This window comes from Chitinophaga sp. OAE865 (genome assembly GCF_040546735.1).
Classification (GTDB): domain Bacteria; phylum Bacteroidota; class Bacteroidia; order Chitinophagales; family Chitinophagaceae; genus Chitinophaga; species Chitinophaga polysaccharea_A.
Map to the genome: position 1 here is coordinate 7,512,288 of NZ_JBEPOF010000001.1, position 57,671 is coordinate 7,569,958.

The window sequence follows — 57,671 nt, forward strand, 5'->3', positions numbered from 1 at the left end:
AATACAATACACCGAATGCAGATGGTTCTATCGATTACGACAGCCAGAAGGATGTGTATTACACTTTCTTTGAAGAGCTGAAAACAGCGATCGATATCCTTACGCCGCTGGCTGATAAGCCTTCTACAGCGTTGTTCACAAAATCAGATCTTGTATACGGCGGCAACTACAAACAATGGTTACAATTTGCCAACACACTGCGTTTGAGGCTTGCCTTACGCATTGTAAACGTAGATGCAGCCAAAGCCAAACTGGAAGGGGAAGCCGCCCTGGCCAATGCAGGCGGATTACTGCAAACCTATAAAGATAACTTCACTGTGGATATTGGTACCACCACGCATCCACTGAACACCATCTGCGGTTCCTGGGGCGATATCCTGATGGGGGCGCCAATGGGCACTTACCTTGGCGGTTACAATGATCCCCGACTTCCTTTATACTTTAAGAAGGCAGTAGATCCTGTTGTAAAAGATAAATACATCGGTATCCGCAATGGCATCAACATTGATGGCAAAGCGCGCTATGCCGATTATTCCAAGCTGGCAGACCTGCCTGGCAAATTGCAACTGGTAACAGCTGCTGAAGCCTGGTTCCTGAAAGCAGAAGCGGCTATCCGCGGATGGGCCGGTGCAGGTAACGCCCAAACCAATTATGAAACCGGTATACAAACATCCTTTAGTCAATATTCACTGGGCAGCGCCGGCACTTATTATAACAATGCCACTTCCCTGCCTGCTGAATACATTGATCCCAAAGCAATGACAGCCGGCCAGAATGATATTAAAAAAGGTTCGCAGTACCTGAGCACCATCACCATCAAATGGGATGAAGGCGCCAACTTCGACAGGAAACTGGAACGTATCATTACCCAGAAATGGATCGCTAATTTCCCTGAAGGACAGGAGGCATGGAGTGAATTCCGCCGCACCGGTTATCCGAAACTGTTCCCGGTTGTTGTGAACAACAGTGGTGGAAAAGTAAGCACTACTGATTTTGTTCGCAGGGCCCCATTCCCGAGTAATGAATACTCTACCAACGGGGCAGGTGTTACCAAAGCGGTTGCCACGCTGAGCGAGCCCAAAGATGTGGGCGGTACACACCTGTGGTGGGATCCTAAAAAATAAAAACAGACATTCTTATTTTGAATCGCGTGCATAAAAAAGGCCGGTCCTGTTGAGGACCGGCATTCTTTGCGGATTTTGTCTGACTCAGGGTTTAGATGATTACGCTGATTACATTGATTTATTTTTAGTTTTTTTTATAGATCAGGGAGATAAAAGCGTATTCCGCTGCTATCTCCCTATTTGTTCTTATCAATTTTAAAAGATCTGCTTTCTTTAAAAAAATCTGTGTAATCAGCGCAATCATCTAAATCCTGAGTCAGACAACATACGCTCTTTTACTTTTGAAAAAACTGGTGGAAGAAGAGCAGCTGGTACTTTACTGCATTTGCCCAGTAGTTCCAGTTATGCTCCCCGGGACGCTCTATATAATCATGATCGATACCTGTCAGCAATAATTTTTTATGCAGATCCCGGTTTACATCGATAAAAAAGTCTTTCACTCCGCAATCAATGATCAGTGATAAAGCGCCGGACTTCAGGCTGTCTACCTGCTTAATTACCGTATAGTCGTACCAGTTAGCACCATCCTTTCCGGGATCACCGAGACGTTTTTTAATATCCCAGTTCTTCGGGAAGGGCCGGAAATCCACGCCGCCGCTCATGCTGCCGGCAGCGCCAAACGTGTCCTGGTGGCGGATGGCAAGGAACAGCGCACCGTGGCCGCCCATGCTCAGGCCGGCGATGGCGCGGTGAGCGGGCTCTGGCAGGGTTTGATAGTGCTGATCTATATATTGCGGAATTTCCTTTGACACATAGGTTTCAAAACGCATGGAGCTATCTACCGGGCTGTCAAAATACCAGCTGGTTACTGCGCCATCGGGGCATACGATCATGCACTGGTAGGCATCCGCCAGTTCCTTGATAACCGGCACATTGGTTACCCAGTTGGCGAAATTGCCACCGGCGCCGTGCAGCAGGTATACTACCGGGTATCGCTGTGTACCGTTTTTATAGGTGGCGGGCGTAATGACCACACATTTGTAGGCGCGCTTCATTTTTGCGCTGAGAATAGATACGGTATCCACATCCGCTGCCCTGGCCGTTTGCGCCAGGCATATTAATAATAAAAAACGGGCTATTGCTTTCATTACTCTGGCTTTTTAGAGAATCTTAAAAAATAAGGCGGCTATCATACTAGGATGATAGCCGCCACAAAATATAAAATAGCTTGTTTATTTTATACTGGCTTTCTTCATTGGGTTATCGCCGCTGGAAGCGCCCCGTACGCCCCCGGTTGATTTAAACAGTTCAAACCTGGAAGCCGCAGCCTCCCGTGGCCAGCTGTTATTGCTTTCGTCTATATCGGCTGTTTCACGCAGTGGGTCCAGCTTCACGGCTACCACCTGTTTATCTTTCGCAAACACTTTTGTTACTTCATTTTCATTCTTGCGCCAGATATAGGCAGAAATACGGTCGGTTTCCTTTGTGCCATCTGCAAAGGTCCATTCAATAATAAGGGGCATTACCAGTCCGCCTTTATTGGAAAATGTAAGCTGGTAGAAATTCTTCTTACTATCGTACAGCGCTTTTTCTTCTTTACTTAAGCCATTGTAAAACTGGTTGTAGGCCGCTTTATCTTCCTGGCTTACCGCGAAGCGGTTCCATTTGCTGTAGAAATCCTGCAGGCTGGTATCCTGGTCTACCGCGAATTTCACGCCGGCGGCTTTATTGCGCTGCCTGGCTATATGGTCCATATTTTTATCATAGGTAGCCTGTTCGTTCCTGGCAGCTTCTTCCGGGTTCTTCCCATCCATACGATACCATTTTACGCTGTCGATAGAGATATCTACCGGTTCAATCCCAAAGAACCATCCGCGCCAGAACCAGTCCAGATCTACAGCAGAGGCGTCTTCCATGGTACGGAAGAAATCAGCTGGTGTGGGGTGTTTGAATGCCCAGCGGCGGGCGTATTCACGGAAAGCAAAATCAAACAGGTCGCGCCCCATGATGGTTTCTCTCAGAATATTCAATCCTGTTGCCGGCTTTGCATAAGCATTCGGCCCAAACTGCACAATATTCTCTGAGTTGGTCATGATAGGTTCCAGCTGATCTTTCGGCATCTTCATATAATCCACGATCTTATGGGCAGGGCCACGACCGGAAGGGAAGTTGCTGTCCCATTCCTGTTCCGCCATAAACTGGCAGAAAGTATTGAGCCCTTCATCCATCCAGGTCCATTGTCTTTCATCGGAGTTTACGATCATAGGGAAGAAGTTGTGTCCCACTTCATGGGTGATCACTCCTATCATACCGTTCTTTGTTGCTTCGCTGTAGGTACCGTCCTTATCGGCGCGGCCGTAGTTAAAGCAGATCATGGGATATTCCATTCCGTTGGCGGCTTCCACGGAAATGGCTACCGGGTAAGGATATGGAATAGTATGTTTGGAATAGGACTTAAGTGTATGCGCCACTACTTTCGAGGAATACCGGCGATACAGCGGGTAGGCTTCCGGGCCGTAGTACGACATGGCCATTACCTTATTGCCTTCCACGTTGGCGGCCATCGCATCCCATACAATGCGGCGGGACGATACCCAGGCGAAATCGCGTACGTTCTGTGCTTCGTATACCCAGGTATTTGTTTTACCGGAGTGGCCCTGCATGGCTTTTTTCACTTCATCGAGATTTACCACTTCCACCGGTTCGCTGCTGTTTTGCGCCTGTTGCCAGCGCTGGTACTGCGCCGGTGTGAGCACTTCCTTGTAGTTCTGGCATTCGCCGGTAGCGCCAACGATATGATCAGCGGGAACGGTCATGCGCACACGAAAATTACCGAATGTAAGGGCAAATTCCCCTCTGCCGGTAAACTGTTTATTCTGCCAGCCCTGAAAGTCGGAATATACTGCCAGTCGCGGGTACCACTGTGAAATAGTGTACAGGTAATTTTTATCTTCCGGGAAATATTCATAACCACCGCGGCCGCCGATAGTCATACGGTCGGAGATATTATACCACCACGATACCCTGAACCGGAACTTTTCACCTGGCATCAATGGTTTTGGCAGATCTATGCGGAGCATGGTCTGGTTAACCGTATAAGGCAACGCTTTACCGTCGGCGTCTGTCAGCTTTACAATCTTTACGCCCAGGTCTTTCACCGGAGGAAGGATCCTGTTCAGTGTAGCCATCGTCATTTTATCAGACATGCGGCTTTCATCGAATTGCTGGTTGTCGCTTTTAGGGTCATGCTCATTCTCATCCAGCTGCAGCCACAGGTAGCTAAGCGGATCGGGCGAATTATTAAAGTAGGTAATGGTTTCTGCGCCGGTAAGTTTCTGCTGTTCATCGTCCAGCTGCGCTTCTATATCATAATCGGCCCGTTGCTGCCAGTATTTTGGCCCGGGAGCGCCGGACGCGGACCGGTAGATATTAGGTGTTTGTAACATGGTGCCCAGCTGCTCAAAACGGTTGCCATGATTTGATCCGGGATTGCTCTGCGCCTTCAGCAGCAATGCGCTGCAGCACAAAACCCCGGCGAGGTAAAGTTGTTTTCTCATAAACAGTATTATATAAAGAGTGCTCTTACGCCTTGAATAACCATCAGAAATGCCGCGCCAAAAGTAGCAGAAGAAAGGAACACATTCCAATCCCGGCGTTTTAAGCTGCCAAATTTCACGATCGTTGTAGAAATGAGCAGAATGCACATTACAATGATGATCTGCCCGAATTCCAGTCCTAAATTGAATCCCAGGAGTGGTTTAACAATATTTGCCTGGTTTCCCAGCAAACTTTTCAGGTAATTGGAAAACCCCAGTCCATGGATCAATCCGAAAAATAACGCATAGAAATAATTCAGTTGCAGTTTTTGCGGCTCATCGTCTTTCCGGATAATATTGGAAATGGCGGTGATACAAATGGTAACGGGTATCAGGAATTCAATCAGCGCCGCAGGTATACGGATAATGTGTAACACACTTAAAGCCAGTGTAATAGAATGGCCCACTGTAAATGCAGTCACCAATACCAGTACTTTTCTCCAGTCGCGCAGCAGGTAAATGGCGCTCAACGCTATTACAAAAAGAATATGGTCATACGCCTCCCAGTTTATAATATGTTGCCACCCCAGCTGAAAATACAACTCATCCATTGTCCCCTTTTCTATAATTTTGGTAATTATAAAGCGTAAAAGTTAATTTTTTAAAAAATATTAGTCCAGTGGGTTTATTATTATGTAAATGGTGGATGGCATTGTGGCTTACAGCCATGCATCCCTTTTATGCAAGCGTGACGGAGATTTCACATGATGCCGGTAAAAAAGAACTGCAGGTAAGCTGCCGTATTTTTACAGATGACCTGGAGAACACGCTTAAAGCGCAATACAAGGCCGCACTGGATCTTACCCATCCTGCCAACAGGAAACAGGCGGAGGGATATGTGGCCGCCTATCTTTCACAGCATCTTGTGATTACCCTCGACGGTAAAAATATTCCCCTGCATTTTATTGGTTACAAGATAGAGGAAGATGCGGTATGGAGCTTCCTGGAAGCGGAAAATATACCAGCGCCCAAAAAGGTACAGGTGAAAAATAACCTGTTATATGAACGGCATCCTTCGCAAACGAATATGGTACATGTGCTGGTGGGTGGTGAGCGGAAAAGCACCAAACTGGATAACCCGGAAGATGTGGTGGTGATGGGGTTTTAGAATCAATATAACATTATAATAATCAATTTGATATACAAATCTTAAGATATTAATTTATATTGAAAAAAACCGTAGTTTTTCATTGCAAAAGAATGGTTCTTAATCAGAATTCATTAAATTGCAGTAATGAAACCAACAATAACAGTCATATCACGGGAAAATAAAAAAGCGCTGGAAGCTTTAAAGAAGCTCCATGCCGCTAAATCCTCGCTACGTGAATATATTGCTAAAGGTGGCTCAATTAAAGACTATAATCCTAAGAAAAAGAAGCTTGATTAAGCCTTACGAATTTAGCTCTAATCCTTCCCCAGTAGAAATTAATGTTGACTACCAATTTGAAACATGTAACGGACATGTGTATAAGGTGACTTTTATAGAGGCCACCAGAATTATAGATATATTGGATAACCTGCCGGTAGTTTCAAATGCAGTTTATGTGATCGTTGATCCCATCTACATTCAGGGGAATTTGATTTTAGACATCAGAATCGGATCAACTGTGATCGATATCATAAAAAATTATCTTTGGGAAACGGATCGTTTTTCCATACTGGTATTCAATTGTGATATTTCTGATGGAAGGCAGAAGAACAGGCATCATAAATTTGACCGGTGGTTCCGGAATTATGCGGTTGATCTGAACTTTGAAAAGATAGATGAAGAGATATTAGAACCAGATGAAACAAATGGTGGCTACACTGCAACTTTTATCTCTATCTTATATGCAGCTGATCATCCACGAAAAACTATCATATTGCAGGAGCTTTCTCTTCTCCGCTCCACAATAGGTGCTGATAAGCTCAGATAACCGTTAGGGTTTTAACTCCTGTTATCCACAAACTTCACCGGTTTACGGCTATTTTCCGGGAACTGCATCCGCATAATATCCTGCTGCCCGGTATACCTTACCTGTGGTATTACGCGCAGCTTCGCCTGCAGGTAGGATTTTATTTTACGGTCCATCTCCTCTGATTCCTCGCGTGGCCACAGGTGGAGCAGTATTTCATCAGTGCCCAGCTCATTGGAGTATACTTCTACCACAAATTCCTTCACATCTTCCATATCATTGAGCAAATCAAACAGGGCCGGTGGATACAGCGTAGTGCCTTTATATTTGATCATCTGTTTTTTACGTCCTATTACGGGAGATAACCGGAGCGTATGCCTGCCGCATGAACAGGCTTCATAATGATACTGGCAAATGTCACCTGTTTTGTAACGCAGCAGGGGCATGCCTTCCACGCCAAGTGTAGTGATGGTCACTTCCCCTTCCTCACCGGGAGCTACCGGCTGGTTATTTTCATCCAGCAACTCCACGTACAATAGTTCGGGATGATGATGACCTCCCTGCCCTGCCCTGCATTCGGTAAAGGCAGTCTGCATTTCAGTGGATGCATAAGTGGAATACAGCTTGATATTCCATTGCTCTGTGATCTTCTTACCCAGTACATTGAGTGAAAAATCTGTGTTACGGATATTTTCCCCGATACATACTGCTTTCTTTACGGAGGTCTGGTTAATATCTATGTGATGCTCTTTTGCGTAAGCAATGAGCTTTACTATAAAGGAAGGCACCCCTACAATGGTGGTAGGCTGAATGCGCTGTATATTTTCCCATTGCATACTGGGCACACCGGGACCAACCCGCAGCACGCCGGCACCCAGTTTGCGGATACCGTTATAATAAGCCATACCTGCCATGAACTGGCGGTCGAGTGTGAGCATCAGCTGGTAAATGTCGCTGTCGGTACCATCGGCGCAACAGAAAGAAATATATTCATTGTAGCTTAAGCGCTGCAGGTCTTTTTCCGTTAAAGCAATGATCACGGGGCGTCCTAATGTACCGGAGGTAGTGGTGTACTCGGCTATCTTGCTTTTATCCACACAAAGGAATTCCCAGTTATGTTCCTGCAAATCCTCTTTGGTAACGGGAGGGATCTGTGAAAATGCTTCCAGCGATTGAACCTGGTCCGCAACAATGTCATGCTTTTTAAACCATGCTTTATAGAACGGTGAAAACTCACGCAGGTATCCCAGCAGGCGCAGTACTTCTTTCTCCTGGTAAGCCCTGATAGCTGCTTTAGACTGTAGTTCTATATCCGGTATATACATCTTCTGTAAATTTATCCTTCTAAAATCACCGTGGCAACGGCAGCGCTTTTTTCATGTGATAAGGATACCCATATTTTCCTTATGCCTGCCTGTTCATACCTGGCAACCCCATTCCCTATTAAAAATAACTCCGGTTTCCCGGCGGCATCGTTACGTATTTCTATTTCGTCGAAGTTTATGCCTCCGTTGCCCCAGCCTGTGCCCAAAGCCTTTAGCAGGGCCTCCTTTGCCGCGAAACGGGCCGCATAGCTTTCTGCCGGTACCGCCTGGTTCTCGCAATAACTGATTTCAAAAGGAGTGAATACCAGGTTCCGGAATCCATCTCCCTTCGCCAGCTTTGCCGCTATACGTGGCACTTCTACGATATCTGTCCCGATGCCAATGATCATAACAGTTAGCTTTTTAATTTAGCATTACACAGTGCCAGTTGCTTGCGGATATGATCTTCCTCTCCTTTGGTAGCAATTACTTTTGTTAAAGCCGTTTCGTAATAGGATTTTGCTTTGGCATATGCTTTCTGCTTATACTCATAATCGCCTGCCAGCACATAGGTATGGTAATAGGCCGGGTTAGAAGCAATCAGCGCATTGATATCCACTGCCTTTCCTTCTTTCAGCTGGTCTCTCAGCCGGCGGTATGTTTCAAAGGCAAGATATTCTTTTGACAACAGGAAACTATCGGCCGCAATATTCTGTGCGCTGTCGTATACTTCATGATCAGTAGTAAGACCATGCATGCTGAATATCTTATTCAGATCATACGCCACGAACTGCCCCAGCTGGTACGGAGCAGTAGATACCCATACCATTCCTTTCTTAGGCTCAAACACAATGGAATGATGCGCTATCAGCTGGTTGATGGCTTTCTCATTTCCCATCCCTATATTGGCATTATGTAACCCGCCACGGTCGCGCAGGATATCCACTGTTTTCTGAACGGTATTGGGGCCTTTCTCTTTCATCAGCTCAGCCAGCCTTTCAAAACGGTATCCGGAGGCGCTTTCTTTTATCTGCAGTTTATTGGAGGCAAGGCCGCCCAATGAATCGCCCTGGTAGTGATTGGTACAGGTGATAAAGTTTTTACCGGAGCTGTACATGTCCATACCTTCTGGTGTTTTCTGGATAATCACTGCTTTGTTATCTTCTGCAGAACCCACCAGGAAAGATTCTGATACGAACATTTTGCGTTTCCGCGCAATTTCCCAGGCTTCGTTGATATTTTCCGCATACTGCAGTATTTCCCTCGCTACCAGCGAAACCGGGGTAGCAGCGGCAGTAGGCACACTTGTTTTAGCCGCATTGATGGTTACCGTCAGTCCTTTATCGTTCATGCCGGATACCACGCCGGTAAAGCCTCCCCAGGTTACAAACATAAAGTTATGACCTTTCTGCGGGCGGTAGAATACCACCATCTTCTCTTTCGCAAAATCATCGCCCATATAAAAATCAAAGTTACGGCCAATGATCAGGTTACTGTCGGCCGACTGCTCATTCCAGGTAGCAAAAGAGGTACAACCCACCAGCATCATTCCCTGCAGGGCATGCCCTATGTCGTGCGCGGCATGATAGTTCATCAACCTCGCATAATTGGTACCGATATAATCATAGTTCGGAGAAGCAGAAAAGGATTCCCCGTATATTTCTTCCTTAAATTCTTCCGGCACATAATCTGCCAGGTCCCGGTTAAACCAGCCAATAAAATATTTCAGGAAATGCAGGTAAAAAGTAGAGGGCACCATTTTGCTGAACTGCGCCACAAATACATCTTCCTGCCGGCGGATCAGCTCCCCTGAAAGCTTACCATTGATCACACCCCTTTCGAAAGGCGCTCCTTCCACATACATTTCATACAAACCGCTGTTGCTTTTACGGAACCAGTTGTTGCCCAAAGTATACGCGGTACTGTCCAGCGCAGTTCGTTGCAACTGCAATGCGCTCTTGTCTGCAATTTCCGGCGGGGGCATTTTGCTTATGGCTACCAGGTAAATGGCCAGCCCCAAAAAAAGCAATATGAAAAAGCCGGTGATGTATAATAGTATGCGTCCAAATATTCTCCAGCCGCTGCGTTTCTTATTTTTCACTTATGTATATATTGACTGATTAATTTCATCTACCAGGAAATCCATTCCCAGCAACTCTGCCGAGGTGATCACACCACTGATGGTTACCCCCAGAATTCCATGCAAGTTCAGGTTTTGTCCGGTAAGATACAAATTGGATAGTTTAGTACGGGCGGAAACCATTGACCGTAAAGGATCTGCACTATCCTTTACGATACCGTACATACTGCCGTCGCCGGTACCAATGTAATCGCGGTACGACAAAGGCGTTGCTACATAGGAGGTATGGATACAATCACGAAAACCCGGGAACTGCTTCTCCACGCAATCAATGAGCAGGTTGGCCTTCTTCTCTTTAAAAGCCTCATAATCCGCGCCCCTGCTGCCTGTTTGCAATACGGTGTTGAAAGTATGCTGCCATGGCTGCACCTCTTCATACCGCATATAGGTCATCACCGACAAACTATCTGCCCATGTTTCGTCCTTTGAACTGGCAGATACATACATGGCATAGGTTTGGGGCCATTCCTCTTCTTTATAGGCAATACCCGCCCAGGCATTATCAGTGGCGTGGTAGTAATGATTATAGTTAAGATATTTAAAGGTACGCGGCTTCAATGCCACGTTCAGCACAAAAGCGCCTATGGAATTTTCAAGGCCCTGTACACGGTTGCGGTAAGCGCTGCGCAGTACATCGCTGTGTGTAATAGCCATGGTTTGCGCGGGATGCAGGTTGGAGATATAATGCGTGGCCTGTGCTTTACTGCCGTCCTGTAATACAACATGATCTACCCGGTCGCCTTCCCCTTTGATAGCCGTAACGGCCATGTTACGGATCACTTCACCGCCATGTTCCCTGATTTGCCGGCATAACAGCTTCCCTATCTGTGAGCCGCCATCTATGCATTTCCAGGAACTTTTCATATAGCTGTTCACCACCAGGGCATGTACATAAAAAGGTGTTTTCTCTGCTACGCCCGCGTATAACAGGTTGTTGCCGGCCAGCACCTGTTGTAGTTTTTCATTACCGGTAATGCTGCGAAGATAATCGGCTGTATTGAGCTGCAGTACTGTGCGCTTCTCCTCATAATCTCCTGTACGCAGGTTATACAAAGGGAATTTGCTGCATACTTCAGAGATCTTGCTGCAATAGGCGCGCAGTGCCGCTTCTTCACCGGGAAAATCTGCCAGCAGGGTACGGATGAAATTTTCTTCCCCCTGGGCAATGCGGTATACTTTATCATCGCCGGCAAAACTGATATGATCAAACCCGTCCATATCCATGCGTTTCAGACGCAGCTTATCATAAATACCGAGGTATTTAAATACTTTATAGAGATTTTCACCAGGGGCCAGTCCGCCTATATAATGCACGCCGGAGTCAAAAATTACTTTATCGCGTGACCAGGTTTGCAGGCATCCCCCCGTTTGCCGGTTCTTTTCGTATATGCATACGCGGTACCCGTGCCGGCTGAGGATCGCTCCGCATACCAAACCGCCAAGGCCGCTGCCTATAATGATAACATCATAGTGTTGCATAATTTTTCAGGGGGAGTTTTTTTATCACAAATATGACATTGGAAGTGTACCGGGTATTATCTATTTCCTCTGCTACCGCACCATACTTATGAACCAGGCTACGCACATGTGCAGCTGAGAAAAACGATAACTGCTGATCTTTCGTTTTATTGAATCCAATTACTTTCGTAGACATAAACTCTGTAAACTTCGTACCCTCATGCCTTTGGGCCCTGTCGCTGTCGCCATCGCGGACCACGATCACCCCACCGGGCGCCAGCCGGGTTAGGCATTGCTGTAACAACGTTTCCTGTTCATCTGCAGGCAGGTAGTGCAACACATCGCTCAAAATAAAAGCATCATATTCCTCAAACGGAGTGGCGGAGATATCGCCGTGAATGAACTGCAGCTGTTCCGCTTTCTTAAAGCAATGCGCCGCAGTGGCTATTTTATCTTCATCATAATCAATACCGGTAATGTTCCTGCCGGGTGCCGTCCATGCAAGCATATAGTCCATAAAGCCGTACCCGCAGCCAATGTCGAGTATACGGCCTTCTTTTGGCAACAATTCATGGAACAATTCATAATTGTTCTCCATTTTTGTTTTCACCCGCATGTACCATTCCAGCACTGGTCCTTTATAGATGTAATTATATTTCAGCTGTTCCCGGAAATACTTTGGTACTTCCGTTTCCGCGCGTAATAGTTCGTACTGTTGTTTAAAATAACGGCTGATAGATTTCGTACGGGCGCTGTAGTTATCTCCCCAGGATCTATCGTTCTGTGTAATACGGGGCAGGTACTTTACGCTTACCGTTCCGTCTTTCAACAGGAAATCGCCTTTGGTCATCGTATAGGCGGTACCGTGAATCACCATTGGTAAAATATCCAGTCCGAGTTGCTCTGCAATATAAAAAGCGCCTTTGTGAAACCGCTTGATAGCCGGGTCCGGAGAACGGGTGCCTTCCGGGTATACCACAATAGAATATCCTGCCGCCACTCTTTCTCTCAGTTTTTCAATGGCTCCTTCGGCCCCATCTGCTACGGGGTAATAATCTGCCAGTCGTACCACCGCACCAAACACCGGTGAGCGCCATACCCACTGGTTGGTAAGCAATATCACTTTAGGATGCAGCATGGTAGACACGAGTATATCGAGGAACGACTGGTGGTTGCTGATGATCACCGCGGGCTTTTCCAGTTGTTCATTCAGGGGATTGATGATACGCTTCTTTACATTGCGCATAATATACAATACACTGTGCGTGTACGCGGAAAGGATGCGGTGATACAACAACTTTCCTTTTTCTTTATTAAAAGGGTTCCAGCGGATCAGCACTGTGCCAATAGCAGTTAGAAGGAAACTGCCGGTTGCGAAATAAGTGAACGAAAATACAGAGAGCACCCATCCCTTGAAAGTCCACGGTGCAAAGCCTTTGCGGACCCGCCCGGTAATAAGCCAGTTAAACAGGAAAGGGATCATCACCTGCGAGATCAGCACCACTGTTCCGATGCCAATAATAGAGATCAGCGCAATGGATTTCAGCGAAGGGTGCTGTGCAAAAATGAGCACGCCCAGTCCTAAAATGGTAGTGATGGCCGACAGGAAGATGGATGATTTAAAGGAAGAAAGTGTTTTCTTTCCTGTTCTGTATTCCTGCAACAGCCCATCCATCATAAAGATGCTGTAATCATCTCCCAAACCAAAAATGAAAGTAGACAGGATGATATTTACAATATTGAATTTAATGCCAAACAGGCCCATAATACCCAGTATCCATATCCAGCTCACTGCCATGGGGATAAAGGTGATCAGCGCCAGTTCAATACGGCCGTATGATAGCAACAATGCGAAGAACACCAGCAGGGACGTCATCCAGGCAATGCTGTTGAACTCATCTTTCACTACTTCCACCAGGCGGTTTGCAGCATATTGTTTATCCAGCACGGTGGTGCCGGGTAATTTTTCCAGCGCATCATATACCGCCTGTTTATGGGATGGATCTACTTTCAGCAGGGTCACTACTGACGTAGTCCCGTTCTTCTCTATAATAAAATCGCCGAGGTTACCGCTGCGCAATGTTTCTAACGCCTCCGGCTCAAGCGGCCGGAAGTTGCTGTTGACCAACCTTTCGAACGGATCAAATGCAGATGCGCTAAAGCCCAGCGTACTACCTTCCCTGCGGAGGTATTGCAACAGCTGCTGCTTTTTTTCGGCCGTCCAGTAATTATTCCACCGGTTAATTCGGACCTGCTGCTCCCGGGCGGATAACAGTAACGCCTGTACGCCGGCGTACTTCTTCACAATACCTTTATCCTGCAACTGGCTGATAACCGGCATCAGCCGCTCCCCGTTTTCCAGCGCTCCTTCCAGGTTCCGGCCGTCGGATACCACATAAACAGACTGCGCCACGTAGGAGTTCACACTGTTCAGCTGCGCTTCCGCCGCTTTTAATTCCGGCGTCATATAGTTCATGCGCATCATATCACTTTCAAATGATACGTTACGCGCTGTATAAAAAAATACAATTGTGAGCAGGAAAATAGCGCCCACCAGGTATTTATTTTTCTCGGGCCGGAGCGCGGATAATTTATCGAGCCAGTTGTGATGCTGTGTATTTACAGCAGCTGGCTTTCTTCCCATTACAATCCAGTGCGGCAGGAAGATCAGTGAAAACAGCGCGGCTCCCACCAGGCTGAGTGCGGCAAACAATCCTACATCTTTCAGCATAGGCGAATGCACAAACTGCAAACAGAGAAAACCTCCGATGGTGGTAAAGCTTCCCAGCGTCATAGGCGTGGCCAGGTCGCTGATCACTTCACGGATATCATGCGAGTGGCGGTAATGGTTAAACACATGCAACGAGTAGTTCACTGCAATACCCAGCACCACAGCGCCGGCGCCCAGTGCCATCACAGCAATATGGCCTTTGATCACGTATATCCATGCCAGTGAGAACAGGCCGCCGAAAATTACCGGCAGCATCACCAGCACCGGCGCTCTCTTTTTCTTAAAAAACAACCCGATCAATACAATCAGTAATACTACCGTGATACCTTGTGTGAGAAAAGTGTCCTGTCTTAACTGCGTGGCATTGCCTACAGAAACGGCGGTGCCGCCAAACCAGGAAGCAGCAATTCCCGGATACTGCTGATCCAGGGTATCTTTAATATTGTCAAGCCCTTTCAGGAACTGCGCGTTTATTTTTGTAGCGCCTGGCGGATTGGCAGGCGTAATAAAGATCATCAGGTGTTTATGATCTTTGGTGATGATGTAGTTATCGTACAGTTCAAACTGGTCGTCGTATTGCAGGTGCTGCAACTTCTTCACGCCTATCCAGGAAATGCCTACCGGATCGGCCTGGATCATTTTCTTCAGCACCAGTCCGGTTGGTGATATCAGCGTATTATAATCGTACTGTAACGATTGCTGTAGTTGCCTGGGTGTCAGCAAACTATCGATCTTTGCATAATCATTTGCTTCCAGGAAAACGGGCAGGTGTTGTTGTATCACCTGCATTAATCCCATGATCATGGCGTCGTCTGTTTGCGACTGGATCTGCCTGATATAGGGCGACAGCTGTGCGCCGGCCCTGGTGCTTAATGCCGCCGCATAAGCGGTTAAACTATCAGGTTGCGCTTCCTTTAAGGTATCTTTTTGGGAGATGGTGATAATCAGTTTGTCCGCAAATCTTGAATCCTGGAACACCTGTTGCAGCTTGTCCAGTTTCTTATCCTGCGGCAAAATTTTGGTGATATCTTCTTCCAGCTTTATTTGTGCAGCAAAATAACCTACCAGCAGAAAACTGGCAATGGTGCAACACCACATCCATGCTTTACGCTGTTCAAAAAAGTTATAGATCGCTACAAAAAGATTACCCATTTTTCTGTTCTTTTCTAAAAATTGCCAGTATTGCCCAGCTGATCATCCAGGCCAGTAAGCCTCCTGTTACTGCCAGGGTAATACTGCCAAATACATATTGTAACAGGTTATCCCTGATGGTGTCGAAGGTAATGCCGTTGGAGAATACCAGGTCTTTGGCGGTTTGTCCCATCCATACCCGGCCTGCCAGGAAACTGGCAAAGATCACGAAAGGCGTAAGCGGCGGTGTGCTGATATGCGCAAAAAGCAGCACCAGTGCTTTATTCAGTTTGAACTTAATAGACAGCAGGATAGATACCAGCAGCTGGAATCCCCAGATGGGCACTATTCCCATAAAAATACCAAAACCAATGGCGGCTGCTTTCCTGATATTGGATTCATCAGACTTCAGCACTTCTTCTTTCCACATCTTTTTCCAGTTCTCTTTTTTTAAAAGAAAACGGACCAGGTCGCGGGGCTTGATATATAAAAAGGTAACCAGTACCAATACCGTATTCAGTACAGTGATACGGGAAACGTCCCTCACTGGTCTGAAGTGGGATACCCGTTCTTCCGGTGGCGGATAGTACACCCGCACGGGTGTCCAGTCTATCTTAATACCTTTCCAGGCGCTGCGTACCAATACCTCTATCTCAAATTCGTATTTGGTACAGAAGTAATGCATATTTCCCATGCGACGCAGGGGATACAAACGGTAGCCCGATTGCGTATCAGGCCCTTTCAACCCGGTAGTTACCTGGAACCAGAAGTTGGATACTTTATTAGCGGAAGTGCTTTTGCCGGGCATGTTCTCCTGGTGCAGGTTACGGGCTCCTATTACGAGGGCGCCCGGCTTTTCCGCGATCTGCTGCAGCATAGCAGGCAGGTCGGTAGCGAAGTGCTGCCCGTCGGCATCCATCGTGATCACATAGTCGTACCCCTGCTGCAATGCGTAAGCGAAGCCACGGCGCAGGGCGATGCCCTTACCACGGTTAGGGCTATACGACACTAACTGCAGGGATGGGAACTGCTCCAGCACTGCGGCTGTTTCGTCGGTGGCGCCGTCATTCACCACTATCACATGGCTGGTATAAGTCAGTACGTCCGACAGTACATTGCCCAGTGTTCCCGCGTTATTATACGTAGGAATAAGCACCGCAGCACGGTGACGCTCAAAATGTTCGTTATGTGTAGGCTGGCTGGTCACTTAATTGAATATACCCTGGAACTTCATAAATGTTTTGTCGTCGCGCTTCAGTGTAGCATTCACTTTCCATCCGCCTTCCTCTTCCTTATAAGTGAGCGTAACATCCACCAGCGGTTGTTTTGTTGGGTCAATCATGTTCAGGAACTTCATCTGGCTGGCTTTTTTCAGCTTCACTTTTTTGTCCAATGCGCTTTCCAGTACTTCTGTAATGGTTTGCATCATGCATACGCCCGGTACTACAGGCTGCTCCGGGAAATGCCCCTGGAATATAGGATGTGCCGCATTCAGTTCGATGGTGACAGCCACCTGCCCGGCTTCCCGGGATTGCGAGGTGACGGTATAAAAATTTCCTGCTAACATTGGACAGTGTGATTATATAATTATGATGACGTATTATTTTTCTACTTTCTGCAATGAGATATTGAATTTGAAATGCTCGTGGCGGATACGTATGGTATCGGGCACACCATTACTGTAGTGCTGCATCCATACGGTAACAGCGGGTTTGCGGCGCGACGATTTTTCTATTCTGACCAGTTTCGTACAGGCGGTATCCGTGATATAGTAGTTGTTCCCTTTATCCGTGGGCACTACTATATAACGGTAATGGTTATCCGTAGCTGCATACGCCTGCTGCAGATCAGGCCGCAGTAATACCAATGCAAAATCCTGCTGTAATGTTTTCACCACCGCCTTTTTGTCCATTTTGGCCATCAGGTAGTGTTTAGTGAAATTGCCCTGCTTATCAAATTCAAAATCAAAGAACTTAAATCCCATCTCGTTAGCAAATACCACCCGGATGCTGCTATCGGGCATCTGCTTAAAAAACAGCAGTCCGCTCAGGTGATGCTTCAGAATATCCACCTGGGTGCTGTACAGCGTGGAAGTAAACTGCGGACTGAACTGCCTGATGCAGTTCACATCCCCGTTTACAGGCTGTAACCCTTTATATACCGACCGGCAGCCCACCATCAGCATCACTGTTGCCAACAGGCTACTTAGCAGAAAATACCGCATCGGGGATATTTGTATTCAGTTGTTTATGTAAGAAACTGATAGTGGTATCATCGCCTGATTGTTCCGCCATCGTAATTTTTGACACCGAGTAATCCTGCTTATCCACCAGCAGTACAATGGTTTGAAAATATTCCTTCATCACCTTGTTCACCGGCGTAAGCTCCAGGCGGTAGTACTGGCTGTTTTCAGCCGCCTTCACGGAAAAATCGGCGTTATCCAGCACGGTACCTCTTACACAGTCGACCGTAATTTTATTGATCTGTTCAAACAGCTTATTATTCTTCCCGGATACTTTATTCTCTTTTTGTGCATCTTTGATACGGATATCTTTTCCGTTGATCACCAGCAAATAATAAGAAGGCTGGAGGTATTCCATTCTCACTTTATTATCTTTCTTAAACCAGAATTTTCCTTTAGACACAATTTTATCTGACAGCATGCTCAGGTTCTTCTCCTGTACAAAATCGCACTGGATGCTTTGGGTATTCTGAGCGGCCTTTGCAAACTGCTGCTTCAGCGGCGCCATATCTCCTACCGGCTTAAAACCGGACTGCGCCTGTATTTGCAGGCTTATCACACAACCCATTAAAATTAACAGCCATTTACACATATGCACGTACGTTTAACATTTTATCAATTCTCTCCAGCCGGTATCCTTTTTCGCGGATTCCCCGGATCAGCTGCGGGAGTATATCAGCCGTAATTTTACAGGTATCATGCAGTAAAATCACGGCGCCTGGTTTCAGTTGCGTCAGGATGCGGTGCAATAAAGCTGTTCCATCCTTTGCTACCGTATCCAGCGAGCGTATATTCCAGCCTACGGGCAGGTAATTACCTGCTTTCACTGCCCTTGCCAGGTTGGGATTGGTAACGCCATAGGGAGGGCGGAACAGGCGCGGATGCAGTCCTGTAGCTCCTACCGTGAGCGCGTCCATCTGCTGCATATCTTTCAGCATATTGCCCGACAGCTTCATATCGAACCAGAAGTGATGTGAATAGGTATGGTTGCCTATTACATGTCCTTCGTCGTATATCCGTTTCAGTAAGTGCTCATTGCCTGTGATATTCTTCCCGATACAAAAGAAAGCGGCAGGTACCTGCTCCCTGTGCAGGATATCCAGTATTTCCGGTGTAAAAGCCTCCTGTGGCCCGTCGTCGAATGAAAGCGCCACTACTTTTTCCGTGGTATCCGCTTCACAACGTACCGTCAGGAAGAAGCCCGATTCAATATTCATTGCGCCATAAACGGTAACCGGAAGGAAGATGAGCACCGGCAGGCCATACCACCAGAAGGAAATACCATACGCCATTACCTTATCCAGGAACAGGAGTGCCAGGAGAGTGATTACAGCTACGATATTTACAACCCGGTTATTTAACATGCGGTGAGTAATACCAGGGAGTGATGTGTTCCCTGGTGATGATTATAGACTAATACTTTCTTTATTTTTTCTGGAGCTGCGCCGAAAAACACGGCCGCTTCGGGTACTTCCTGTTGTGCGATAACCGCGTTGGCCATCCATACGCCAAATGATGCCGCCGTAGGATATTCACCGCAAAGGTGCTTAAAGCTCGCTTCCGCGTGATCAGGGAACAAGGCTTCTGCTACTTCTTCATAAATCTCATCCTGGTCAATATCCCCGTTCCTGCCGGTAACGATCAGGTCGATATCTGCAGGGGTGCAATTGTTATCTTCCAGGAACTTCATAATGTGGCCGATCACTTCTCCTTCCCACAGTGGTTTGTATAATGTGCTCACGCCGGACAATTCCGCCACAGCACCGGGTTGTTTGGTAATACCCAGGGTAAAAAAAGCGGCGCCTTCCCCTGCAATAGTGCCCCTGGAAGGACTGTTCAGCAGTTCCATCGTTTTTACCGGCGTCTTTTTATAAAGGCCGAAACGCGACAATAGCTGGAAACTATGATTGGTGATCTCGTCCACTCCGCCGGCAAGAATATTTTTTGCCGATCCCTCTTTCAGTATCATGATGGCGTCCAGCAGGGCATTTTCAAAAGAAAAGCCGCGGTGAACGAAAGTGTTGTTATACCCGTTACAACCCAGCAGCAGGGCAATCTGGCCGGCCACGGTGTTGTGAGTGCTTTGTATGAATGCAGTAGGCGTAAGCATTTCCTCCTGCTGGTTTACCATTTTGGTAAGAAACACACCGGTATCATCCAGGCAGCCGTATGCGGTGCCGGTAATGATAGCGTCGGGAGCGGTAATGCCGGCGGCTTCCAGGCTCAGGCTGGCGGCGCCTACCCCCATTTTTACCACACGGCTCATCCTGCGGATCTGTTTCACATCGATCCATTGTTTGTAATCCGGATCCACGGTGGCCAGGCGTACCTGATCATATTCCCTGGGAGTGGCCAGCAAAGGGCCTCCCAGCGCAGTTTCCTGCGGAGAAATACAACCGGTGCCATTTATATAGATATGCATAATTTATAGCTGTTAACTGGCCCTTGAAAATACCAGGCTGGAACAATTGCCGCCAAATCCGAATGAGTTGGACATTACATGTTGCAGGTCATGACCTGTAGAAAAGGCGGTAACGGGTGCAAACGGTAATTCCTTCATCTGGTGTTCAAAGCGCGCATTCGGGTAAATAATTCCTTCTTTCACCGCCAGCGCCGAAAATACGGCTTCTATGCCACCGCTGGCGCCCAGCGTATGACCGGTGAAAGATTTGGTGGAGCTCATGGCCGGGAAATGCGGCGCAAAGAGCCGGTTTATAGCGATTCCTTCCGATACATCATTATTCTGTGTACCGGTGCCGTGTAAATTAATATAACCAATTTGCTGTGGTTGCAGTCCGCTCATATCCAGCGCGCCTTTCATAGCCAGGTAATTGCCCGTGCCATCCGGTGAAGAGGCCGTTTGGTGAAAAGCATCATTGGCATTGGCAAAGCCGCTGAGGCGGCACCATGGCTGCAAACGGGCTGCCAGGCTATCCGATACCAATACCACATAACCGGCGCCCTCACCAAGATTAAGCCCGGTGCGGGTGTCATCAAATGGCCGGCAAGGTTGCTGATCCAGGATCATGAGCGTGTTGAACCCATTAAGCGTAAAACGGGTAAGGGCATCTGTACCGCCGGCGATCACCACATCCACAATATTATTGCGGATAAGCCGGGAACCATACATCAGGGCATTGGTGCCGGATGAACAGGCGGTGCTGATGGTAGAGATGTGATGCCGTACGCCCAGGCTGTCGGCCACCAGTTCAGTAATGCTGCCGCATTCATGATGCACCAGGTTTTGAAGGCGGCCACCACGGGGATCAGACAGGTACGCAGCGAAAAAGTCTTCCGTTTTATCCATACCTCCCACTGTGTTACCGGAAACAAATCCTACCCGGTACCGGGAAATATCCCCCAGTCCGCTGGATTGCCAGGCTTCACGGGCCGCAATCATACTGAGCAGAGCCGTGCGGCTGATGTTTTCCGGCATCCGCGCTATATCCGCAAGGGTAGCGTTATCTGCCTTTACTTCTGCAACCGGAAAGGTATTACGATGCACAGAAGAGAGGTGCTGCATAGCCGTCATACCCGGTGTCATATCCCGGAACGACTGTATACAGGCTGGTATATCCAGCCCGATACCACTGATCACCCCGCCTCCTGCTATCCACACCTTTTCACTCATGCCTTTATGGTTTGATTTTCGGTGATGTAGGTTGCCATGGTACGTACCGAGTGGAAGATCTTTGGTCCTTCATCAGGATTGGCAATGCGGATGTTATAATGCTGTTGCAGCAATACGATCAATTCCAGCGCATCGATAGAATCGAGCCCAAGCCCTTCCTTTGTAAACAACGGCTGATCGTTACCAATACTGTCCGGTGCTACTTCCTGCAAGTTCAATTGTTCTATGATCTGCGCTTTCAGATCCGCCATCAACTTTTCCACTGTAATTTGATTAAAGTTATTAACTGTTATTTTTGTTGGTATAGTGAAGACAAAGCTGCCGCTGTTAACGGTATGCCATTGTTTCGCTGTTTATTTTCCACGAGGAATAATGCCGCCTCGTATTGTTGGTCCATTACTTCTACCCACCCGCAAATACAAGCCTGCAAAGGCGTTTCTGCCAGCAGCTGCGCAGGATAGGCGCTCATTAGATCCGTATCAAAAATATCTGACACAAAAAAAGTATTCTCTCCTTTAAAACCGTGCCGGATAGAGATCTCTCCCATCACAATATTTGGCAGGGTATATACAAACAGCCCGGGGCTGGCAAATTCCTTTACCGTGGCATAATAGCGCAGATCGGTATCCAGGCTGCTGCTCCGGTTGGATAATACCATGCCTGTTTGTTCAGGCGCCAGCAAATGAATGGCTGTGTCTTTCAGCAATACTTCCGCTGCCAGCCAGCCCAGTTTGCTAAGCGCATCCATTTTATGGAATTTAGGATACTGCCCGGAAAAATGATCATATCCTGCCCGCAGAAAGCCCGTTAATTCCAACGCAAGATCCGCCTCCCATAACAAAGCGCCGTTTAAGAACACCTTGTTTTGCCGTATGATGCAACTTCCTGTAATATATGTCGATCCGCTATTCAATCTCCGGGTTGCTTTTTAATTTTTCTGTTAATTCAATAGTCCTGGCGAGGCGTTTCAATGCCGTGTCATGATTTTTCACAAAGGGATTGTTCATATCCCACACATAACCTGCCAATACCGAACAGATCTGTCCTTTGATCAGCGGATCCGCATCTTTCTTAAAGAAAATGGTATCCAGGGTGCCCTCGTACCAGGCCATTACATAAGAGCGGAAGGTATTCACGCCCTGCATGGTAGGCTCCATGTACTCTTTTTCCCAGTCTACGTCCTCTCCTTTCAGCTTCCGGATCACCAGTTTTGCGGCTGTTTGTGATGAAACACAGGCCAAAGTTACACCAGAAGAGAAAATCGGGTCCAGAAATTCTGTTACGTTGCCCGTCAGCACAAATCCGTCTCCGTAAAATTTATCTGTAGTGGCAGACCACGACTGCAGTATCCTGGGCTCAAATACCAGCTCCACATCGCGGAAACGTTCCCTGGTATAGGGCTCTGCTTCCAGCAGGGCGCGGTATTTCTCTTCATCGGTACCGGGATACTCTTCAAAAAATTCCGGGTCTCCTACAAAGCCCAGGGAGGTGATCCCTGTAGCGAAAGGAATGATCCAGATCCATACGCCCTTTTTATGTACCACTGCAGTGATGCGGTTGGGCTCATCTGCCATGGAACGGCGTGCATCCACGGTATGTGCGAACAGCGCCTTGCGGGGTTGCAGGTTGGAGTTTTTCTCCAGGTTGAATAATTTCGGGATCACCCTGCCATAGCCGCTGCCATCTACGATGAAGCGGGCGGCTATCTGAGATTGCTGACCGTCTTTATCTTCTACTGTTGTAATGGAATCGGATCCATTGAAACGTATATCCGTTACTGTTGTTTCATACGCCACCGGCACGCCCATACTTTCTACTGTATCGGCCAGCGTTTTATCAAAATCGGCACGCGTTACCTGCCAGGTCCAGGTCCAGCCTGGTGTAAATTGTTCCTGGAAAGTAAAGTCACAGAGTGCGTTGCCCTTTACAAACTTCGCCCCTGACTTCTGCTGAAAACCTTTTGCTTTAATAGCATCAATAAAGCCGGCTTCTTCCAGTGCTTCCATGCTACGTGGCAACAGGCTTTCGCCTATTACAAAGCGGGGGAATTTCTGTTTTTCCACCACTTTTACATTGTAGCCTGCCTGATGAATAATAGATGCCGCTACTGTTCCTGCCGGACCTGCTCCTATTACCAGTACATCAACTTGCTCAGTTTTCATAAGTGACGATTTTGGGCGTTATAGATTTAATGCGATTGGGTTTATTTTTTCTGACATTTCAGCAATGTATAGTTCATGCCCATCTGGTCATTTTCCTCGATGATAGCCAAACCGGCATCCTCAATGCATTGGAAGAAATCATCTGTATGGTACATCTGGCTGTTGCCATTGGCCATAGCCGTAAAGTACAGGGACGTTTGCTGCAGGCAGAAAGCGGCGGACTTAAACTGCTGGCGGTTCCAGAAAGGCTCCAGGATATAAACCGTACCTCCTTCGTTCAGCGCTTCCCGGCAGCGTTTCAGGATAGAAACAATTTCTGCTTCAGAGAAACAATCCAGGAACTGGCTCATCCAGATGGCATCAAAGCCTTGCGGGAAGGGCACTTCCTCGTGGAGTATATTGGCAATATGGAAATGCACACGGTTTTCCACACCGGCATCCTTCATTTTCTGCTGCGCCAGTCCGGCCTGACCCGGCAGGTCGAAGATGGTTACTTCCACTTCCGGATCTTTTGCGGTGCAGGCCAGGGCCCACTTGCCTGTGTTACCACCTATATCGAGCAAACGTTTGGGTTTCTTTTCAAAAACAATGTCCAGCGCCTGCGGGGTGGCAAGGTCTGAATAGTAATGGTCGAAGTCAAACCAGCTTTTGCCTACTTCAGGCGGCAGCAGCGACAGGCCCGGGTAAATGGTATCCCAGGGGCCCAGTTCACGTAAACCGGCGGGTTTTCCTTCTCTTAAACTTTCCTGCAGGTGATTCATGCCTTTGTAGCAGATATCCTGTGAAAAGTCCATGTTGATGCGGGTAAGAGGATCGTGCAAAATAAAGTAACCTGTTTTGGTAAGGGTGTAGCGTTTGTCGTTCACGATCACCAGTTCCATGCCTAAACCGGCTTCCAGCAGCACTCTCACAGCATAACGCGACAATTTTGTTTGTTCCATTATTTCTTCAATGGTAATACCGGCAGAACGGCTGTTGCTCACAGCTGTTAAAATGCCCATATCACGTAATGCCCTGGTGGCCTGGAAAGCAACCGGGGCAAATGCCAGGCGTAATGCAGCTTCTTTTGCTTCGAGTGCTGTTTTTGTTTCTTTATTAAACACGACAATAACTTTGTTTAGCTGTTAAGATTAAAGACCATGGCTGCATTGCATCCACCGAAACCTGAAACCGTTTTCAGGAAATGGCGGGATGTTTTCTGCAGCAGGGTGTTATGAACATTCACCGGCATACTTACACCGGGTACTTCAAATCCTTTTGTTGGCAATATTACGCCTGCCTTCATGGCATGCATGCTGATAATGGCTTCTATAAGACCGGCAGCGCCCAGGGTATGACCGTAATTGCCTTTCAGGCTGTTTACCGGTACATTGGCCAGCCCTGCGTGATGCAGCGCTTTTGCTTCCATTTCGTCGTTATACAGGGTAGCGGTGCCGTGTGCAGAAACAAACCCTATGTCTGCAGCGGTTAGCCCGCTTCCTTTCAGCGCCAGTTGTATGGCTCCCGCCAGTTCTTCACCGGTGCGGGAAGGGCCGGAAATATGGTTGGCATCATTGCTGATGGCGCCCTCGCCCAGCGAGAAGGAGGCATTGCCTTTTTCCCGGCTGAGTATCACGGTGGCCGCGCCTTCTCCGAGTGTAACGCCCGTCCGGTTGGCATCGAAGGGCTTACAGGGAACGGCGCTTACTGCCTGGAACGACTGAAACCCTGACAATACAAAGCGGGTGAGCACATCCCCGCCGGTAACTACCACATGATCGTAGCGTCCCGACCGGATCAGCCGCTTACCTGTTAAAATGGCTACCAGTCCTGAGATACAGGCGCTGCTGATCACCAGTGGTTCATTGACTGCATTAAAATGTGCCGCCATTTTTTTTGCTGTGGCGTACAGCTGCATGTCTTTCACCGGTGCTGCCATGCCTTCCGGCTGCTGCTCCAGCAATTCAATATTTCCCTTGGTAGTGGAAATAATAAAGCCGGTGCGGGCATCCGTAAGCGTAATAGCGGTTTGTTGCAGGGCCGATTGCACCGAAGCAGCCAGCAGTTTCTCAAACCGCGTATATCCATTTACGTTAATATGCGCCGTAAAGGCTTCCAGTTGTTCAGGCGCTGTGATAGCGCCATAAAACGGAGCAGCGGCATAGGCAGTATTGTTATGCTGCGCTATGCCACTGTTGCCAGATAACACCTGGTCAAAATTTTCCCGGGTAGTACTGCCAAGAGGCCCCACAATATTATCTGCTACTACATACACCTGTTGCATAATACCCTTTGGTTATACCAGTCCGTGCTTTCTTTTCCATTCCATGAAAAAGGGAGGGGTGATCAATTGCAGGGACGAAGTTTCCTTGTCCAGGAATACCTGTACAGAAGAGCCCTTTGCTACTATTTCCCCGGTGGCAGGATTGGTAAGGATGTATTCAAATTTTATTTTTGCTGCCAGGTCGTCGATATACTTTGTCTCTACCACCACCCTGTCGCCATAGCGTAAGGAGCGTTTGTAATCACATTGTACATTTACTACCGGTACAGTGAATCCTTCGTCAAAAATATCCAGGTATCTGAGTCCGTATTTTTCACCGAAAGCTTCCCTGCCGTCTTCAAAATACCGCACATAATGCCCGTGCCATACTATTCCCAGCGGATCTGCTTCATTGAATCTAATCAGTATGTTGGTGCATTCAGTCAGTATCATAATTTATCCTTTCTTCTTTGGTTTCTTTGCTGCCGGTGCTGTAGTGGCTTTGGTTTCCTTCTTTGCTGCAGGTGCTGCTACTACCGGTTTTGGATCTTCGGGGTCTTTGGCATCGGCGTATTTGGTTTTCAGTTTGTTGTAGTCGTCGTCGATATCATCCAGTACGCTCTTAATGGTGGCGAGCCAATAGTTGCGCCATGCGAAGCTCCATTTCTGGCCTTTACCAATGTAACGTTCTGTGAGCAGTACATTTTTCCGGTCCATGTCTACAATGGTCAGCCACATAGAGGCGCTTTTGGTGGTTTTGCTCATGCCTTCCATTACCAGCATTACGCCAATTCCGTGTTTTCCGGAAAAATCGTACGATTTCACCACTTTGGTAATGTCTTCCGGTTTAAGACGTTCAAAGTCGGAAGATTCATCTGATTTCAGTGCATCTCCATTGATGGCTTCATTGCGTTTGTTCACCAAACCAATACTGGTATTGTATTTATCCCGGTGAAAGGCGCCTGGTACATCATACTTTTTTTGTTCGTTCACAATTACCTGGTTAAGGGCGGTAAACTCATGGTCTACGATGGCATCTGTTTTGGCAGCGGCGTCGCCAAGCAGCCTGGCTTGTGTAAAATCCACACCCAGCCAGGTAAAGGAAGAATCTTTGTTCTCCAGGAAATTTTTAAGCGTTTGAGCATTCGCGGTCATGGTCATCATGCTCAACATCAGCAACGGAAGTGCAATTAATTTTCTGCAGTTCATGTGTGATTAAATTTGGGGATTGGTAAATATTTTCAATTCGCATTGTGCCATCAGGCGGCCTTCAAACATTACTTTGCCGGTTACCATAGTAGCATTGAATACTTCAGCACCGATTTCGGTGGTGGTTTCTATCATTTGTCCTGCCGGCGGCAGTTCCAGTATTTCCAGGTCTTTTACAGCGCCAATAAATCCCAGGGGAACGGGCGTATTTTGTTGTTTGGCGATATAGCCGATGCGGGCAGCGGCGGTTTGTGCAATATTTTCCATCAGGCCAGGGGCGGTGAGCACGCCGTTTTCCACAAAAATATTATCTGCGGCGATGTGCAGGCCGGTGCGCGTTACAGGACCATTTACTTCCAGAATGCCACTGATCATCACTATGGGCGTGCGCTGGGGAATATAGGCGGTAATATCGTCTGAATGAATAAACATCTGCACAAGTTATTATTAAAAATGAAACACGAAATAAATAGAATTATACGAAATTATTAACAGTAAAAACACGCATTTATTCCCAAAAGTCGTAATAATTGAACCATTGCACCGGGTAACGGTATACTTTTTCTTCTACATGCTGTACAAAATCCTGCAGGGCTGTTTCTACGCCCTGGTTACGCCGGCCGTGGTACAAACGGGGTTCAGTGGCAAAAAAATGATAATGGGTAGATGATTCCTTGAAGGCGAATACCACGGAAACCGGTACCCGGAAAGTGGCAGCCAGCAGGAAGGGCCCTACCGGGAAACGTGCATCCTCTCCTAAAAAGGGAGCCGTTATTGTTTTATTGCCTGGCAGGAACCTGTCGGCATGCATACACACCAGCTCCTTATTACTTAATGCTTCATTGATGGCATAAATGTGCGAAAGGTCATCTTTGATCACGATAATATTCATATTACGGTCGCCCGTAACACCGGAGAGATAGTCTTTTACACGCTGGTGCTCTCCGTCGAACATCACTATATTGATGCGGGTTTGCAGGCGCTTGAACAAATGACCGGCCACTTCCCAGTTGCCCACATGAGCGCTTAGCAGGATGCCGCCTTTGCCGCCGGCAATCATTTCGCGCAAATAATGCTCACCCTCAAATTCAAAAGTGAATTTATTGGACATATCTGCCATTACCACTACCTTATCGATCAGTGTTTGGCCAAATACATGATAATTCCGGTATAAACTGAGCAATGCGCGCCCGCGGCTGTAACCGATTTTGGTACGGAAATAATGATAGACAGGTTTTGAGGAACTCCAGGAAAACGCAAAAAAATAGAAGGCCACAAACTTCAGCAACAGATACGCCGGTGCTACCCCTCCATGTTTCAACAGGAAAACAAAACAGCTATATCCGAACTTATTCCCTTTAGACTTTCCTTGCCAGGAAGGCATTATACCAGTTCTTTTTGTTGTACGCGAGTGGCTACATAGTTGTAGAAATCCTGGAAGCTAACAATAGCCTGGAATTCCTCCGGTTTTACTTTAAATCCGAAGTTATCTTCTATCACTACCACCATGTCGATATAATCCAGGCTGTCCAGATCCAGCGTGGATTTCATGTTTGCTTCAGGCGTGATGGCTGCGGGGTTTGCTTCAAACTCCTCTACCAGAAACTTATTCGTAACAGTTATTATCTCTCTAATGTCCATAAAGTGTGAAATCAGATATAGGTCGGTTAAAAATTTGTGTTTATTTAGTCCATTGATCGGTTAATCCTATTCCGAGCGCCAAAGTTAAGGATATTTATTTTCCATTCCACCCCCTTACTATCAGGGAGGAATTTGTTCCCCCGAAGCCAAAAGAGTTGGACAAAAATATATTAAAACTTTTATTAATTGTATTGGTTACAATATTTAACCTTGCGGCGTCCTCGTCGGGATTATCCAGGTTGATATTCGGGGCTATAAAACCGTGCTGCATCATGAGCATGGAATATACGATTTCACTGGCACCAGCCATCCAGCATTCATGGCCGGTCATTGATTTAGTGGAGCTTACATAGGGCCGGGAGGCGCCAAACACTTCGTGAATAGCTTTGGCCTCGCTGGCATCACCGGCAGCGGTGGAGGTAGCGTGTGCGTTGATATATTCTATATCGCCGGGTTGTAAACCGGCATCCTGCAGGGCTATCTGCAGGGATCTTACAGGTCCGTCTACAGTTGGATTGGAGATATGTGCGCCATTGGACGAGAAGCCATATCCAAGCACCTCCCCTAAGATGGTGGCGCCCCTGCGCTGTGCGGATTCCAGGCTTTCCAGGATCACGGTGGCGGCACCACCGCTGGGCACCAATCCATCACGGTCGCGGTCAAAAGGCCGGGAAGCGCGGGCAGGATCATCTTCCCTTACAGAAAATGCAGCAATGGCGTCAAAGTTACCCATCCCGTATACATTTACTTCCTGGGCGCCGCCGCAGATCACAGCGTCCTGCATCCCGTTCCTGATAAACATATACCCAAGCCCGATAGCATGTGAACCGCTGGCGCAGGCTGCGCTTACAGTGAAGTTCACGCCACGGAGCTTAAAGATGGTGGCCAGGTTCATATTTACCGTGGAGTTCATGGTCTGGAAAACAGACCCGGAACCTACCAGCATGGTATCTTTTTTTGCCCGCATAATATCGTTGGCTTCCACTACCGGCTTCGCGGAACTGTCGTTGCCATATAAAAGCCCTATGGGGGTGGAGTCGATATATTCAGGAGTCATTCCCGCCTGGGCAAGGGCCTCGCGGGTGGCCATATAGGCAAATTCCGCCTGCTCGGGCATCATCAGCCTCGCGCGACGGTCAAGCAGCCCTTTGAGCTCAGGCCTTTCTATATACCCGGTTAATCCGGAACGATAACCAAATGCTTTTCTTTCAGGGTCCAGCACAATACCGGATTTACCCTGATACAATGAATCTCTCACTTCCTGCATATCCTTTCCGATGCAGGAATAGATTCCCATCCCAGTGATCACTACTCTGTTCATAGCTCTTAGCTTTTAGCGGTCAGCCTTTAGCCCGGTATATTGACGTTATTAAGTGTGAAGCCCCCCATTGATGTTCAAAATTTCCCCGGTAATATAACCTGCCGACCTGGATGCCAGGAAAGCAACGGCATCTGCCACTTCTTCGACAGTACCAAACCGGTTCATCGGAACCTGCGCTGCCAGCTCTTTTTCATTGAGCTCAGCTGTCATATCTGTTTTAATGAAACCAGGTGCAACAGCGTTTACCGTTACTCCCCTTTTGGCTACTTCCTGTGCCAGCGCCTTTGTAGCGCCAATAACCCCTGCCTTGGCAGCAGAGTAATTGGTTTGGCCGGGTAACCCTTTTATACCTGACAGCGACACCATGTTGATGATACGCCCGTAACGCTTCAGCAACATGCCATTCAGCACCTGCTTGGTGACGTTAAAAAATCCATTTAAACTGATATTGAGTACATTGCTCCATTGCGCCCCATTCATCCAGAACATCAGGGAATCTTCCCGGATGCCTGCATTGTTCACCAGCACTTCTATCTGTTGCTCTTTATTGTTTTCCACCCAGCTACCCAATACCTGCTGTACTTCGGCGGCATCGCCTACATTGAACTGCATCAGCTCACCTGTACTGCCTTTTGCCTTCACCGCTTCCAGCGTTTCCAGCGCCGCAGCCTCATTTCCCTTATAGTTGATCAGCACATGATAACCGGCTTCGGCCATCCTGATACATACTGCCCTTCCTATTCCTCTTGACCCTCCTGTTACTAATGCACATTTCATGAATTACAAATTACGAATTACGAATGACGGCTAACCACTACGATCAGAACTGGATTGGCATATTCTTTACCAGGTAAGCTTTAATCTGCTGAAGATCTTTATAGCGCGGGCTGTCCTCAATAAATTTAGGGAAAATTGCCCTTACTTCCTGGTATACTTTGTGGGAGAATCCTGCCAAACGGTCCTGGCAATTCAGATAATCCACCGCCTGCAACATCGTCATCACCTGTATGGCCAATACCTGGAAAGTATTTTCTATTACTTTACTGGTCATGGTAGCGGCATTGGTGCCCATGCTCACAATATCCTGGTTATCGTTGTTGTTGGGAATACTATGCACATACATCGGGAACGACAATGTCTGGTTTTCCGCCACAGTGGAGGTTGCCGTAAATTGCACCCCCTGCATTCCAAAATTGAAGCCAAGTTTGCCAAGGTTCATGAACGGAGGGAACTTGTGGTTCAACTTTTCATTCAGCAGATAGTTCAGCTGTCTTTCTGCCAGCATCGATAATTTGGTGATCGCTATCTTGATCTTATCCATTTCCAGGGAAACGTAATCGCCGTGGAAATTTCCGCCGTGGAAAACGTTTTCCAGGTGATGATCCACCACGGGATTGTCACTCACGGAGTTCAGCTCCTGCACCACCAGCTTTTCTGCCTGTGCAAGGGTATCGTATACAGGGCCCAGGATCTGCGGAACACAGCGCAGGGAATAATACTCCTGTACTTTATCTTTAAAAATTTCTTCTTCCAGTTCTTTATAAAGATGATCGGGGCGATGGCGGACCATTTTACTGCCGGTGAGGATTTCCCTCATTTTGGCTGCGATCTTTTGCTGGCCCTCATGCTTTTTCACGGCATTCAGTTCCGCAGAGAGGTGGTCGTCGAATGCTTCCACTATTTCGTTGATCATGGCAGATAATACCACCGACCATCCCAGCAGTTTCTTTGCTTCAATAAGGTTTACCAGCCCTATACCCGTCATGGCGGATGTTCCGTTAATAATGGCCAGTCCTTCTCTCACGTGAATACCTATAGGCTTCAGGTTCAGTTTTGCAAATACATCTGCCGTAGGCTGATATTTATCTTCATACCAAACCTCTCCTTCCCCGATCAATACCAGCGCCAGGTGGGCCAGCTGTACCAGGTCGCCGCTGGCGCCTACGCCACCATGCTCAAACACACAGGGATATACGTTTTTATTGATCAGGTCTTTTAAAAGATGTACTACTTCCGGGTGGATACCGGAATGCGCCTGCATAAAGCTGCTCAAACGCGCTATCATCAGGGCTTTGGTATGCAAAGGCGACATACAGTTACCGGCCCCGGAGCTATGGCTGCGGATCAGGTTATACTGCAACTGGAATGTGTCCTCATCGCTGATCCGGTATTGGGCCATAGGGCCAAAACCGGTGTTGATACCATAGATCAGTTTCTTTGCTGAAAACTTCTCAAGGAACAGAAAACTAGCTTCCACCTGCTGCAAAGCGGCTGTTTCCAACGTCAGCTCTTCGCCGCCCAAAAGGACCCTGTACACTTCTTCCAGGGACAGTGCCTTACTTCCTATTGCAACCATTTTATCTTAAATTAAATTATTTGTATATGTAAAAAAGTGCTCAAAATTAGCATAAAGCTAGATTTATCCAAATAAATAACGGCCCCATTCATCAGATTACGGGTAATTACGCATGCGGTTATTACTTATCCGGGGAGGAGAACAAGCCTATTCTTCTTCTGTTGTTGTTGGCGGTGTAACCAGTACTTTGTCGATACGATGTGCATCCATGTCCACTATTTCAAAGGTAAAATCTCTCCAGGAGAACTTTTCGCCTGTTTGCGGAATATGTTCCAGGTGATGCAGGATGAAACCTGCCAGCGTATCAAAATCCTGCTCAAATTCGGTCATCCAGTCTTCCTTATCAAATTCTTCCAGGAAATCATAAAAAGGTATCTGCGCGTCTACCAGCCAGGTGCCGTCATCCCGGAGCACCATCTCATAATCATCGCTTTCAGCTGTTTCGGGCATATCGCCTACAATGGCTTCCAGTATATCATTGAGGGTGATCATTCCCAGAAAGGTGCCGTATTCATCCACAATAAAAGCGGCATGCAGGTGCGTTTCCTTGAACTTTTCCAGCACCTGGTAAGCAGTATTGTTTTCCGGTACAAACAGCGGCTTGCGGATAATTTCCGGGAGCCGGGCTGCTTCTCCTGACAGGGAATACAGATCCTTGATGGTGATCAGTCCTTTGATTGTATCTATCTGCCCGTCGCAAACGGGGTATACTGAGTGCAGGCTTTCGAGGATCCTCTGCCGGTAGGTGGCGGGGTCATCGTTAATATCCAGCCAGGTAATATCGTTGCGGTAGGTCATGAGCGAGGTAATATTACGGTCGCCCAGGTGAAATACCCTTTCTATGATCTCCTGTTCCGTTTCTTCAATGGCGCCGGAGCTGGTGCCTTCATTAATAATAGCTTTGATCTCTTCTTCCGTAACATGCGGCTCCCCGGATTTGAGGTTCAATAATTTTATAAGAGCGGCAGAAGAAACCGTTAACAGCCAGATGAAGGGAAAAGTAAGCCAGGAAAGCACCTGCATGGGTTTAGCCATAAACTTGGCAATGGCTTCGGGCCTGGCCAGCCCTACGCGTTTTGGTACCAGTTCTCCCAATACCATGGAAAAGTAAGTGATCACCACTACAATAAGGATAGTGGCCACTACACTGCTGTAAGGCTGTATAAGCGGAAAGGTGTTGAGCCAGGCCATCACATCTGTTTTGATGTTTTGGCCTGAATAAATACCCGTTAAGATGCCGATCAGGGTAATACCGATTTGCACGGTAGAAAGAAAGGTGTCCGGATTGTTGGCAAGCTTTAAAGCTGCCTTTGCTTTTTCATCCCCTTTATTGGCCTGGTTCTCCAATCGGATCTTCCGGGCCGAGACCAATGCTATCTCCGACATCGAGAACAGGCCGTTCAATAAAATAAGGATGAGGATAATGACGACTTCCATATATAAAGCCTAAAAATAAAAAATTATTCAAATATCAGGGTCAGAAATGCCAGGATCAGGCCTATGGCTATTGCCAGTACTTTTTTCCTGCTGAGCTCATGATGTTTTGTACCGCTTTCATAAAAGATAGTAGTGGAAATATGCAAAAATGCTCCCACTACCAGCGCCACTACGTATAAAAGATAATGTTGTACCACTTCAAAACGGCTGCCCAGCCAACCTGCCAGTACTGCTGCCAGCGGCGTTACCAGCGCAAAAATGACCAGGATCCTCCAGAGCTCTGCTCTTTTGCGGTGCGCATGCATCATCACCGTGATCAGCGTTAATGCTTCAGGGATCTTATGGGCGGCCACTCCTGCCATCAGCGATGGCAGCGCAGAATGGTCACTGTATTTAAATCCCAGTGGCAATCCTTCCATGAAAGCATGGATGGAAAGGCCCAGCAGCAACGGCGTTACTGCAATATGATGGTGATGCTCCTGCGGCATATGGGTATGCCCGTGCTCCATTCCATGGGAGAGCTGCTGCAGGAATACCTGCAGGAAAAATCCCAGTACTATATAAATACCTGCCTGGTGCCCCAGTTCTTCATACACTTCAGGCAGAAGGTGCATAATGATCACCCCAAAAAGAAAGGCTCCTGTAAATGCAAGCAGGTAAATAGAAAAGTTGGCATTAATGCGTTTTACTGTCATGGGGATCATCCCACCAGCAATGGTTGCAGCCAGTATCAGTATAAGATAGTTCCAGTTCATGATGCGAGTTCAGGCTCCAGTCTTATGCGGCGTTGAAAGAAACTACCGCTCAGCAGCCCGATTAAAATACCCAGTACCGCACCACCTGCTACATCGAGCGGATAGTGCACGCCTACATATACCTGTGCATAGCCGATAGCAGCGGCCCATACAAAGAATAACCAGGCGTACCGGTGAAATGCATGTTTTAAAGTTATGAAACAAAATGTAGCCAGCGCAAAATGATTGGCGGCATGGTTGGAAGTAAAACTTCCGCTCATAGGGCAGTATACAACCAATACCCTGGCATAGTGCGACACCAGCGGATCGCGGCAGGGCCTTACCCTTCCAACGGCGCTTTTCAGGTACAGACTGCTCTGATCGGCTACGGCAAAGCACAGCAGGAAAAACAGTATCCAGAAAAGACCTTTCCAGCCATAATTGATAGTTACAAACAGCCCCAGGAACAGGTACAGCGGCGCCCAAACAAAAGGCTCCCTTAAAAAAGGCAGCACTACATCCAGGAATCCATTGTACCACTGCCCGTTGATATGAAAAAAAAGCCGGAGATCCCCGCGTAATATCGATTCAAGCATGGCTATGATTTTGTGGCAATGATGATCAGTCGTGGCGAACGCTGCTCATCATAGCTGTTAAAGTGATAGTCGCCGAATATTTCTGTTACAGCAAGCCGCTGTTTGGCAAACATGGCTTCAAATTCCGGCCTGGTAAAGGCATTCACGCTTTCGGTGTAAGTAGCGCGGCGCATTTTCTCCTTATCAAGTATACTGATCTGCTTCATAAATTTATGCGCTTTCAGCTCCCGGCGGATATCAAACACCACGTTGTCTTTTTCCTTTACCTCATCGGTTACCAGGTGTGTGGCCACATAGCTGCTGTTCAGGTAGTCCAATACCAGCTTACCACCTGGTTTCAGTGCATTGGCAAGTGTGCGCAGGGCGTTGTCGTTATCGCGCTGTGTTTCAAAGTAACCGAAGCTGGTAAAGAAGTTAAACACCACATCAAAATAGTTTACCCGGAAAGGCAAACGCATATCATGCTGAAAAAAGCTCAGGTGGTCGTTCTCCAGCTTTTTTGCCACATTAATGCTTTCAACAGACAGATCGATCCCGGTTACATAATAACCTTTGTCTGCCAGGTATTTAGCATGCCGCCCCCTTCCACAGGCTACATCCAGCATCTCCGCATCCGGAGCTGGCTGCAGGTAGGTAAGCAACTTATCGATAAATGCCGCAGCCTCCCTGTCATCCCGGTTATTGTACAACAGGTGATAGTAAGGAGAATTAAACCAATCTTTAAACCATTGTTTATCTACTTCCATGTTTTGTGCAGCTATCAGCAAAAGGTAACAGCTATTTTTTATTATTAAACATCAAATATCGGGTGCTTTCGTAAAAGCCACGTGTTAAATTATCAAGGCTCTTTGCTGTATCCGTCTGCCGGGCACTGATATTCTTCAACGGGTCGCCTTTCAGATCATACAGCGCAGTAGCGTTTGTGGCCATATTTATTTCATACAGGTAGCGATCGCCCAGCATCGCGTAAAACGGCATCTGGTTACGCAGATAGGTCATAAACACATACTTGTTGTTCACCCGGGTACTGTCGAAAAGATCTGTGCCCAATGTATAATTCCTGTATGGCATTCCCACCATTTTTGCCACAGTCGGATATACGTCCAGCAGGCTGCCGGGAGTGGTTACCGTTTGCGGCGCCAGATGCCCGGGACTATACATAAATGCGGTTACATGCACTCCGCCGGTAGACAGCTCGTATTCCGGCAGCGGCATAAAACTGTATGGGTTCAGCACGCAGTTATGATCTCCGAAAAATACAAAAATGGTATTATCAAGATAGCCATCTTTACGCGCCATATCTATAAGATGGCCCACGTTATAATCTTCATACCTGAGCGCATTGAACTGGTCTACCGATACAAAGCCCGATTGTTTGAACTTTTTCATGTCCAGGTCTTTCTCCGTCACCTTTTTAAAATCACCGGCGCCGCTGGTGGTAGTGTAGGGCGGATGATTATCTGCCAGCTGGAGAAAAGCCACAAAAGGCTGCTTCTTATCATTATCTTCCTTAAAAATACCACTTGCTTCGGTGATCAGGTCATAATCGGAGATCCCCCACACATCGGCTTTCCCGGATTTATACATGCCTTCTTCATAAATACGGATCCCTTCCACATTGTTTGTAAATACTGCGCGGATATTGGCCCAGTTTGTATTACCACCCAACAGGTACAGCTTATCATATCCCTTGAACTGATCCATTACAATGCGCTGGTCCAGCATTTTAGGATGACGGCTGGCTGTTTTTACGGCGGTAATATCAGGTAACCCGGTATGCACGCCAAATACCGTTTTAGCCGTGCTGATGGCAGGCACATAAAAATTTTTGAACAGGATACCACTGTCGGCCAGCCGTTTCATATTAGGCGTTGCCTGCATGGGGTTGCCATACATGCTGGTCACTGCCGCACCGGTAGATTCCAGCATTACCAGCACCACGTTGAGCCGGGGCTTGCTGCTGTCACCTGCCACTGTACGCACATAATTCAGGTTATTCGTATCGGTGGAATCCACTTTAAGATAGGAAGCCACGTAGGGATAATATTTTTTGGTAGCCTCCAGGTTGTAAGTATCGCCCTTTACAGAGAAGTTAGATGCAAAATACAGGATAGGATTGAGCCCCAGGCTGGTTACACCGTTATCACGGGTAAACATGGCCTGGCTCCAGCGAAGCGGAAAGTAAGCGATATTGCCATAGATCCCTGCTGCGAACAACAGTACCATCCCGATCACATAACCTGTAAAGGGCCATTTGCGCAGGTGTATAACCGGTTGGGCGGCAAATTTTCTCCAGGTAGTTTTCTGCAGGCGGTATACCAGGAACATGAAAACAAAAATTCCCAGGGCGCCTCTCACTACCGGGTAGCTTTGCCATACCATCCGGGCATTGTCTGCCCGCTCCCCTTTCGCAAGAAACCTCAATACAGAAGGGTCCAGTCGCTGGCCAAGGTAATCATAATGACCGAGGTCGAGGATATAAAGAAGGGTGAGGAGCAGGTAAATAAGAAAGAAATAGGTAAAATTGATATTACGTATAGTCCGCGAGGTGAAAAATTTATTCCGGGTAATCAGCGTTAATAACAAAATGGGGATCATGAGGTAAAGTGCCAACCGGAGGTCAAATCTTAATCCCAGGTTCCAGGCTTTGAGTATCGCTGCATGCTCTGTAATGGTGGTTTTAAAGAAGAACAGGTAAAATATAGCCCTGAACATCACCATTAGCAGGAAGAGGTAAAGCGTTTGAACAAACACATAACGAATATACCGGGGTATATTCTTCCACGAGTATTGCATGTAACGTATAGCTGTTTTTTGAAAAGCGTAGCTGCAAATATAGTGAAAAGTGAATGTGTAAAATTTAAAAATAGGGATAACACAGGCCTGTAAATGGTCATCTTTTCATAATTAGGATTTCTGGAATGGATTTTTTTATATTTGCCTTCCTTTAAAAATTGAATCTTGTGGCACTGATCAAATCGATATCCGGCATACGCGGAACCATAGGCGGTAAGCCCGGCGAGGGACTTTCTCCATTAGATGTGGTAAAATTCACAGCTGCCTACGGCACCTGGCTGAGCCGGCAAACAGACAACCGTAAGGTGGTAATAGGCCGTGATGGCCGTATTTCCGGCGAAATGGTAAAAAACCTGGTAGTATCCACCCTGAACGGGCTTGGTATTGATGTAATAGACCTCGGTTTATCTACTACTCCGACCGTGGAACTGGCAGTTACAATGGAAAATGCCGCGGGCGGTATTATTCTCACCGCCAGCCATAACCCTAAAGAATGGAACGCGCTGAAGCTGCTGAACAGCAAAGGTGAATTCATTTCAGGGGAAGATGGCGCCCAGCTGCTGGAAATAGCAGAACAGGAAGACTTTAACTTCGCGGATGTAAATAAACTTGGCTCCTACACTGCCAACGACTCTTACCTCCAGAAACATATCGACCTGGTAGTGAACTATCCCCTGGTGGATGTGCCTGCCATTAAAGCACGCAACTTCAAAATTGTGGTGGATGCCGTAAATTCCACCGGCGCTTTATTTGTTCCCCCGTTGCTGAAAGCATTGGGTGTGGAAGAAGTAGAAGTGCTGTTTGCGGAAGTAAACGGAAAATTCAGCCATAATCCCGAACCGCTGGCAGAAAACCTGACCGCTCTTTCCAATGAAGTGAATAAATCCAATGCCGACCTCGGTATCGCCGTTGATCCGGATGTGGACCGTCTTTGCTTTGTTTGTGAAGATGGGGGCATGTTTGGCGAAGAATATACGCTGGTGGCAGTAGCTGACTACGTGCTGAGCAAAAGAAAAGGTAATACCGTTTCCAACATGTCGTCTACCCAGGCGCTGAAAGATGTAACGCTGAAACACGGAGGTCAATACACTCCTTCTGCAGTAGGTGAAGTGAATGTGGTAAAGAAAATGAAAGACACCAACGCGGTGATCGGCGGAGAGGGCAACGGAGGCATCATTGTTCCGGACCTGCATTACGGCCGCGACGCCCTGATCGGTATCGGTCTTTTCCTGAGCCACCTGGCACACAGCAAAAAAAGCATCAAAGCCTTGCGTAACAGCTATCCCGACTATTTCATCTCCAAAAATAAAATAGAACTGGATAAAGGCGTGGATGTAAAAACCATCTTCGAAAAGATCAAGGTAAAGTATAAAAACCAGCCTTTAAATTCAGAAGACGGGCTGAAAATTGAGTTCGATAAAGACTGGGTACATCTCCGTACATCCAATACAGAGCCTATTATCCGCATTTACGCGGAAAGCCAGAACGAAACCACGGCAGATAACATTGCCAAAAGGATCATGCAGGATATTAAAGAGTTCATGCACTGATCGCGCGGATTTTGTCTGACTCAGGATTAAACTGATTTTACAGATTACCTGGATTTTATTTTTTAGATTTTATAAATGACTAAGGGAGATAAAAGCGAATATATCCGCTATTATCTCCCTTTCTACTTAAAATCAATAAAATCCTAAAAACAAAATCCAGGTAATCTGTAAAATCAGTTTAATCCTGAGTCAGACAACCTCCGCGTGATTACATTAATTCCTTCAGCTTCTCCACTACTTTGTCCACTTCTTCTTTGGTGTTGTTTTTACAGAAGGAGAAGCGCACCGCGATTTGGTTAGGATTGCTGTTAATGGCGCGAATAACGTGTGATCCCGCATTGGCGCCGGAGGTACACGCACTGCCGCCGGAGGCGCAGATGCCGTTAATATCCATATTGAACAGGATCATTTCCGTTTTTTCGGATTTGGGGAATGCCACGTTCAGTACGGTATAAAGACTACTGCCATACAGATCGCCGTTGAAAGCTACTCCGGGAATATGCTTTTTCAGCTGTTCTGCCATGTACATACGCAGACCATTGATATGGGAGCTGTGCTCCTCATGATGAATGGTGGCCAGTTCCAGGGCTTTTGCAAAACCGATGATACCATACAGGTTTTCTGTGCCGGCACGCATATTACGTTCCTGGCTGCCACCCTGGATGAAAGGCGTTATCTTAACGTTTTCATTGATATACAGGATGCCTACTCCTTTAGGGCCGTGGAACTTATGACCGGCGCCTGTAATGAAGTGCACGGGCGTGTTGCGGAGGTCGAACGGGTAGTGACCTACGGTTTGCACGGTATCCGAATGAAAAATGGCATCAAACTCCTTGCAAAGGTTGCCAACGGCATGAATATCCAGCAGGTTGCCGATCTCGTTGTTGGCATGCATGAGGCTTACCAGGCAACGCTCTTCTGAATTTTGCAGCAGTTCCCGCAGGTGGTCCATATCAATATGACCGCTGGGTAATACATTTACAAAAGAAAGGGCTACGCCATCGTGGTGGTGCAGGTACTCCACGGTGTGCAGGGTAGCATGGTGCTCAATAGGCGAAGAAATGATGTGTTTGCAGCCCAGGTCTTTTACTGCGGCATTAATGGCAGTGTTACTGCTTTCGGTGCCGCCGGAGGTAAAAAAGATCTCTCCCGGATGTGCATTTAATGTTTTGGCGACTGATTTACGTGCATTTTCGATACCCAGTCTTGATTCCCGTCCGTAAGAGTAGATAGAGGAAGGGTTACCGAACTTTTCTGTCATAAATGGCAGCATTGCTTCCAACACCGCCGGGTCCAGCGATGTGGTAGCTGCATTGTCGAAGTATATTCTTTCCAATGTTTGGTGGTTTTTGATAAAAGAATAATAATTAATGGTGGTTGGTGGTCCTAAAAGGTAGCGAAGTTCCGAAAATTTTGGGATTTTTGATTTTGGTTTTTTATAAGCGGAAATTTAAAAGGAAACAACCCGCTGACAGTATTGCAGCGCGTTGTTTCCTTTTAATTCACATCTCCCGAAGGGAAAATATATTAAGAATTTCTGTTAATCACGTCATAGAACCGGTCGCGGTACCCGTCGGAAATGGGGATGGACTGGTTGGCGATCATCACCGTATTTTTCTCTACGCAGTTTATCTTATTCAGGGAAACCAGGTACGAGCGGTGTACACGGATGAATTTATCGGCCGGTAAACGGGTTTCAAATGATTTCAGGCTGCGCAGCGTAAGTACGGGCAGGTTATGTGTATAGATCTTCGTATAGTCTTTCAGTGCTTCAATGAAAAGGATATCTTCCAGGTTGATCTTGATGATCTTATACTCTGTTTTTATGAAGATGTAGTCATTTACCCATGCGGCATCCATGGCGATAGCGTTATTGCCGGCGCTTATGTTCTTCTGCTGGGAGGCTGACCAGGTTTCGCTGGCTTTGGCGGCAGCCTTCAGGAAGCGTTCAAAAGGAACGGGTTTCAGGAGGTAATCCACCACATCCAGGTTAAAGCCATCCAGGGCATACTCCCCGTAAGCGGTGGTAAATACTACCATGGGCGGGTACTTAAGGGATTTGAGGAACTGGATGCCCGTGATATCCGGCATTTTGATATCAAGGAATACCAGGTCTACCGGTTCATCCTGGATGAAGCGTAACGCGGTGGCCGCGTTTTCGAATTTACCGGCCAGGCTCAGGAAAGGGACCTTGCGGATATAATCTTCCATGATCTCCAGCGCCAGCGGCTCATCATCCACTGCAATACACTTTATCATTTTTTCAACACAATTTTAAGATCAACAATAAATTGGTTTTCGGTTTCCGTGATATCGATCTCGTGTTCATGCTCATAAAGCAGCGCCAATCGTTTTAATACATTGTCGAGGCCTACCCCGCCCCTTTCGGCTACCCTTTCTTTAAAGTGACTGTTCTTAACTGTTAATCTGATCATATCTTCAGTTGTAGCGATGTATATATCTATAAAGGAATCTTCCGTATAACTGATCCCGTGTTTAAAGGCGTTCTCCACAAAAGGCACCAGCAGCATCGGCTCAATCTGCACCCCATCGGCATTCCCCGTAAGCCGGTAACTGATCTCTATATCTTTCGGCAACCTTAAACGTTGTATCTCAATGTAATCATGCAGGTATTTCAGTTCATGTGAAAGCAATACCCGGGCTTCGTTGGACTCATAGATCATATAGCGCATAATGGTTGACAGTTTCAGAATGGCATGTTCTGTTTGCGCTGATTGCTTATGAGCCAGTGAGTAAATGGTATTTAGACAGTTAAAAAGGAAGTGAGGATTAATCTGCGACTTTAAAAATTTTAGTTCCGCATTTAATTTCTCCACTTTCAGTTCTTCCCGTTGCTTTTCACTTTTAAACCATTCAAGGGCAATCTTTATAAATCCGCTCATAAACAGCATGAGCAGTGCAAAAAATCCGGACCTCCGCAACACTTCCGGAAAAAACAGGTACTCCAGGATACTTGGCCCATCCGCATCTATCAGCGGCATTGCCTGCCCTGGTAGTGCAGGTACAGGAGTCAGGCTGGCAACGGCTACACCGGTGGTATCAAAAGTTCCGGAAACTGTAGCTGCCTGGCCGGCGGGAACAGCCGGTACAAACCCTGCCCTCATCATCATACGACGACGGTGAAACGGTGGAAAGTCGTCTGATGTTACTTCTGATTTGTTAAATTTTTTGTCCATCCGTATGGTCATCATCGGATGCCCTCTGTGCGCATAGTTCCGGAAGAAATAATAATTTAAGGCTGCCTGCTGCAGCGTAATAAAAACAATCAGCACAACGATGCTGCTAAGATAAATGACGATCTTTTTCCCGTTAAAAAAACGGGGGATCAGCACATAAATATTGAGGTAGAAAATACCAATGAGAAACAGGTTATCGATCAGTTCTTTTATAAAGAAACCTGTGTGCAGGATCTGGATGCGGTAAATAAAGAAAGGGAAAAACAGAAAGCACGTCCAGCCAAGGATGTGCAGTGAAATAAGGAAGGGACGACTCCTGATAATCCGTTTGAAATTTGGCATCACTTTGTTTGATGCGATAAACTTACACCAGATAGGGTTAGGCTTGTGTTAAAATTTGTTAATCCGATATAAGGGTTTGTTAAATTTAATAAAGAAATTAAAAACAGCTTAAAACGCGCGCGCGAAGGTTGTCTGACTCAGGATTAAACTGATTAAAATGATTACCTGGATTTGATTATGTAAGATTAAAAGATTTAGGAAGATATCACATCAGTATATATTCGCTTCTATCTTCCAAAATCCTTTAAAATCCCAAAGGTCAAATCCAGGTAATCATTTTAATCAGTTTAATCCTGAGTCAGACAACCTTCGCACTATTGCGCTTCCGTTATTTGCATATCCCTCAGTTCCTGCGGGGATACGGATGGTATTTTGTTCTGTGTTAGTTTCGCCGCAACGAACTGGCCTACGCGCATGGCATGCTCTTTTGAACTAAACACATGGTTGCCGGGGATACTGGGAATTACATCCTGGTAGATGTACGTATGACCGTCTACATTTACCTTATATCCCCACCCGTTGTTTATTTCAAAGGGCACCACTACTACCGGCACCATATCGGTGCCCGGCCCCTGTGTTGTTTTCCGGTATGATTTCCCTATCACAAAAACCAGCACAATCACGGCCATACCGGCTACGATAATGATATTACGCTTAGTCATTCTTATTGTATTCTGCAGTAGGATTAAATTCCCAAAGGTCGTCGAGCGACAGGCTGGAGCTGGCGCCCAGTCCAACAAAGCCACGGTCTTTCAGGCTGAAGCCAACCGCGCCTGAGCGGGCGGCGCCTTCAAAGTCTGTTTTCTGTACCCAGCGGTCGGTGCCCGGTGTATATTCCCACACGGCGGCAGAGTAACTGCCCTTGATGCCGGAAACGATATAGCCTTTACCCTGCATGGAAAAAGCTGCAGCAGAACTGCCGGCGAAGTTATAGTCATCGTCGAAGCTGTCGTCGTTTACGTTGGCAATCGGGTTGAGGGTGGCCCAGTGGGTACCGTCGAACGCGTAGAAGTCTGTTACATTAGCCGCATTGGCGGTGCCCATACAAACGTAGGCTTTGTTACCGATCACAAAAACAGAGGCATCTGTTCTTTTCCCGCTGTTCATGCTTTCCACCTGTGTCCATGCGTCGGCATCGGGAGCGGTAGGATCAAATTTCCAGTTGTCCTTTAACCAGTTACCATCATATCCGGTAGTAATAAACCCTTTATCGTTCAGTGCAAAAGCCACTGCGCCATAACGGGCGGTGCCTTTAAAATTTGCTTTCTTAGTCCAGGTTTTAGCAACCGGGTCATATTCGTAAAAGTCGTTCAGTTTATTTAACCCGTCATAACCTGTACCCACATAGCCTTTACCGGCCATCGCCATGCCAACGGCGCCATTCCTGGCTACACCCGGGAAGGAGGTTATCTGTGTCCACTGGTTCTGATCCACATCATATACCCAGAAGTCCTGTAATCTTTCTGTTCCGTCATAGCCGGTGCCTACGTAGGCTTTATTATCAATTACAAAGGAAGCTGCCGAGCTCCTGGCCACGCCTTCGTATTGAGAGCGCTTCATCCAGTTCCCCACCAGCGTTGTAGTATTTGAACCTTTCGAACAGGCCGCCAGGGAAGCCATCAATAATAAACTAAAACCTTTTAAATATCGCATTAGCATGTTCTTTTTACTAGCGCCAAAATTATCCGCAGGAGCATTCCCGCAAACAGGAAATAGCTGTTCCCCTGTTTTTAGCGGACGGATACCGTTATTTCATCTACCAGTTGGTTTCTTTCGCCTGAAATGCCTGTTCCTGCGCTACTGGCGGCATAAAGGATATATTTCGTTATTCATCGATGAATTTTGGCCGTTGGCATATTAAAGGAACTGAAAGTATCGATCCTGTCTAAAATTGCGCACCATGAACAATACCATGTATCACTTATTTTTCAGGCGCATAGCACGGAGCCTTTACAGGTACCTTCCTGCACTTTTACTGGCCATGGCGGTTTCTTCCTGCCAGAAAACCGGGTTTTCCTATAATAATATTGTAGATAATAACCAGAATACAGATTACATCCTGTCAGATACACTCACCGTAAATGTAAAAACGGTACAACAGGACTCCGTGCCTACTTCCGGTACCGAGGTATTGCTGGCCGGTAAAAGAACAGATCCCCTGTTTGGTACCGCTACCATCCAGTCCTATTTCCAGATAGCACAGCCAGCCTCGGTAGATATCCCGGTAAATGGCTCCGCATATGACTCCATGGTATTGATCATGCGCCCTAATGGCTACATGGCCGGCGACTCCACTATTCCACAGGAATTCCAGGTGTACCGGGTTACATCTACCATACAAACCGCCAAAAACTTTTACTACCTGTATAACAACAGCAGCTTCTCTACCGAAAGTACGCCGATCGGCAGCTTCAGCGGCGTTATCCGCCCACTTACCGATAAAACCGTTACCGTACATATGTCTGATCAGCTGGGCAGCCTGCTCTTTAATATGCTGCGCGACAAAAGCCCGGATATCACCGCAAACAATACTTTCCTGGAATTCTTTAAAGGGCTGAATGTAAGAGGCGGACCAGGCAGTAAAGCTGTTACCGGGTTCTCTGCTACCGACAGCTCCCTCGTGATGCGGTTATACTATCACGTCAACGAAATTATAACCACAGTAAAATATGTGGATTTCAAAATGCAGGCGTCTAACCTGCAGTTCAACCAGGTAGTGGCAGACCATACCGGCACGCCACTGGCGCCACTTACCGGCAGCGTTACAGAACTCCCTTCCGCCAGCACCGGTAACAGGGTTTTCACACAACCGGTAACAGGGTCGGCTACACGGATAGACATCCCTTACATCAAAAACCTTGTGTACATGGGACAGTTCTTTAAGATAATGAAAGTATACATGACGCTTAAACCGGTGCTCGGTACCTACACAGATAACCGCCTGCCGCCAAGAATGGCGCTGTGCGAGGTAAATAAGCTGAACGAGGTAACAGATACCCTTACATATGGCCAGCTGACAGTGGATAAGCTGTATGATAAAAATACCAACTACACCTTTGATATCACCAATTATGTAATCAAAGAACAAACTGCCAGCACCACAGACACACGGGGCCTGCTGCTTACGCCAAGCGCCACAGACAGCAGGACTACGCTGGACAGGCTGGTAACCGGCGATCAGCAGAACACCGACAATAAACTTAAAATACAGTTATACTACCTGTTGTATAAATAAAGGACACTCATGCGAATAAAAATATATAGCGGATTAATCATACTCCTGTTGTGCACAGCCACTGTAAAGGCGCAGCACGGGCTCAATTCCATTTACTCCGCCTATGGCATAGGCGACCTGGAATCGAGGGATTACAGCCGCAATTTCGGGCTGGGAAGCACCGGCATCGGCCGCAGGCATTCCGGCTATCTCAACGAACTTAATCCCGCCTCCTATAGCGCACTCCCACCACAGAACTTTATGTTTGATGTGTCGCTGAAAGCACAGCAGATCAACTACAGCGGCAATAATATTTCACAAAACGCCGGCGACATCAACTTCAAGCGGCTGGCCCTCGGCTTTAAAGCCGCCAAGTGGTGGGGCATTGGGGCTGGCATCACTCCCTTCAGCACGATAGACTATAAACTGGAAAACCAGCAGTTCGTAACCGGTACCGGTACGCCGGTAACCGCCACTACCACAGGTACAGGCGGTTTCAACAGGGCTTATATTTCCAATGGCTTCCAGCTCAGCAAAAACTTTTCTGTGGGTGTATCAACCGCTTTCCTGTTCGGTCCGCGGAATATCACACAATACGTTGGTTCGGATTCCTTACAAACACAGCATAACCAATACGGGTTCAAACCTAACTTTACTGCAGGTGCACAATATACCGGCAAAGTGGGCAAGGACTGGCAACTCGGACTGGGTGCCACCTACCGCTTCGAAACAACCATGAAGCTCCAGGAAAAACTCAATATCGTAAACCAGGATGGTACCTCGTTATACCAGAAAGACCAGGATCCCTCCTTCGTCACCCTGCCCGCTGAATATGGCGTGGGCCTGAGCCTTACCAACGGTACCATTACCTGGGTAGCCGATTACCGGCACTCATTGTGGAATTCACTGAATGAAAAAGGCCCTACTTACCGGTACCAGGATGGAGAAAGATATTCTACCGGTGTGGAATACACGATAAAACGGCACTACTATAACCAAAGTTTTGAAGGCGCTGTTTTACAGGCGGGCTTCGCCTACAACAAAACCCCACTGGTGGTAGGCAGCACACAAATCACTGATATCTCCGGCACATTGGGCGTATCCCTTCCCAATAAAAACGGGCAGCTCAGGTATTATATAGGCCTCGAAGCAGGACAACGCGGAAAAGAAGGAACAGCACTGGTAAAGGAAACATATGTCAATGCTGTATTTAACTTCAGCCTGAGGGATATCTGGTTCTTCAAACGCCTCGCGCAATAAAAAACTGCCGGTATCGCCTTCGGCGACACGCGGATTTTGTCTGACTCAGGATTATGATGATTATGATGATTAGTTTGATTTTATACTTTTGAATTTTTAAAAAAGGATAAGGGAGACAGAAGCGGATTTTTTACTTATATCTCCCGAAATCTTTTTAAATCATTTATAAGATCCCAAAAAATAAAATCAGGGTAATCTGCGTAATCAGTTTAATTCTGAGTCAGACAAAATCCGCGCCGAAAGCGACCTTTACCCGCCGGGCGACAACAGCTCGCGGAACCAGTAGCCGGAGTCTTTGATCATTCGCTGCTGCGTTTCAAAATTCACGTATACAAGACCGAAACGGGCACGGTAGCCTTCTGCCCATTCAAAATTATCGGTAAGGGTCCAGGCAAAATAGCCTTCTACAGGTATCCCTTCTTTTTTGGCTTTCAATACGCCGGATAAATATTCCTGGAAATAACTGATACGCGCCAGATCCGCTATGCGGCCATCTGTACCGGGTATATCGGGAAAAGCGGCGCCGCCTTCTGTAACGATCAGTTTTTTAACGCCTTCATAGGCGGCAAACTGCCTGAGCACTTCGTACAGCCCGTTGCCGTTAATCTCCCAGCCCAGCCCTGTTAACGGTACATTGCGATATCTTGCTTTCACTTCCGAGATCTTCACCACCGGCATAAATGTGTTGTATTTCACCACCAGCGGGAAATAATTCTGCACACCAATAAAATCAAAATTGAAGGCCAGCCGGTCCCAGTCACGCCATAGAGCGTAACGGCGCTCAATACGTTTAAGCAATGGAAAATCGCCTGTCGGATATCCCATGCCCAGCGAAGGCTCCAGGAACAGGCGGTTAAACAGTGCATCTGCACGGCGTGCGGCCATCAGATCGGCTTCACTGTTGCTGTTCGGAATGATCTGGGAACAGGACAATGCAGTGCCGATATTAGCGCCGGGCACCTCGTCCCGGAGCACGCGCCCGCCTTCCGCCTGCGCCATCACCGCATGGTGCACTGCAGGCAAAAACCACGACAGGCCAAATTTACCCGGTGCATGCACGCCCAGCATATACCCCAGGGCAGTAAAGCCAAACGGCTCATTCATCACGATCCAGTTCTTCACTTTATTCCCATATTCACGGGCGCATACCCTTACAAATTCTTCAAAAGCAAAAACAACTCCACGGTGGCTCCAGCCGCCTTTATGTTCCAGCGCCTGGGGCAAATCCCAATGATAAAGCGTGATATAAGGCTCCAGTCCCAGCTCCAGGCAGGCATCTATCACCCGGTGGTAGAAGTCGATCCCTGCGGGGTTTACCGCACCGGTACCTTTGGGTATGATACGGGACCACGACAACGAAAAACGGAATACGGAAAAGCCCAGCAGCTTTGCCAGCAGTATATCCTGTGTATAACGGTTGTAAAAATCAGTGGCTACCTGGGCATGGCTCTTATCTTTGATCTTTCCCTTACGGCTGGAGAAAGTATCCCAAATAGAGGGGCCTTTGCCATCTGTATTGAAGGCACCTTCATTCTGAAATGCGGAAATAGTAACCCCCCAGAGAAAATCGTCCCCGAAATCCTTTCGGGTAAAGGGTACAGCAGTTGTTTGCATATGCAATACCTGTGAACCGGGGCAAGTGCATCCCGGAATAACATGCAGTTTACAACAGTTTTCGGGGAAAATTAATTATATAATTGTTAAGGCATGATGATGAGTGAAAATTCGCAAAAGCTGTTTTAAAATATTACTTTTGAAAGCCTACAAAAATGATAGACAAACATGATGGGGAAGATATATCTTTTGCTGGTCCTTACATTGCTGGGCGCCTGCGCGGCTCCTTCCGGAAAGCCGGATACCGGGGCAGATGGCAGGGACTCACTGAATAAAATGGTGCTGATACCGGCTGGTACCTTTACCATGGGCGCCGATGATTCAACCGGTATGGCCGATGAATATCCCAAACACACCGTGGATATTGACAGTTTCTGGATGGATGAACATGAAGTGACCAATGCCGAATTTGCACAGTTTGTAGCAGCAACAGGTTATGTAACCACTGCGGAAAAGCCCATCAGCAAAGAAGAGCTGTTGGCCAGTTTACCTCCGGGCACACCGGAGCCCGACAGCAGCGCACTGGCAGACATGATGAAACCGGGCGCATTGGTGTTCACCCCATCCGACCATGCAGTACCGTTCAATGATATTTCGCAATGGTGGTCGTTCGTGGCAGGCGCCACCTGGCGGCATCCTGCAGGCCCCGGCAGCAATATAGATAAGCGGGATAACGAGCCTGTTACGCAGGTTTCCTGGTTGGATGCACAGGCTTACGCCAAATGGGCCGGTAAACGGCTTCCTACCGAAGCGGAATGGGAATACGCCGCACGTGGCGGACTGGCAGGAAAAATATATCCCTGGGGAACTGAAGCGCTTACCAGCGGTAAACCCAAAGCCAATACCTGGAATGGTAATTTTCCTTATAACAACACCAAAACAGACGGTTATTACGGCCTGGCGCCTGTAAAATCGTATAGCCCTAACGGTTACCAGTTGTATGATATGTCGGGGAATGTGTGGGAATGGTGCGAAGACTGGTACGATGCCAACTATTATATCCAGGGGGAAAAGGGCGTAAAGAACCCTGGTGGACCTGCAGCGGCGTTTGACCCGGATGATCCAGGTCAGGCCAAACGGGTGATCAGGGGAGGATCTTTTATGTGCAGTGATGAATACTGCCGTGGATACCGGGTATCGGCGCGTATGAAAAGCACGCCCGAATCCGGCCTGGCCAACCTGGGTTTCCGCTGTGTGCGCTCACTCGGTCAGCACTGATGCCAGGTCACGGTAATCGCCGTTATACCGTTTGCCCTTCAGGTAAAAAGTAGGTGTGCCGTTTACACCGCTGCGAACACCGCTTTCAAAATCCGCCTCCACCCTGCTCAACAGTTTGGGCGCTTCCATATCTTCCCTGAACTGGTGCAGATCCAGTTCAAGCTCCTTTGCCAGGGTTATCAGCAGGCCATCGTTTAATTCCGCCTGGCGGTTGTAAAGGGCGTCATGCATTTCCCAGAAGCGGCCCTGCCTGGCAGCGGCTTCTGCAGCCAGTGCTGCATCCATCGCATACTCATGGGCTTCCGACAATGGAAAGTTCCTGAATACGAACCGCAGCCGGCCAGCGAAGTTTGCCAGCAGTTCCTTTACTACAAAAAATGCTTCCCGGCAGTAGGGGCATTGAAAATCGCCGTATTCAACCAGTTCAATAGTGGCGTCTGCCGCACCGAGTACATGGTCCAATGCGTTTACGGGAGGGATCAGGGTAGGCATGACAGTTATTTTTTGAGGTTTTCCAATGCTTCGAGGATGCCATCGGCTCCGGGGTTTTCATTTACCGGCGATAAATAGCTCCATTGAATGATGCCGTTGGCATCTATTACAAACAAAGCCCGCTTGCTGATCCCTGTTCTCTCTTCATATACCCCGTAAGCGCGGGATACGGCGCCCTTCGGCTCGAAGTCTGACAACAGGTCGAAATGGATCTGGCGGGCACTGGCAAATGCCTGATGACACCAGGCGCCATCTACAGAGATACCCAGTAATACAGCATTATATTTTTCAAAATAATGAAGCATTTCATTGTACAATGTCATCTGATCACTGCATACGGGGCTCCAGTCGGCCGGGTAAAAGGCCAGGATAACATTTTTTCCACGCAGGTCTTTCAGGTGTACTTTCTTTTCCGGTGTGGCTTCCAGGGTAAAATCAGGAGCTGTTTCGCCTTTCTGTAACATATGTGGTTAAATTGTTGGTCCTATATAAACAGCTGCGGGGGGATAATGTTCTACAAAAACAAAAATGCCACGGTGGCGGACCGTGGCTTTTTGTGACAGGCTGTTGCCTTTTCGTTATTTAACAATGATCGTATCTGAATCAACTCTCATGGCGTTTCCTTCACCCTTGGTAGTGATCATCACTACGCCTTCAGGATGTGTTTTCCCTTTGTAAATAGTGGCTTTGCTTCCTTTGTAAACATTTACGGATTTGATGGAAGAAGCGGATATGCTGCTGGCTTCCTCCCTGGAAACTTCTTTACCATCTACCACCAATAATGCACCGGCCGGAAGCGACTGTGCACTGTTGTTGTTATCGGTCCGGTATCCTATCACCCTGATGGTACCGGCAGTATCCCTTACCGGTGCCGTAAGTCTTTCCCCATTCTTTTTTGTGGTAACCAGTATTACGCCATTCTTTCCCCTGGAGCCATAAATTGCAGTAGCTGATTTGTTTTTCAGTACGCTGATAGATTCGATACCATCCGGTGCAATGCCTTCAATGGATTCCACGGGGCTGCCATCTACAATGTAGAGCGGGGCCTTATCCGGATCTACTCCGCGAAGTGTGAGCACATTTCCTTTTTGCCCGGGCGCCACGGTATCTTTAGTTACTTTGAGCGGCGTCTTTTTCACCTGTTCCACTTTTGGTGGCGGGGGCGGTTTTGGTACTCCTTTCGTCACCTGTTCTACCTTTGGTGGTGGTGGTGCTTTTGGCGGTGCCGGAGGAGGCGGCGGTACTGTATCTTTAACAATAACGTTGGCAAAAGGATGAACGGAAGGCGCTTTTGTGTAATTGAGCGATAATACGGTTCCTCCTACCATCAGTCCTAATACCAGGTAACGCGCCATTTGATAACGTGATGACTTTTTGCTGTTCATCATGATGATCCTGTTTTTTAGATGTGAGAAATTGAAATTGTTTGCGATGGCCGTCGCATATGGGATCCCACTTACTTTAATTAAATTGTATTGATAGGCGGTTTTATCCACGCCCTGCTTCAGCAGGTACCTGTCTGTAATAAACTCCAGGTTTTCACGGATGGCTGTTTTCATCAGCCATGCGCCGGGATTGAACCAGTAAAAAATGTTATTAAGCTCTCCCAGTACTACATCTACGCTATGCCATTGCTGCACATGCACTTTTTCATGCCGCAGGATGGCCGGCAGTTCCTCCGGCTGGTGCAATACCGGGTTGATGTAGATGTTCCGGAAAAAAGAAAAAGGATTTACCGGTTGCTGTAATACCTGCACCGTGGTATCAGCTATTTTACTGCGTTTGGAGCTGCGGTGTATTTTCCATAATGATAATAACTGGAAACAAAAACGTATAGCCATTACCGATACGCCGGTCCAGAATATGTATACCAGCAGCGTCCAGATGGTAAACACAGGCGCAGGCGCCTGCCAGCCGCCCAGATCCGGAACATAGGTCATCACACTGTCTGCCAGCACTTCGTGCCTGTTTACAAACGCATCAATAGGTATCAGGGGAAACAGGGATGAAAAAACAATACCTGTGAGCAGGAACAACCTGTTCCCGGTGTAAAAGGTGAGCCTGCGCAAACCAAACCGGTAAGCCAGAAAAAATAAGGTAAGCGCGATATTTGCCTTTAACAGGTATATTAAAATAGCAGGTACCATAGCCGTAATTTTATTATTTACCTTTTTCTATCATGTTGATGATTTCTTTCAGCTCGTCCGGACTGATCTTTTTTTCTTTTGCGAAAAAAGACACCAGCTCTTTATACGAGTTCTCGAAATAATCCTTTACAAAACCATTCATGAACTTCTGCTTGTATGCCGCTTCTTCCATAACAGGCGTGTACTCGTATACGTTACCCATTTTCCGGCTCTCTACAAATCCCTTTTTCTCCAGGTTCTTAATAGTAGATGCCAGTGTGGTATAAGGGGGAGCCGGCGCACTGTGCGCCTCCAGGAAGTCTTTCACAAAACCTTTCCCTACTTTCCAGATAGCCAGCATGGCTGTTTCTTCTTGCTGGGTAAGTTTTTCCATAGCAATTAATAATTTGAACTACGATTCTTTCGTAAATCTACGAATGTTTCGTAGATAAACAAATATTTTTTTAGAAAGATGATCTAAGCGGAGGGAACCGGTTAAAAAGGAAGAGGTGCAAAGGAATGAACCTTTGCACCTCTTTCTTTTTATATCTCCCGAAGGGAAAATTATTTCAAAATCTCTTCCAGTTTGGAAGCCAGTTCCTCACCACGCAGGTTCTTGGCTACGATCTTCCCTTTCGGATCAATCAGCACATTCTGTGGGATGGCGCGAACACCGTAAAGGTCTGCTGCCGCATTCTTCCATCCTTTCAGATCAGAAACATGCGTCCAGGTGAGCTTATCGGCATCTACAGCGGCCAGCCATTTATCTTTCTTGTCGTCCAGGGAAACGCCGAGGATCTCGAAGCCTTTATCCTTGAATTTATCGTAGGCTTTTACCACGTTAGGGTTCTCTGCACGGCAGGGACCGCACCAGCTTGCCCAGAAATCCACCAGTACGTATTTACCACGGAAAGACGACAGGCTGATATTTTTCCCATTGGCATCCGCCTGTGCAAATTCAAGCGCAGGCTGGCCTACAGCTGTTTTGCGGGCAGACTCCAGGCGTTTTGAAAATTCTTTACCGGAAGGGGAGCTCTTTGCCTCTTTACTTAATTTTTTGAACAGCGGCGTTACTTCAGCAGGCTTGATATCATAACCGGCTACCTGGTTTAACAGGAACATCGCAATGGGAGAATTGGTATTTTTAGCAAGAAAATCGTTCTCAATCTTTTTCTCTTCTGCATCCAGTGCATCATATTCCGCTTCCAGCTTTTTAATTCCGTCCTCGTCCTTATTCTTGGCCAGTTCACGGTATTTGGCCTGCAGTGCTGCACCTTTCTCGTTCACATCTTTCAACAGCTCATTCAGTTTTTTATAATCGTCGTTGGCTTTGGAACCGGTTACGGTAGCCTTGCTGATAGAATCTGTAGTATTGATGGTGATAACGCCTTTATCCAGGAAAACCGCCAGCATATCACGTCCCATAGACACAGGTTTTTCACTGCCTTTCTGTACCAGCATCAGGCTGGCCAGTCCTGCTTCTTCCAGGGTGCCGCTGAACGTAAATTTACCATCTTTGATTTGTGCGCTGTCCATGAAGTTTTCGCCGCCTTTGCGCATTCTCAGGTACACCGTAGCAGGGTCATGCTGTTGGGAAACAGTTCCCTGTATAGTATAAGGCCTGCCTGCGGCTGTACCTTTTTTATCCTGGGCAAACATTACTGCCGGCAATAAAAAGGCTATACCTACAATTGCTTTTCTCATTGGTTTTTGTTTTACGAATAACAAATTTGTAAAATCGGCCGCTCATTAACAACCTGATTTTGATAAACGGCTATTTTAGCAACTGTTCCAGTTTAGCCTCCAGTTCTTCTCCACGCAGGTTGCGGGCAATAATTTTTCCCGCAGGATCTACCAGGAAGTTAGTGGGAATAGACTGAACCCCGTACTGCACTGCCACTTCGTTGCCCCAGCCCCGTAAATCGGATACCTGCGTCCAGGCCAGTCCATCCTGGCTGATGGCGCGTAACCAGCGCTCACGGTTATCATCCAGGGAAACGCCCAGGATCGTAAAATTTTTATCCTTGAACCTGTTATAAGCCTTTACTACATTGGGGTTTTCCTGGCGGCAGGGACCACACCAGCTCGCCCAGAAATCAACCAGCACGTACTTGCCCCTGAAAGACGACAGCTTTACCGGCTGCCCCTTGGTATCTTCCTGTGAAAAATCATCGGCAACCACATTGAGCACATTTGCCTTCAGGCTTTTTACATAGACGGTTACGCTCTTTCCATACTGGCTTTCCTGTACAGACTTATCAAGTGACTCAAACAATTGCCTGAACTCTTCCGGCTCCAGTCTGCTGCGCAGCTCATTCATCATCAGCCAGATGCTGGCAATGCTCTTAGGATGCGAATTAATAAACTGCTTACCGGTATTCACCACATCCTTGCTGAAAGCTTCTGCCTTCTTGCGGAAGGCATTCTTTCCCGGCTCATCTTCAGGATTGATCTGTTTGGCTTCAGTATTAAGTTCCTGGGCCTCTTTGATCAATGGCTCAAATGCCTTTTGATATTCCTGCATTGCCAGCGTATTGGCATTGCCTTTCACGGAGGCGGCTACCGGGTATGTAGCCAGGGAAGTAGTAAATTGTATAGGATCATTCCCCGTTACAAACAACATGGGATAATTTACATCCTGCAGGATCAACGCATATACGGAAGGCTCCTTACCGCTTTTCACACGGAAACTGAACTGTTCATTCTTTATCACCGCCGAATCGTCCGGGTTATTGTCCTGGTCGTCAAAAAGATAAATGGTTTTGCCGTTTGCCCCTCTCACAATACCCGATACCTGCTGGGCATTCGCACCTGCGAAAACCAACGCCGCAGCGGCTAACAGGAAAATCTGTTTCATTACAAATTATTTTAATTAGTTAGTGGGGTGTAATATACGAAGAGATTCTTTCACGGAGAAGATGCCGGTTTCGCCGGCTTTTAAATTGTCTTGGCTCAGGATTTAGATGATTACGCTGATTACACTGATTTTATTATTTTCTTAATTAGGTTTACAAGTTTAATTATCAACCTCTAATGAATAAAAATAAAATCGGTGTAATCAGCGTAATCATCTAAATCCTGAGCCAAGGCAATTTACGCCAGCTTCGCTGGCCGGTTATTTATGCCGCTGTTTTAACACCGATATAACATCTGAGAGCTGGAAACCTTTTGCCTGGAGGAGGATCAGGTAATGGAACAACAGGTCGGCGGATTCATTGAGGAACAGCTCATCGTTATTGTCTTTCGCCTCAATTACCACTTCTACTGCTTCCTCTCCTACTTTCTGCGCAATTTTATTGATGCCTTTGGCAAAAAGACTGGCAGTATAAGATTTATCGGAAGGATTGTTTCTCCTGTCCGTAATAATATTTTCCAGGGTGGCAAGAAAATCATTGGCCACATTCTTTTCGTTCCAGCAGGTATCGGCGCCGGTATGGCATACCGGGCCTACCGGACTGGCTTTGATGAGAATGGTGTCCTGGTCGCAGTCCACCATCAGGTCTTTCACGATCAGGAAATTACCACTCTCCTCACCCTTTGTCCATAAACGGTTTTTTGAGCGGCTGAAAAAAGTCACCTTGCCTTCCAAAACGGTTTTCTCTACTGATTCCCGGTTCATATAACCAAGCATCAGCACCTTATTGGTTACGGCATCCTGTATAATAGCCGGTACCAGGCCATCGGGCGACTTTTGAAAATCTATCTGCATGTTTACTTATTTCAGGTATCTTAAAATCTTACGTTCACCCCCTTGCTATAGAGAAAGGTTTTGAGCGCAGGAATCTCTATTTCTTTATAATGGAAGATGCTGGCTGCCAGGGCTGCATCTGCCTGTGCGTTCTCAAAAACATCGGTAAAATGTTCCATGGTGCCTGCACCGCCGGAAGCTATCACCGGCACATTCAGGTGCTGTGCCATTTGCCCGGTTATATCCAGCGCAAAGCCTTTTTTTGTGCCATCGTTGTTCATGGAGGTAAGCAGTATTTCACCTGCGCCACGGCCTACTGCTTCCCTGGCCCAGTCGAATGCCTTTACCTCTGTTTTCACACGGCCTCCATTCAGGTACACGTACCAGTCGCCGTCTTCAAACCGTGTATCAATAGCCAGTACAATGCACTGGCTGCCAAATTCACGGGCCAGCCGGTCTACCAGTGCGGGGTCCTTAAAAGCCGAGGTATTTACAGAAATCTTATCTGCACCGGATTGCAGCAGTACATATACATCTTCTACAGAAGAAATACCACCACCTACGGTAAAAGGAATATTCACATGACGGGCAATACCTGTTACCAGTTCTGCCAGCGTCTTTCTTCGTTCGTTCGTTGCCGTTATATCCAGGAACACCAGCTCATCTGCGCCCTGTTCCGCATACAAAGCCCCCAGCTCAATGGGATCGCCGGCATCGCGGATATTCTCAAAATTGATGCCCTTCACGGTACGGCCGTCTTTAATATCCAGGCACGGTATGATGCGTTTGGTCAACATGTGCTAATAGTTTACAGGAATGTTTTTAATGCATCCATGGAGATATTACCTTCATAGATCGCTTTGCCAATGATAACACCGCTGCAGCCAATTTCCTGCAGGGCAGCCACATCTTCAATATTGCTCACGCCGCCACTGGCTACAAAGTTAATACCTGCGAAGCGTTCTGTTATCTTTTTATAGAGATCAACGGATGGTCCCTGCAACAGGCCATCTTTGGCGATATCTGTACAAAAGATATTGGTGACGCCCTGTGCAATATTGCTTTCAAGAAAATCAAATACAGATAATTCTGTTGTTTCCAGCCAGCCGCCTACTGCGATCTTCTCCTCTTTCACATCAGCGCCCAGGAATATTTTACCGGCGCCATATCTTTTCACCCAGCTGAAAAAAAGTTCAGGATGCTTCACTGCCACACTGCCTATGGTAGCCAGCGCTGCACCGCTTTCAAATACTATTTCCAGGTCCTTATCTGTTTTAATACCAC

56 protein-coding genes (2 of these 56 cut by a window edge) are annotated in these 57,671 nt (G+C 47.2%); 8 read left to right on the top strand and 48 right to left on the bottom strand.

What is annotated here, in order from left to right; translation table 11 throughout:
* A protein-coding gene (locus tag ABIE50_RS29880; RefSeq protein WP_354028238.1) for a SusD/RagB family nutrient-binding outer membrane lipoprotein crosses the window boundary here: on the top strand, positions 1-1,124 show its 3' portion. It extends 478 nt beyond the left edge of the window; 1,124 of the gene's 1,602 nt are visible here — the last part of the coding sequence; its start codon lies beyond the left edge, outside the window; its stop codon occupies positions 1,122-1,124.
* A 275-nt stretch (positions 1,125-1,399) separates the two neighbouring features.
* Here the strand turns inward: ABIE50_RS29880 and ABIE50_RS29885 are convergent, their stop codons facing one another.
* The 3 genes from ABIE50_RS29885 to ABIE50_RS29895 form a co-directional block, all read right to left on the bottom strand.
* A complete protein-coding gene (locus ABIE50_RS29885) occupies positions 1,400-2,212 on the bottom strand; it encodes an alpha/beta hydrolase (RefSeq protein ID WP_209862474.1) in 813 nt (270 codons plus the stop codon).
* A gap of 84 nt (positions 2,213-2,296) precedes the next feature.
* The gene (locus tag ABIE50_RS29890; RefSeq protein ID WP_209862477.1) at positions 2,297-4,621 is read right to left on the bottom strand and encodes a M1 family metallopeptidase; all 2,325 of its coding nucleotides are present in this window, start codon (positions 4,619-4,621) and stop codon (positions 2,297-2,299) included.
* Positions 4,622-4,629: 8 nt separating this feature from the next.
* Positions 4,630-5,211: a HupE/UreJ family protein gene (locus ABIE50_RS29895; protein ID WP_354028239.1), complete on the bottom strand. Its 582-nt coding sequence runs from the start codon at positions 5,209-5,211 to the stop codon at positions 4,630-4,632.
* 68 nt (positions 5,212-5,279) lie between these two features.
* On the opposite strand from ABIE50_RS29895, the gene ABIE50_RS29900 reads away from it, so the two are divergent.
* The 3 genes from ABIE50_RS29900 (at position 5,280) to ABIE50_RS29910 (ending at position 6,576) form a co-directional block, all read left to right on the top strand.
* On the top strand, positions 5,280-5,768 hold the full coding sequence (locus ABIE50_RS29900; RefSeq protein WP_209862480.1) for a DUF6702 family protein: 489 nt from the start codon (positions 5,280-5,282) through the stop codon (positions 5,766-5,768).
* Between the two features lie 126 nt (positions 5,769-5,894).
* The gene (locus ABIE50_RS29905) at positions 5,895-6,047 is read left to right on the top strand and encodes a hypothetical protein (protein WP_209862484.1); all 153 of its coding nucleotides are present in this window, start codon (positions 5,895-5,897) and stop codon (positions 6,045-6,047) included.
* Positions 6,040-6,576, top strand: a complete 537-nt coding sequence (locus ABIE50_RS29910) for a DUF6169 family protein (RefSeq protein WP_209862487.1) — start codon at positions 6,040-6,042, stop codon at positions 6,574-6,576. The genes ABIE50_RS29905 and ABIE50_RS29910 overlap by 8 nt, the downstream gene beginning before the upstream one ends.
* Before the next feature lie 11 nt (positions 6,577-6,587).
* On the opposite strand, the gene flxY is transcribed toward ABIE50_RS29910, so the two are convergent.
* The 30 genes from flxY to ABIE50_RS30060 form a co-directional block, all read right to left on the bottom strand.
* Positions 6,588-7,880, bottom strand: coding sequence for a flexirubin biosynthesis putative acyl-CoA ligase FlxY (gene flxY / locus ABIE50_RS29915; protein WP_142686205.1), 1,293 nt, complete (start codon positions 7,878-7,880; stop codon positions 6,588-6,590).
* An 11-nt stretch (positions 7,881-7,891) separates the two neighbouring features.
* Positions 7,892-8,269: a holo-ACP synthase gene (acpS, locus tag ABIE50_RS29920; RefSeq protein ID WP_209862490.1), complete on the bottom strand. Its 378-nt coding sequence runs from the start codon at positions 8,267-8,269 to the stop codon at positions 7,892-7,894.
* 5 nt (positions 8,270-8,274) lie between these two features.
* Complete coding sequence (locus tag ABIE50_RS29925) at positions 8,275-9,960, bottom strand: C45 family autoproteolytic acyltransferase/hydrolase (RefSeq protein WP_354028240.1); 1,686 nt, start codon at positions 9,958-9,960, stop codon at positions 8,275-8,277.
* Positions 9,961-11,478: a phytoene desaturase family protein gene (locus tag ABIE50_RS29930; protein WP_209862493.1), complete on the bottom strand. Its 1,518-nt coding sequence runs from the start codon at positions 11,476-11,478 to the stop codon at positions 9,961-9,963.
* Positions 11,465-15,340, bottom strand: a complete 3,876-nt coding sequence (locus ABIE50_RS29935) for a 1-acyl-sn-glycerol-3-phosphate acyltransferase (RefSeq protein WP_209862496.1) — start codon at positions 15,338-15,340, stop codon at positions 11,465-11,467. Before ABIE50_RS29935 ends, ABIE50_RS29930 begins: the two co-directional genes overlap by 14 nt.
* A complete protein-coding gene (locus ABIE50_RS29940; RefSeq protein ID WP_209862499.1) occupies positions 15,333-16,526 on the bottom strand; it encodes a DUF2062 domain-containing protein in 1,194 nt (397 codons plus the stop codon). Before ABIE50_RS29940 ends, ABIE50_RS29935 begins: the two co-directional genes overlap by 8 nt.
* Positions 16,527-16,886, bottom strand: coding sequence for an ApeI family dehydratase (locus ABIE50_RS29945; RefSeq protein WP_209862502.1), 360 nt, complete (start codon positions 16,884-16,886; stop codon positions 16,527-16,529).
* A 33-nt stretch (positions 16,887-16,919) separates the two neighbouring features.
* The gene (lolB2, locus tag ABIE50_RS29950; protein WP_209862510.1) at positions 16,920-17,543 is read right to left on the bottom strand and encodes a flexirubin biosynthesis protein LolB2; all 624 of its coding nucleotides are present in this window, start codon (positions 17,541-17,543) and stop codon (positions 16,920-16,922) included.
* Positions 17,521-18,153, bottom strand: coding sequence for a flexirubin biosynthesis/transport protein LolA2 (gene lolA2 / locus ABIE50_RS29955; RefSeq protein WP_209862512.1), 633 nt, complete (start codon positions 18,151-18,153; stop codon positions 17,521-17,523). Before lolA2 ends, lolB2 begins: the two co-directional genes overlap by 23 nt.
* Complete coding sequence (locus ABIE50_RS29960; RefSeq protein WP_209862514.1) at positions 18,146-18,925, bottom strand: polysaccharide deacetylase family protein; 780 nt, start codon at positions 18,923-18,925, stop codon at positions 18,146-18,148. The genes lolA2 and ABIE50_RS29960 overlap by 8 nt, the downstream gene beginning before the upstream one ends.
* Entirely contained in the window at positions 18,919-19,983 is a 1,065-nt protein-coding gene (locus ABIE50_RS29965) for a beta-ketoacyl synthase N-terminal-like domain-containing protein (RefSeq protein ID WP_354028241.1), read from the bottom strand. Before ABIE50_RS29965 ends, ABIE50_RS29960 begins: the two co-directional genes overlap by 7 nt.
* A gap of 12 nt (positions 19,984-19,995) precedes the next feature.
* On the bottom strand, positions 19,996-21,192 hold the full coding sequence (locus ABIE50_RS29970; protein ID WP_209862516.1) for a beta-ketoacyl-[acyl-carrier-protein] synthase family protein: 1,197 nt from the start codon (positions 21,190-21,192) through the stop codon (positions 19,996-19,998).
* On the bottom strand, positions 21,189-21,455 hold the full coding sequence (locus ABIE50_RS29975) for a phosphopantetheine-binding protein (protein ID WP_142686194.1): 267 nt from the start codon (positions 21,453-21,455) through the stop codon (positions 21,189-21,191). The genes ABIE50_RS29970 and ABIE50_RS29975 overlap by 4 nt, the downstream gene beginning before the upstream one ends.
* 26 nt (positions 21,456-21,481) lie before the next feature.
* Positions 21,482-21,940: a hypothetical protein gene (locus tag ABIE50_RS29980; protein ID WP_209862518.1), complete on the bottom strand. Its 459-nt coding sequence runs from the start codon at positions 21,938-21,940 to the stop codon at positions 21,482-21,484.
* Between the two features lie 157 nt (positions 21,941-22,097).
* A complete protein-coding gene (locus tag ABIE50_RS29985; protein ID WP_142686192.1) occupies positions 22,098-23,354 on the bottom strand; it encodes an NAD(P)/FAD-dependent oxidoreductase in 1,257 nt (418 codons plus the stop codon).
* A 41-nt stretch (positions 23,355-23,395) separates the two neighbouring features.
* Positions 23,396-24,457, bottom strand: coding sequence for a class I SAM-dependent methyltransferase (locus tag ABIE50_RS29990; RefSeq protein WP_260607491.1), 1,062 nt, complete (start codon positions 24,455-24,457; stop codon positions 23,396-23,398).
* A gap of 14 nt (positions 24,458-24,471) precedes the next feature.
* A complete protein-coding gene (locus ABIE50_RS29995; protein ID WP_209862520.1) occupies positions 24,472-25,617 on the bottom strand; it encodes a beta-ketoacyl-[acyl-carrier-protein] synthase family protein in 1,146 nt (381 codons plus the stop codon).
* Positions 25,618-25,629: 12 nt separating this feature from the next.
* Positions 25,630-26,049: an acyl-CoA thioesterase gene (locus ABIE50_RS30000; RefSeq protein WP_209862523.1), complete on the bottom strand. Its 420-nt coding sequence runs from the start codon at positions 26,047-26,049 to the stop codon at positions 25,630-25,632.
* Between the two features lie 3 nt (positions 26,050-26,052).
* On the bottom strand, positions 26,053-26,805 hold the full coding sequence (locus ABIE50_RS30005; RefSeq protein WP_142686188.1) for a hypothetical protein: 753 nt from the start codon (positions 26,803-26,805) through the stop codon (positions 26,053-26,055).
* Positions 26,806-26,811: 6 nt separating this feature from the next.
* Positions 26,812-27,237, bottom strand: coding sequence for a hotdog family protein (locus ABIE50_RS30010; RefSeq protein WP_209862527.1), 426 nt, complete (start codon positions 27,235-27,237; stop codon positions 26,812-26,814).
* A gap of 76 nt (positions 27,238-27,313) precedes the next feature.
* Positions 27,314-28,189, bottom strand: coding sequence for a lysophospholipid acyltransferase family protein (locus ABIE50_RS30015; protein ID WP_209862530.1), 876 nt, complete (start codon positions 28,187-28,189; stop codon positions 27,314-27,316).
* Positions 28,189-28,446 (bottom strand): phosphopantetheine-binding protein, encoded by a 258-nt coding sequence (locus tag ABIE50_RS30020; protein ID WP_209862532.1) that lies wholly within the window; start codon positions 28,444-28,446, stop codon positions 28,189-28,191. The genes ABIE50_RS30015 and ABIE50_RS30020 overlap by 1 nt, the downstream gene beginning before the upstream one ends.
* A gap of 94 nt (positions 28,447-28,540) precedes the next feature.
* Positions 28,541-29,767, bottom strand: coding sequence for a beta-ketoacyl-[acyl-carrier-protein] synthase family protein (locus tag ABIE50_RS30025; protein ID WP_209862534.1), 1,227 nt, complete (start codon positions 29,765-29,767; stop codon positions 28,541-28,543).
* Between the two features lie 48 nt (positions 29,768-29,815).
* Positions 29,816-30,544, bottom strand: a complete 729-nt coding sequence (gene flxB / locus ABIE50_RS30030; protein WP_209862537.1) for a flexirubin biosynthesis SDR family reductase FlxB — start codon at positions 30,542-30,544, stop codon at positions 29,816-29,818.
* A gap of 43 nt (positions 30,545-30,587) precedes the next feature.
* Positions 30,588-32,123, bottom strand: a complete 1,536-nt coding sequence (flxA, locus tag ABIE50_RS30035) for a flexirubin biosynthesis tyrosine ammonia-lyase FlxA (RefSeq protein ID WP_142686183.1) — start codon at positions 32,121-32,123, stop codon at positions 30,588-30,590.
* Between the two features lie 147 nt (positions 32,124-32,270).
* A complete protein-coding gene (locus ABIE50_RS30040) occupies positions 32,271-33,560 on the bottom strand; it encodes a hemolysin family protein (RefSeq protein WP_209862540.1) in 1,290 nt (429 codons plus the stop codon).
* A gap of 23 nt (positions 33,561-33,583) precedes the next feature.
* The gene (locus tag ABIE50_RS30045; protein ID WP_209862543.1) at positions 33,584-34,315 is read right to left on the bottom strand and encodes a ZIP family metal transporter; all 732 of its coding nucleotides are present in this window, start codon (positions 34,313-34,315) and stop codon (positions 33,584-33,586) included.
* Positions 34,312-34,890 (bottom strand): phosphatase PAP2 family protein, encoded by a 579-nt coding sequence (locus tag ABIE50_RS30050; protein ID WP_142686180.1) that lies wholly within the window; start codon positions 34,888-34,890, stop codon positions 34,312-34,314. The genes ABIE50_RS30045 and ABIE50_RS30050 overlap by 4 nt, the downstream gene beginning before the upstream one ends.
* Before the next feature lie 2 nt (positions 34,891-34,892).
* Positions 34,893-35,636 (bottom strand): class I SAM-dependent methyltransferase, encoded by a 744-nt coding sequence (locus ABIE50_RS30055; RefSeq protein ID WP_209862545.1) that lies wholly within the window; start codon positions 35,634-35,636, stop codon positions 34,893-34,895.
* A 31-nt stretch (positions 35,637-35,667) separates the two neighbouring features.
* Entirely contained in the window at positions 35,668-37,686 is a 2,019-nt protein-coding gene (locus ABIE50_RS30060) for an LTA synthase family protein (protein ID WP_209862548.1), read from the bottom strand.
* Positions 37,687-37,853: 167 nt separating this feature from the next.
* Here ABIE50_RS30060 and glmM point away from each other — a divergent pair, with 167 nt between their 5' ends.
* Positions 37,854-39,236 carry a phosphoglucosamine mutase gene (gene glmM / locus ABIE50_RS30065; protein WP_209862551.1) on the top strand — a complete coding sequence of 461 codons (1,383 nt, stop codon included), beginning with the start codon at positions 37,854-37,856 and terminating at the stop codon, positions 39,234-39,236.
* A gap of 208 nt (positions 39,237-39,444) precedes the next feature.
* Here glmM and ABIE50_RS30070 read toward each other — a convergent pair whose 3' ends face one another.
* From ABIE50_RS30070 to ABIE50_RS30090, 5 genes are all read right to left on the bottom strand, one after another.
* On the bottom strand, positions 39,445-40,572 hold the full coding sequence (locus ABIE50_RS30070) for a cysteine desulfurase family protein (RefSeq protein WP_209862554.1): 1,128 nt from the start codon (positions 40,570-40,572) through the stop codon (positions 39,445-39,447).
* A 191-nt stretch (positions 40,573-40,763) separates the two neighbouring features.
* Positions 40,764-41,495: a LytR/AlgR family response regulator transcription factor gene (locus ABIE50_RS30075; protein ID WP_209862557.1), complete on the bottom strand. Its 732-nt coding sequence runs from the start codon at positions 41,493-41,495 to the stop codon at positions 40,764-40,766.
* The gene (locus tag ABIE50_RS30080) at positions 41,492-42,775 is read right to left on the bottom strand and encodes a sensor histidine kinase (RefSeq protein ID WP_209862560.1); all 1,284 of its coding nucleotides are present in this window, start codon (positions 42,773-42,775) and stop codon (positions 41,492-41,494) included. The genes ABIE50_RS30075 and ABIE50_RS30080 overlap by 4 nt, the downstream gene beginning before the upstream one ends.
* Positions 42,776-43,089: 314 nt before the next feature.
* Positions 43,090-43,437 (bottom strand): DUF4907 domain-containing protein, encoded by a 348-nt coding sequence (locus ABIE50_RS30085; RefSeq protein ID WP_209862563.1) that lies wholly within the window; start codon positions 43,435-43,437, stop codon positions 43,090-43,092.
* A complete protein-coding gene (locus tag ABIE50_RS30090) occupies positions 43,430-44,428 on the bottom strand; it encodes a Kelch repeat-containing protein (protein WP_209862566.1) in 999 nt (332 codons plus the stop codon). The genes ABIE50_RS30085 and ABIE50_RS30090 overlap by 8 nt, the downstream gene beginning before the upstream one ends.
* A 247-nt stretch (positions 44,429-44,675) precedes the next feature.
* On the opposite strand from ABIE50_RS30090, the gene ABIE50_RS30095 reads away from it, so the two are divergent.
* A complete protein-coding gene (locus tag ABIE50_RS30095) occupies positions 44,676-46,010 on the top strand; it encodes a DUF4270 family protein (protein ID WP_209862569.1) in 1,335 nt (444 codons plus the stop codon).
* A gap of 9 nt (positions 46,011-46,019) precedes the next feature.
* Positions 46,020-47,249, top strand: a complete 1,230-nt coding sequence (gene bamG, locus ABIE50_RS30100) for a BamG family beta-barrel-assembly machinery protein (protein WP_209862572.1) — start codon at positions 46,020-46,022, stop codon at positions 47,247-47,249.
* A gap of 249 nt (positions 47,250-47,498) precedes the next feature.
* On the opposite strand, the gene ABIE50_RS30105 is transcribed toward bamG, so the two are convergent.
* Positions 47,499-48,863 carry a GH1 family beta-glucosidase gene (locus tag ABIE50_RS30105; RefSeq protein WP_209862575.1) on the bottom strand — a complete coding sequence of 455 codons (1,365 nt, stop codon included), beginning with the start codon at positions 48,861-48,863 and terminating at the stop codon, positions 47,499-47,501.
* Positions 48,864-49,031: 168 nt separating this feature from the next.
* On the opposite strand from ABIE50_RS30105, the gene ABIE50_RS30110 reads away from it, so the two are divergent.
* Positions 49,032-50,081 (top strand): formylglycine-generating enzyme family protein, encoded by a 1,050-nt coding sequence (locus ABIE50_RS30110; RefSeq protein WP_209862578.1) that lies wholly within the window; start codon positions 49,032-49,034, stop codon positions 50,079-50,081.
* On the opposite strand, the gene ABIE50_RS30115 is transcribed toward ABIE50_RS30110, so the two are convergent.
* From ABIE50_RS30115 to hisA, 9 genes are all read right to left on the bottom strand, one after another.
* Positions 50,064-50,573 (bottom strand): DsbA family protein, encoded by a 510-nt coding sequence (locus tag ABIE50_RS30115; protein WP_209862581.1) that lies wholly within the window; start codon positions 50,571-50,573, stop codon positions 50,064-50,066. The two genes, ABIE50_RS30110 and ABIE50_RS30115, sit on opposite strands and share 18 nt — an antisense overlap.
* A gap of 5 nt (positions 50,574-50,578) precedes the next feature.
* Positions 50,579-51,037 (bottom strand): redoxin domain-containing protein, encoded by a 459-nt coding sequence (locus ABIE50_RS30120; protein WP_142686166.1) that lies wholly within the window; start codon positions 51,035-51,037, stop codon positions 50,579-50,581.
* 114 nt (positions 51,038-51,151) lie between these two features.
* Positions 51,152-52,720, bottom strand: coding sequence for a TonB-dependent receptor plug domain-containing protein (locus ABIE50_RS30125; RefSeq protein ID WP_209862584.1), 1,569 nt, complete (start codon positions 52,718-52,720; stop codon positions 51,152-51,154).
* A gap of 13 nt (positions 52,721-52,733) precedes the next feature.
* Positions 52,734-53,093, bottom strand: coding sequence for a BlaI/MecI/CopY family transcriptional regulator (locus tag ABIE50_RS30130; protein ID WP_142686164.1), 360 nt, complete (start codon positions 53,091-53,093; stop codon positions 52,734-52,736).
* Positions 53,094-53,263: 170 nt separating this feature from the next.
* Entirely contained in the window at positions 53,264-54,403 is a 1,140-nt protein-coding gene (locus ABIE50_RS30135) for a redoxin domain-containing protein (RefSeq protein ID WP_354028242.1), read from the bottom strand.
* A gap of 70 nt (positions 54,404-54,473) precedes the next feature.
* Complete coding sequence (locus ABIE50_RS30140) at positions 54,474-55,556, bottom strand: redoxin domain-containing protein (protein ID WP_354028243.1); 1,083 nt, start codon at positions 55,554-55,556, stop codon at positions 54,474-54,476.
* A 258-nt stretch (positions 55,557-55,814) separates the two neighbouring features.
* On the bottom strand, positions 55,815-56,408 hold the full coding sequence (hisIE, locus tag ABIE50_RS30145) for a bifunctional phosphoribosyl-AMP cyclohydrolase/phosphoribosyl-ATP diphosphatase HisIE (RefSeq protein WP_209862587.1): 594 nt from the start codon (positions 56,406-56,408) through the stop codon (positions 55,815-55,817).
* Positions 56,409-56,428: 20 nt separating this feature from the next.
* Positions 56,429-57,184: an imidazole glycerol phosphate synthase subunit HisF gene (hisF, locus tag ABIE50_RS30150; RefSeq protein ID WP_209862590.1), complete on the bottom strand. Its 756-nt coding sequence runs from the start codon at positions 57,182-57,184 to the stop codon at positions 56,429-56,431.
* 11 nt (positions 57,185-57,195) lie between these two features.
* Positions 57,196-57,671: the 3' end of a 1-(5-phosphoribosyl)-5-[(5-phosphoribosylamino)methylideneamino]imidazole-4-carboxamide isomerase gene (hisA, locus tag ABIE50_RS30155; protein WP_209862593.1), read on the bottom strand. It continues 670 nt past the right edge of the window; the window shows 476 of its 1,146 coding nt (coding positions 671-1,146); the start codon falls outside the window, past its right edge — the gene reads right to left on this strand; its stop codon occupies positions 57,196-57,198.

Excerpts from the sequence above, each read along its gene's own strand:
- ABIE50_RS29885 (WP_209862474.1), bottom strand. The coding sequence starts at position 2,212 with ATGAAAGCAATAGCCCGTTTTTTATTATTAATATGCCTGGCGCAAACG.
- ABIE50_RS29890 (WP_209862477.1), bottom strand. The coding sequence starts at position 4,621 with ATGAGAAAACAACTTTACCTCGCCGGGGTTTTGTGCTGCAGCGCATTG.
- ABIE50_RS29895 (WP_354028239.1), bottom strand. The coding sequence starts at position 5,211 with ATGGATGAGTTGTATTTTCAGCTGGGGTGGCAACATATTATAAACTGG.
- ABIE50_RS29905 (WP_209862484.1), top strand. The coding sequence starts at position 5,895 with ATGAAACCAACAATAACAGTCATATCACGGGAAAATAAAAAAGCGCTG.
- flxY (WP_142686205.1), bottom strand. The coding sequence starts at position 7,880 with ATGTATATACCGGATATAGAACTACAGTCTAAAGCAGCTATCAGGGCT.
- acpS (WP_209862490.1), bottom strand. The coding sequence starts at position 8,269 with ATGATCATTGGCATCGGGACAGATATCGTAGAAGTGCCACGTATAGCG.
- ABIE50_RS29930 (WP_209862493.1), bottom strand. The coding sequence starts at position 11,478 with ATGCAACACTATGATGTTATCATTATAGGCAGCGGCCTTGGCGGTTTG.
- ABIE50_RS29935 (WP_209862496.1), bottom strand. The coding sequence starts at position 15,340 with ATGGGTAATCTTTTTGTAGCGATCTATAACTTTTTTGAACAGCGTAAA.
- ABIE50_RS29945 (WP_209862502.1), bottom strand. The coding sequence starts at position 16,886 with ATGTTAGCAGGAAATTTTTATACCGTCACCTCGCAATCCCGGGAAGCC.
- lolB2 (WP_209862510.1), bottom strand. The coding sequence starts at position 17,543 with ATGCGGTATTTTCTGCTAAGTAGCCTGTTGGCAACAGTGATGCTGATG.
- lolA2 (WP_209862512.1), bottom strand. The coding sequence starts at position 18,153 with ATGTGTAAATGGCTGTTAATTTTAATGGGTTGTGTGATAAGCCTGCAA.
- ABIE50_RS29960 (WP_209862514.1), bottom strand. The coding sequence starts at position 18,925 with ATGTTAAATAACCGGGTTGTAAATATCGTAGCTGTAATCACTCTCCTG.
- ABIE50_RS29965 (WP_354028241.1), bottom strand. The coding sequence starts at position 19,983 with ATGCATATCTATATAAATGGCACCGGTTGTATTTCTCCGCAGGAAACT.
- ABIE50_RS29970 (WP_209862516.1), bottom strand. The coding sequence starts at position 21,192 with ATGAGTGAAAAGGTGTGGATAGCAGGAGGCGGGGTGATCAGTGGTATC.
- ABIE50_RS29980 (WP_209862518.1), bottom strand. The coding sequence starts at position 21,940 with ATGGATGCGCTTAGCAAACTGGGCTGGCTGGCAGCGGAAGTATTGCTG.
- ABIE50_RS29985 (WP_142686192.1), bottom strand. The coding sequence starts at position 23,354 with ATGAAAACTGAGCAAGTTGATGTACTGGTAATAGGAGCAGGTCCGGCA.
- ABIE50_RS29995 (WP_209862520.1), bottom strand. The coding sequence starts at position 25,617 with ATGCAACAGGTGTATGTAGTAGCAGATAATATTGTGGGGCCTCTTGGC.
- ABIE50_RS30000 (WP_209862523.1), bottom strand. The coding sequence starts at position 26,049 with ATGATACTGACTGAATGCACCAACATACTGATTAGATTCAATGAAGCA.
- ABIE50_RS30005 (WP_142686188.1), bottom strand. The coding sequence starts at position 26,805 with ATGAACTGCAGAAAATTAATTGCACTTCCGTTGCTGATGTTGAGCATG.
- ABIE50_RS30010 (WP_209862527.1), bottom strand. The coding sequence starts at position 27,237 with ATGTTTATTCATTCAGACGATATTACCGCCTATATTCCCCAGCGCACG.
- ABIE50_RS30015 (WP_209862530.1), bottom strand. The coding sequence starts at position 28,189 with ATGCCTTCCTGGCAAGGAAAGTCTAAAGGGAATAAGTTCGGATATAGC.
- ABIE50_RS30020 (WP_209862532.1), bottom strand. The coding sequence starts at position 28,446 with ATGGACATTAGAGAGATAATAACTGTTACGAATAAGTTTCTGGTAGAG.
- ABIE50_RS30025 (WP_209862534.1), bottom strand. The coding sequence starts at position 29,767 with ATGAACAGAGTAGTGATCACTGGGATGGGAATCTATTCCTGCATCGGA.
- flxB (WP_209862537.1), bottom strand. The coding sequence starts at position 30,544 with ATGAAATGTGCATTAGTAACAGGAGGGTCAAGAGGAATAGGAAGGGCA.
- flxA (WP_142686183.1), bottom strand. The coding sequence starts at position 32,123 with ATGGTTGCAATAGGAAGTAAGGCACTGTCCCTGGAAGAAGTGTACAGG.
- ABIE50_RS30040 (WP_209862540.1), bottom strand. The coding sequence starts at position 33,560 with ATGGAAGTCGTCATTATCCTCATCCTTATTTTATTGAACGGCCTGTTC.
- ABIE50_RS30045 (WP_209862543.1), bottom strand. The coding sequence starts at position 34,315 with ATGAACTGGAACTATCTTATACTGATACTGGCTGCAACCATTGCTGGT.
- ABIE50_RS30050 (WP_142686180.1), bottom strand. The coding sequence starts at position 34,890 with ATGCTTGAATCGATATTACGCGGGGATCTCCGGCTTTTTTTTCATATC.
- ABIE50_RS30055 (WP_209862545.1), bottom strand. The coding sequence starts at position 35,636 with ATGGAAGTAGATAAACAATGGTTTAAAGATTGGTTTAATTCTCCTTAC.
- ABIE50_RS30060 (WP_209862548.1), bottom strand. The coding sequence starts at position 37,686 with ATGCAATACTCGTGGAAGAATATACCCCGGTATATTCGTTATGTGTTT.
- ABIE50_RS30075 (WP_209862557.1), bottom strand. The coding sequence starts at position 41,495 with ATGATAAAGTGTATTGCAGTGGATGATGAGCCGCTGGCGCTGGAGATC.
- ABIE50_RS30080 (WP_209862560.1), bottom strand. The coding sequence starts at position 42,775 with ATGCCAAATTTCAAACGGATTATCAGGAGTCGTCCCTTCCTTATTTCA.
- ABIE50_RS30085 (WP_209862563.1), bottom strand. The coding sequence starts at position 43,437 with ATGACTAAGCGTAATATCATTATCGTAGCCGGTATGGCCGTGATTGTG.
- ABIE50_RS30090 (WP_209862566.1), bottom strand. The coding sequence starts at position 44,428 with ATGCGATATTTAAAAGGTTTTAGTTTATTATTGATGGCTTCCCTGGCG.
- ABIE50_RS30095 (WP_209862569.1), top strand. The coding sequence starts at position 44,676 with ATGAACAATACCATGTATCACTTATTTTTCAGGCGCATAGCACGGAGC.
- bamG (WP_209862572.1), top strand. The coding sequence starts at position 46,020 with ATGCGAATAAAAATATATAGCGGATTAATCATACTCCTGTTGTGCACA.
- ABIE50_RS30105 (WP_209862575.1), bottom strand. The coding sequence starts at position 48,863 with ATGCAAACAACTGCTGTACCCTTTACCCGAAAGGATTTCGGGGACGAT.
- ABIE50_RS30110 (WP_209862578.1), top strand. The coding sequence starts at position 49,032 with ATGATGGGGAAGATATATCTTTTGCTGGTCCTTACATTGCTGGGCGCC.
- ABIE50_RS30115 (WP_209862581.1), bottom strand. The coding sequence starts at position 50,573 with ATGCCTACCCTGATCCCTCCCGTAAACGCATTGGACCATGTACTCGGT.
- ABIE50_RS30120 (WP_142686166.1), bottom strand. The coding sequence starts at position 51,037 with ATGTTACAGAAAGGCGAAACAGCTCCTGATTTTACCCTGGAAGCCACA.
- ABIE50_RS30125 (WP_209862584.1), bottom strand. The coding sequence starts at position 52,720 with ATGGTACCTGCTATTTTAATATACCTGTTAAAGGCAAATATCGCGCTT.
- ABIE50_RS30130 (WP_142686164.1), bottom strand. The coding sequence starts at position 53,093 with ATGGAAAAACTTACCCAGCAAGAAGAAACAGCCATGCTGGCTATCTGG.
- ABIE50_RS30135 (WP_354028242.1), bottom strand. The coding sequence starts at position 54,403 with ATGAGAAAAGCAATTGTAGGTATAGCCTTTTTATTGCCGGCAGTAATG.
- ABIE50_RS30140 (WP_354028243.1), bottom strand. The coding sequence starts at position 55,556 with ATGAAACAGATTTTCCTGTTAGCCGCTGCGGCGTTGGTTTTCGCAGGT.
- hisIE (WP_209862587.1), bottom strand. The coding sequence starts at position 56,408 with ATGCAGATAGATTTTCAAAAGTCGCCCGATGGCCTGGTACCGGCTATT.
- hisF (WP_209862590.1), bottom strand. The coding sequence starts at position 57,184 with ATGTTGACCAAACGCATCATACCGTGCCTGGATATTAAAGACGGCCGT.